This window comes from Bacillus cereus group sp. BfR-BA-01492, from assembly GCF_022662815.1.
GTDB lineage: Bacteria > Bacillota > Bacilli > Bacillales > Bacillaceae_G > Bacillus_A > Bacillus_A cereus_BD.
Genome location: NZ_JAKUEH010000021.1, coordinates 1 through 55105 on the forward strand (window position 1 = coordinate 1; position 55105 = coordinate 55105).

The window sequence follows — 55105 nt, forward strand, 5'->3', positions numbered from 1 at the left end:
TCTTTTTAAATTCTGCATTAAATTTCTTGTTTGCCATACGGACACTTCCTCCTTGAAATCCATTGTAAGGACTTAACTAAGTTGTGTCCATATGACTATACTAACTCCAATGTTTTTTAGTAATTGTTAGCATTGTGTTCAGTTGTTTAGGGACATTAATAAGTAATATAAATGCGATGATTAATTTTATAGTTATTATCATGGAGTTAGAAAAACAATTAATAGATATATTTAAAAATACATTTACAGAGGCCCCATATATTATTATTGATTTGATATATATATTTCTTCTCATCCGTTTAATTTCAAGGTCTATAGAGATTGGATTAGCATTTTATAATGATACTGTGAAAGCAAAAATGAATTCAGATTTATTAATTGGTGAACGTTCCACTAATTTGAAGAGAGGAAATAGAATTTCATTAGCTGTGCATAGCTATATTGAATTAATATTATTAATTTCACCACTTTATTTTATGAAGCCAGAATTAATAACTCCTATTTTATTAGATAAACATCAACAAAGCTTTTTATATCTAGATTATATTTTATATAGTGCTTCTGTTTCAGCCTTTAATATTTCATTTGATATGGTTAATTTGACAAGTTTAGGGAAATTTATTCATGTATTGCAAGTGTTTATGAGTATAATTCTTGTAGTATTATCTGTAGCTACATATTTAGGATTTAAAGATAACATGAATGAATTTGAAAAAGCAGATTGGGAGAAAGGTGAGAAGTAACAAAAAATATTAAGAAATTAATTTAACTTTTTACATTTCCAAGCTATATTCCCAAAAGGAGAGAAAATCATGGATAAGAACGAAATAATTCAGTTGTTAAAGGATAAAATCCCTAACGATCATCTTTTAAAAATGCATGTACATGAGATTGAAAAAATTCCACCTTATCAAAAAGTATCATCTTTTATATTCACGTTTGTTGAGGCGTTAGAATTAGTAGATAAGTCAATTCCTCAGTATTCTAAAAGAATAATAGAATGGATTAGTACTTTAAATAATAAAGAGCAGTTGGAACAAAACTATGCTGTTCTTAGCGAGGTTTTAGTTTTAAGTAAGGCTGCTCAGGTGGCTGATTCAACTCAAGGGGGTCCTTTTATTCAAAGTGAACCAAGAAGCTCGAAAAATTCAAAAAATCCTGAGTTTCGTTCAAAGCTATCGGGTAAATACTATGCAGGAGAAGTAAAAACACCAAGTTTAAAAGTTTTCAAAGAAAAGAGACAGTCAGGATTTCAAGTTACCACGCATTTACCAGATAGAGAATTAATTTCGATTGATAATATAATTAATCCCAAACTACTTACTGTTAAAGACTTTTTAGTAAATACAGAAGAAAAGTATTCTGAGTATATTTTAGAAGATCAATTTAAAGAGGATTTTCGTTTCTTATTTATAGTATGGGATGATTTTATAAATGAAGTAATATCCGCTCTAACTAGTCCTTTTTGTGGTTTATTTACTCCTAACTCTTTTTATAAAGAATCTAATTTTGGATTAATAAATGGGGTGTTTATAATCAGACATCTTCATCAATTTCATTCGGGAATCAATGACTATGTGCTGTTAGATGGATTAAAAAATGCCTTTGAATGGAGTGGGGATAAACGTAATACTTTAATGAGTGCGTTTGTTCAAAATCCTTATGGAAGAAAAGTTCCAGATGTGTTTCTTAATAAATTTAATGTGGTACCTCCGAATGAGATGACTTTTGGAGCGGAATATCAGCCTACGGACTGGATTGACTGGCGTACAGGAATAGGGATTAGTGGTTTAGAATCAATACCGGTTGAACATCATAGTGAAATCTTTAAAATAATAAATAATCAGGATGTTTTTCCTATGGAACCACGTATAAATTATCAAAGCGCACATCATTCCGTTATAAATCTAGACAGAATATTAGCAGATGCATGTAATGAAGATGGAAGAGTCTTAGTTGAAAAATTTATAGAATCATTTAAAAGTACTTATAAAATAACACTTAGGATGCAATCGGCTATAGAGAAGAATTATAAACCTCAATTGCTTGAAAGAGAAGCCCATCGGAATGAAATAAATGAGAAACTAAGCAAGGTTACTCAAAATAAAAAATAATAATAAATATTTTTTATTTTTAATATATGGTAAAAAGCCTAGTCCTTGTGTTAATCATTCTTTTAGTTCTTTATATTATAAATACGTCATTACGACTTTATGGGATTTTTAAAGAAAAAAGAGGTGAATAAAGTGTACAAGTTTGAGGATAAAGAGCAACTGCTTTCTTTTTTACATGATGAGGTATTAACGACGCCAGAGGTAATGGATGTTTTAGGGATTAGTAAAGCGAGAATTAGTAAAATGATAAAAGATGGTAAACTTGTACCATTTAAGAAAATGGAACGAGTGAGTTTGTTCCTACGTGAAGACATTGAAGAGAAGAAGAAGGAATTAGAAGTCCTGCGTAGTAAATATAGACCATATGAAGAGGAATAGTCATTTTTGTCGAAAGCTTAATTAAGATAAGTATTACGGAAAAATACTTTAACTTTATATTAAGTTTTATTGATTTTATTTCAACCTCCTTTTATTCTTATATAGAGGAGGTTGATTTGTATGAGAAAATTGCGTAAAGACATTAAAGCAATCGCCCAATTAGTTATATTGATGGCGGCTTTTACATTATTATTTGTAGTATTTAATGCTATAGGAAATATGAAAATGTTAGTAGAGATGATTCAAGAAACTTCTAAGTTAGGAATAAGTATAATAATAGGTTTAATTGCGATTGCAATTGCTTGTATGTCTTTTCAAAGTCAAGAAGCTAGAAAAGAGAATAAAAGTTTTTATATGAATTATTTGACGTTGATGCTTATTGCATTACTCTTTTTACTAACTATTTTTTGGTTTCCTTATTTATCGCTAAATTCTAATAAATATATGTTTTATTTCGTTTTTATAGTTTATTTTCTTATTGGGACAGTTTTGTTAGGTCTTTCATTAATTGGGACTCATAAAATTATTAAAAAGGCATTCGAATAAAATTAATTGAAGAAATAATCCTAATATAAAGGGTTATTTCTTTTATTATGGAGATAGAAAAAAGAGATGAAGATAATTCATCTCTTTTATACGTTCTTGTTTTCAGCAACACCTAAATGCTTTTTTAATGCATCTTGCAACACTTGTGAGTAGTTTACATTATTAGCTTTTCCCATTTTATCAAGCCAATGAGGAATAGTTAATGTTTTCTTTACTGCTTTATTTTCAATTTCACTACGGAACGGTGGCATCCATACTTCAATAAAGCCAATAACTTGATTCTCTTTAGTTTGGATAGAAGTTGGATTAGAAGCTGATGGAATACTTCCTTTTTGCTCTTCTATTTCGTATAGATGAGTTGCTAATGTCTTTTTAGCCATTTCAAAAGCATCCTCATAGTTATCACCATTAGTATGACAATCTGCAAAGTCAGGAAAGGTAACAGTAACCTGCTCATTAGAAAAATCAAAAATAGATGGGTAGATGTAGCGATCTTGGTAAGTGCTCATTTGTTTTCCTCCTGCTAAATATAGTGTTATGGATTTACTTCTTCAATTTCTTGATAATCGAAATGGTGAAGACCAGAATCCATAAAATAATAACAATTAGGTAGATAGTGTCTAACATTTGTAAATTAGAAAAGTCGGTAACAATAAAGAAACGAATTGTTAAAAACAAACAAATAGTATTTAAAATCAATGAAGTTTTTGACATATAGATATGGGAGATGATAATATTTTTTTGAGAAACCCAACCAGTTGGTTGAGTTTTCCAATGGGTTACTTGCGTTTTCTTCGCTTAGGTTTTCTGCTTGGTCGGCTGGAACCTTTGCGTTGAGGACGCTTATTTTTTTCTTCTTTGCTTTCTTTGAGAAGTATGTATATCGCTAAGATGAAAGAAGAAATCCCGCTTACTTTGTCTAAAATATCTAGAATGTCCATCTCCCTTATTCCCTCCTTTCTATACTCTTATTATAACACGTATTATAATACGTGTAAAGGTGATTCGATTAATTAATCTATATTTTTTTATAAAATAATATAAGAATATATAATGTTGAAAGGGGAGTCATTGATAGTATTGGCATTCAATATAATTTTGTCCAATAAGAGGTAAAAGCTTTATTTTTGTCGTACAAAAGCCATCTAATAATAGATAGGGATTAAAGACAATTATGTTATATAAAACTTCATTTACCGTATTGGGTTTCATATAACTTTATATAAAGGATAACCGTTCAACATTGAGCGGTTATTTGTTTTGAGGTGGATGCATGGCAAAGGAATATGCAAAGAAGTTTTATAAATCCACAGCATGGAAGAAGTGTAGGGATTCATATTTTAAATATAGATATGGATTATGTGAGAGGTGTAAAGGGACAGGAAAGATTGTTCATCATAAGGACTATATAACACCAGAGAATATAAATAATCCAGAGATTACATTGAGCTTTCATAACTTAGAACTTTTATGTCAGGATTGCCACAACCGTGAACATCATGAGAAGAATAGTCCAGTTGTTGAGGGAGTAATGTTTGATGAGAATGGGGATTTAATACAAAAAGAATAAAAATCAAAATAAAAAATGAACGCTGATATTTCCAAAGAAATAAAAGCCCCCATTTCAAAATCTTTTTCAAGCTCTCGAAGGACCGATGAGATACCTTCAAAAAATAAATTGGTCATTTCACGTGACCCCCCTACCCAAAATGCAGAAGAGATGAGGTGTTATTTATGGCGATAAAGAAAGAACTAACAAAAGAAGAACGGGTTAACAAAGAAATAAACAGACTTAAACGTATATATAAAGAAATGCCAAAAGATACCCTCTTGGTAGTAGAGGGGCTAATTGTTGAAGCGGCAGATTTGCGTGTTCGACTAGAAGATGTACGTAAAGATCTTGATGAAAATGGTTACGATGAAATGTTCTCGCAATCAGAGAATCAAGAGCCATATGAAAGGGAAAGACCAGCAGCAAGAAGATATATAGCTATGAATAAAAGTTATCAAACGATAATGAAGCAGTTGGGTGATTATATTCCTAAAAAAACACCAGAGCCTAAAGAAAAAGGCGATGGATTTGATGATTTTATAAACGCTCGTGATTAAGTATCCTTTATCATATAACCCGATTCTAGAGTACTGGAATAAAATAAAAACTGGACAGGAAATTGTATCGGATAAAGTTAGACGAGTTTATAAAAAAATCGTCACTGATTTAGGAAGTGCAAAAAGTGAATGGGAATATAACGCCAACAGAGCAAACCATGCTATAGAATTTATTGAAAACTTTTGTAAACATAGTAAAGGTAAGTTGGGAGGTAAACCATTTTTACTTGAGCTATGGCAAAAAGCTATGACAGCAACGTTATTTGGATTTGTTCATAAAATAGAAGGAACAAGGAAATACCGTGAGTTTATATTAATAGTAGCCCGCAAGAATGGAAAATCTGCATGGGGTTCAGCTGTTGCGCTTTATATGATGGTTGCTGATAATGAACCAGGACCGGAAATTGTATCAGCAGCAACGAAAAAAGACCAGGCTAAAATCATTTGGTCTGAGGCAAAACGTATGGTAAAGAAGTCTCCAGTTTTATCAAGGCGAATCCGTACTTTAGTTGCTGAAATGATTTCTGATTTTAATGATGGTTCATTTAAACCCCTTTCTAGTGATTCAAATACATTAGATGGACTTAACGTACATTGTTCATTAATTGATGAATTACATGCTATTGAAGACAAAAATCTTTATGATGTAATTGTCGATGGTATGACGGCTCGAGAACAACCGATATCAGTAATTACAACTACAGCCGGAACAGTTCGTGAAGGTATCTTTGATATTAAATATGAGGAAGCTGAACGTATTATTAATGGATATGATGATCCAGATGGTTATAAGGATGAACGTGTTCTTCCTATTATTTATGAACTAGATAAACGGGAAGAATGGGTAGATGAATCGTGCTGGGCAAAGGCTAATCCTGGTTTAGGAACTATTAAAAACACTGATCAATTAAGAAGTAAAGTTGAGAAAGCAAAAGCAAATCCAATGTTGGTGAAAAATCTACTGACAAAGGATTTTAATGTGAGAGAAACTTCAAGCGAAGCTTGGCTGACGTTTGAACAGCTCAACAATACAGCAACATATAACATTGAAGAATTAAATCCATCATATGCTATTTGTGGAGTCGATTTAAGTAGTACAACCGATTTAACGTCAGCATGTATAATTTTAAAATTACCAAACAATGAAACAATTTACGCTAAACATATGTATTGGTTACCCGAGGATCTATTAGAGCAGCGAACAATTGAGGATAAAATTCCATATTCAACATGGTATGATATGGGATTATTAAGAACTACTCCTGGAAATTCAATTCATTATAAATTTATAGTGGATTGGCTTGTTGAATTGAGGGAGGAATATGGTATCTATATACCTTGGATTGGGTACGATAGTTGGTCGGCGAAGTACTTTGTTGAAGACTTAAAACTTCATTTTGGGGCAGATGCTACAATACCAGTTATACAAGGGGAGAAAACACTTTCTGCACCAATGAAAAAATTAGGTGCAGATTTAGATTCTAAATTAATAAATTACGGAAATAATCCATTAACAAAGTGGAATCTTAGTAACGTAGCTATTGATATAGATAAGAATTTAAACATTCAGCCTTGTAAGACAAAGAATCAACGTCGCCGTATAGATGGGGCTGCAAGTTTACTCAATGCGTATGTAATATTACAAGAAAAATGGAACGATTATCATAATATGATATAATGCAAATAAATTAGATTAGCTATCAGATTTGAAACACCTTCACTGTTAAGACAAATTAATGCTCGATAAATAAACACAATTTGGAGATGTTTTTTTATTATGTCGAAAATGGGTATATATAGGATTCTTAATTTAGTCAATAGAAAGTTCTATGTAGGGAGTAGTAACAATTTACTTAAAAGAAAAAGAGAACATTTTGGTGCTTTAAAAAAGGGTGAGCATACTAACTCATACTTACAAAGAGCTTACAATAAATATGGCGCGAATAATTTTATTTTTGAAGTTGTGGAATATATAATTGGCAGTGCAAAATTATTAGATAAAGAACAGTACTATATAGATATTTTAAAAGCTTGTGATAGAAGTGTTGGGTATAACATAAATGAAAACGCTACAGGTGGTGGACTATTTGGGGAGAATAATCCTAATTTCGGTAAGCCTATGTCAGAAGAGCAAAAAGAGAAAATTAGATTAACACTAACTGGTCATTCAGTATCCGAAGAAACAAGAAAAAAGATAAGTATTGCACATAAAGAGAAGAGGCTTAAAGAAAAACATTGGAATTATGGAAGACCGCAGTCTATAGAACAACGTATGAACCATTCAAAAAAGATGAAGGGTAGATACGTTGGTTCTCAAAATCCTTTCTACGGCAAAAAACACGATGAACAATCCAAAAAGAAAATGAGTGAAAAAAGAAAAGGTGTGTACATAGGTGCTAATTGTTCAACATCTATACCTATAGTGCAATTAGAAAAAGACGGTACTTATGTAGCTAGATTTGAAAGTATTAATGAAGCTCAAAGAAAAACAGGTATTTGGGCTTCGAATATACAAAAATGCTGTCGAGGTAAGGCTAAAACTACTGGTGGTTACAGATGGATGTATTTAAAAGAATATGAAATATTAAAGTCGACTAATTAGTCGGCTTTTTATTATGTATAAAAGGAGGTGAGAATTTGGGGTTATTTGATAAGGTATTTGGAAAGAAACAGGCTCCTACTACAACTCGTTTTGAAATGATAAACGATAATGGTGGAGGTTTTTTTGCGTGGAATGGGGACATCTATCAAAGTGATATTATACGAGCTTGTATACGTCCTAAAGCAAAAGCAGTTGGTAAGCTGATAGCCAAGCATATACGAGATAACTCTACTGAATTTAAGGTGAATCCAGATTCCTATATGAGATTTTTACTGGAAGAGCCTAATCCATTGATGACAGGACAAATGTTTCAAGAGAAAATGGCTGTTCAATTAGAGTTGAATCATAATGCATTCGCTTATATAAAGCGTGATGATTTTGGTTATCCTACTGAGATTTACCCTATTCCATGTACAACAGTTGAAGTTGTAGAAGGGGCACAGGGAGACATCTTTTTAAAGTTTTATTTTAAAAATGGTAAGCAGATGACGATTCCGTATACAGATATCATTCATTTGCGTAAAGACTTTAATGATAATGACTTTTTCGGAGAGCATCCTGGTAATGCATTAGCGCAGTTAATGGAGATTGTTACGACTACCGATCAAGGTATTGTTAAAGCAATTAAAAATAGTGCAGTAGTAAAGTGGATTCTTAAGTTTAAGTCAGTATTGAAACAAGAAGATATTGAGAGTCAGGTTAAAAACTTTGTGAATAACTATTTGAATATCTCAAATGATGGTGGAGCAGCATCTTCTGATCCGAGGTATGATTTAGAACAAGTAAAACCTGAAGCGTTTGTACCAGATTCCAAGCAGATGCAAGAAACCGTACAACGTATTTATAATTTCTTTAATACAAACGAAAAGATTATCCAAAGTAAATACAATGAGGATGAATGGACAGCTTATTATGAATCAGAAATTGAACCATTTGCAATGCAGCTTGCTGGGGAATATACCAGGAAGCTTTTTTCGCGTCGAGAAAGGGGATTTGGTAACAAGATTATCTTTGAATCCTCTTCACTTCAATACGCTTCTTTAAGTACAAGTTACAGCTACAATCAGTTATAGGGAGAGATATAGATGAGAACGCCAAGTGGTGAATTACATGTTTGCGATTTTAAAACAGGACAGATTGTATCAAGCATTCAGCCCGCAGATTATTGGGATGATAAACGACATTGGGAAATCAAAAATAACATTGATACCTTAGAGTTTCGAGTATTTGATAATACAAGGCATTCGTCCACACTTATGCAGCAAAACTTAGTATTAAAAGAAGTGCGCGATGGACGTATTGTGCCTTATGTAATTACTGAAATTGAAAAAGATTCCGATGATAGATCAGTAATTGCTTATGCATCAGGAGAATGGATTCAACTTGCTAAAGCTGGAATTATCCCTCCACAAAAATTAGAAGGTAAAACCGTAATTGAAATGGTTGATATCGCTCTTGCGGGCACAAAGTGGCAAAAGGGGAATTTAGAATATGTTAGTTTCCGTTCTATGACAATCGATGAATTTATTGATCCGTTGTCTTTTCTTAAAAAGATTGCTTCTTTGTTTGAGTTAGAAATTCAATATCGCGCTGAAGTTGTAGGCTCTCAAGTTGTTGGGCGTTATGTAGATATGGTTAAGAAGCGTGGTCAAGAAACAGGGAAAGAAATAACCCTTGGTAAAGACTTGCTGGGAATTAAACGGATTGAAAACTCTCAAAATATTTGTACAGCCTTATTAGGTTTCGTAAAAAAAGAAGGCGGAGAATTCATTACCATTACAGAAATAAATAAGGGTGTTCCTTATCTTGTGGACAATGATGCTTTCCAAAGATGGAACGAGAAAGGTAATCATAAATTTGGTTTCTATAGTCCAGAAACAGAAAACGATGACATGGATGCCAAACGTTTAATGACTCTTATGAATACAGAGTTAAAAAAACGTGTAAATACATCTGTTTCTTATGAAGTTGAAGCACAATCAATTGGTCGTGTGTTTGGATTAGCTCACGAATTAATTAACGAGGGCGATACGATTCGAATAAAAGACACTGGATTCACACCTAAGCTTTATTTAGAAGCTAGGGCAATTTCTGGTGATGAATCGTTTAAAAATCCATTGCAAGATAAATATGTATTTGGAGATTATCATGAAATTATTGATCCGAATGAAGAATTAAGAAGGATTTACAATCGTATTCTTAGTTCGCTTGGCAATAAACAAGAAATGATAAATCAGCTAGATAAGTTAGTGAAAGAAGCGAATGAAACGGCTAGTAATGCAAAGAAGGAGTCAGAAGCAGCAAAAACACTTGCTGAAAAGGTACAAGAGAATATTAAAAATAATACCGTGGAAATTATTGAATCAAAACACCCACCAACAACAGGACTCAAAGACAGAAAAACATTATGGCTAGATATTTCTAATGGTAAGCCGGGCATTTTAAAACTCTGGAAAGATGGTATTTGGGACCCAGTTGTTCCTGATGTGGAATCAGTTAAAAAAGAAACAATAGAGCAGGTCAGCAAAGATATTGAATCCACAAAAACAGAATTAAATCAAAAGGTTCAAAGTGTGGAAGGTAAAGCGCAAGAAATAGCTGGACAAATAGTCGGTGTTCAAAAGCAAGTTAATGACAAAGTTGATCAAACGTGGATTAATAATCAATTAGAAGATAAGGCTGATAAATCTGGCGTTTATACGAAAGATGAAATTAAAGCTGGTTTTATTGGTAAACAAACCTATGAAACTGATAAACAGGGTAATGTTCAAAAGTTCAAGGACGTTAATACATCTATTAGTCAAACAAATGAAGCTCTTAAACAAAAAGCAGAGAAGTCGGATCTAACAAAAACTAATGATGGTTTAACTAAACTGCAAAACAAGACAAATGAAATTGAAACAACAGCTAGTGGTACAAAACAAAAGTTAAGTGAACTAGAAACAACCGTTAATAACACGAATATTGGTGTAAGAAACTATGTTCTTGATTCTGATAAATTTATATTACCACCTAACACTGTGCAAGGTTTCAGTTTTGTTAATGATTTAAAAGACTTACAAGGTAAACAGGTTACATTGAGTGTTTATGTTGAAATTAAAAATGCAAAAACTGGTGTTAATCCATCTAATAGAATTGGTTTTGAACCTTCTATACGATATTCCGATAATTCAATTCAACATCTAGGTGCTTGGTTAAGAATAACAGATGGTATGAATTTTAAGGGTGTAATAAGCACAACTGTGTGGATAAAAGATATAGGGATATTAAAAACAGAACAGAATGCAGTATATATTCAATGTGGCGGAGACTATGTAAAAGTAGGTAGACCGAAAATAGAAATTGGAAACAAAGTGACAGACTGGACACCAGCGCCAGAAGATAATGTTTCTAATACGGACTTCACTAAAAAAACAGTAGAAATTGAGACGACTATTAAAGGCATAAATACTTCTGTTTCTAATGTACAGAATGAACAAGGGAAGCTCGCAGAACGCGTTACTAAATCAGAGCAAACAGCGGATGGATTTAAGCAATCTATTGAATCGCTAACTAAAAAAGATAGTGAAATTAGTAATAAATTAAATACGGTTGAATCCACTGTAGAAGGCACAAAAAAGACAATTTCCAATGTACAGCAAACAACAAGTGAATTAACTAAAATAACAACTGAAATTAAAGAAGAAGCTAGACGTACAAAAGAACGAATGGAACAAATTAATAGTAAAGTTGATAGTTTAGAAGTCGGTGCGACTAACATGATTAATGGAACAGAATTCATTAATGCTAATGGTTGGAGCCGTTGGGGGAATTACGGTGCTGTTAATGTTATAAATGAGAGTGCTTTAACTTCGTTGCCAACTCCTTATTCACTACGAATGGAAACTGTAATCGATGGTAAACAACAAATTGTGCCTAATGGAACGCAAGTTGGTATGCGGTCACATGATTGTAAATTTAAAGTTAAAAAAGGTCAAAAATATACGGTTTCATTCAATGTTGCAACTAGTGAGTTAGGCTGGTTATTGGATTACGTTTACATTATGTATACGGTTGAAGGTGGAAACAGAAGAATTCCTGATATTAACACTTTAGATTTTCCAATTGTAGCTAAGATCAACGATAGACAGAATAACAATTATTATAGAGTTCATTTTACATTCACAGCCGATAGAGATGATGATCAAGCATTTTTGCTTATCACAGGTACTACAAAACGAGCGTTAGATGGAAAAAATGGTTACGCTTGGATTAGAGTTAATGCCCTTAAAATAGAAAAAGGTACTATAGCTACTGACTGGGACACCTCAAACGCTGATAAAGTGTCGTTAAATGAATTCACTAAGAAAACAACCGAGATTGAAAAAAGTGTAGGTGGCATTAAAGAAACAATAACAAAAGTAGAAAATAATCAAAGTGGATTTGATAAACGTGTTACTGAGGTAGAGAAGACAGCAAATGGAATCACTCAAAATGTTTCTAAATTACAAGAGACTCAAACACAGCAAGGGAAAACATTAACTCAAGCTACTACAACGTTAGAGCAACATTCTGAGGCATTGAATTTAACAATGAAAAAGAAAGACGTTGAAAATTATGTTGGGGGTCTTGGAGCGATCAATGAGATTCTCGATGCAGGTTTTACTCAAGGGAACAAGTACTGGGGGTGGTCGAATGGGCATGCTATAGACCCAAACCTAAAGTATAAAGGATACAACTCGTTTTCTATGCACACTACGGGACAAGACCAGGATAGATGGTGGGGTGCTTTTGGGCAGTTTATAGATTGTTCTCCTTATGAAGACATTGTTGTTTCGGCTTACTTTAACACTGATGGGAAAGTGCCTATTGATAATGGTGTGTATATCGAGATGGAGTTTTGGCAATCGAATAAAACAACCAGAATTTCAACTGCTAGAGAAAGGGTTCAAATCATTAACAATACTTGGATTAAATCTACTTGTACAGCTAAAGCTCCAGCAGGAACTGGGTTTGTAAGATTTCGGCCATACATACAAAGAAATGGTAGAGCTTGGTTTTGCATGCCTATGTTACAGCGCGGGAAAGTAGCTACAGAATTTTGGTTACACCCTAAAGATCAAGTTGATGCTGATAAAATGCTAGAAGATATAGCTAATAGAGTAGCAACTGAGCAATACAATCAAAAGATGACTCAAATCGATAACCGTTTTAGTGTTAATGAGAAAGGTATTGATTTAGCAGCAAAAAAGACAGAGGTGTATACACAAACTCAATCTAATGATAAATTCGCTACGAATGCTTATGTAAGGAATATGGAAGGACGTATTCAAGTTACTGAGAAGAATATTCTTAGTACCGTAAAAAAAGGTGAAATCATTTCATCTATCAATCAAACGGCAGAAAAGATTAAAATTTCAGCCAATCTAATTGATTTGGTAGGTAGGGTAGAAGCATCTTGGTTAAAAGCTGGATTACTCCAAGGTATGACTATCAAAACAAGTGCTACTAAAGAATACCTCCACATGGAAAATCAGGTTATTCGTTTTGTAAACCAAGGCTCTGCCAAAATTGTGATGGGATTTGAAGATGAGAGAAAAAGTACAACACGTAACCCATATATAATCCTTGGTGAAGGTGATGGGACTGGTAGGAATATTGGAAGTATCTACAAAGATGGAAATGGCGTTTACTATCGCTATGTAGATTATAATGGCGCTGAAAGTAATATTCGTCTAACGAATGCAGGTAATATCGGTATAACAGCTCAAGATGGGATTTGGTTTACAGCCAAGAGAGCTAACTTCACGTCACCAATTTCAACATCAGGTATATTATTCAACTCATTTGGAAAGATTCCTTTGTCTCAACAAGGGGTTCTATGGATGGGGAATGGTTATAGAGGATTTGGAGCTTACTACCACGATGGAAAAGCATGGAACTTTATAAGTAGCTCACAGTGATGAAAGGAGAAAATGAAATGAGTCAATTTTTAGGTGTTTTAGGAACAGTTGGTGAAGATGGGACAATTAAAATCCCATTGGATATGCTGGAAACAGCAGGTATTAAACCAAATACAAAAGTGGAATTATTCTCTGATACTTCTAATCTGTTCGTTAGAACTGCAGAAAGGTTTTGTGATATTTGTGGTGTGAATACAAATACAACAAGAATCGGTAATCAGGAAATTTGCAAAGATTGCTTAGACAGAATTACACAAGCTTCACAGGAAAAACAGAATGTACCTTCTGAATAGAGCAGTAGCAAATCGCAACTGAAAGGATTATGACTATAAAAATTAATAAATAGGAAACCAGAGCAGCCATAAGCTGGTCTTTTTTTATTGTCTAAAAAGGGGTGATTAAAGTGGAGGGGTTACAAGAAGTAAGAAGTGATGTTCAAGAAATAAAGCAAGATATTAAGGACATTCGCTTAGAGATTAAAAGTTTAGAAATGCGGACAACAGGTAACGAGAAAGACATTATCAATATCAATAAGCAATTAGATAAGATTAGCGCTAATACAACTTGGATCTTACGCCTTATTGTTGGTGGGCTTATTGGAGCGGCTCTGACCTTCTTCTTGAAAGGAGGTGGTATGTAATGTTTGAAATTACGGTAATGATTGGTGTTGTTGTAGGATTATCACAAATTGCAAAAACAGTTGGGATGCAAACAAAATATGTTCCGTTACTAAATTTAACGCTTGGCATATTGCTAGGCGTTTTATTTTTGTCTCAGGATATCAAAACAAATATATTTCAAGGAATCATTATTGGGTTGTCAGCAAGTGGATTATTTGACCACACAAAAATTATAAAAAAGGATGCCGATGTAAAATGAAAAAGAAGTGGAAACATATTTCATCTATAGTTATAGCTATGATTTTAGTATTATCAATTGGAACAAACGTATTTGCTGATAGGGTTTTGATTATTCCTGATTTACCAAAACAACCATACCGTAATGGTGTTGGTGCTTATGAAGGTGTTGTAGCGCATTCTACAGCTACCCCAGAAGCTCCAGCTATTAATATTCAAAAATATGAGTCTCGTACATGGCGTTCAGCGTTTGTTCACTATGCAGTTGACTGGAATGAAAAGATTCAAATTGCATCTACTAAATATCGTGCATGGGGTGCAGGTCCAGCAGCGAATGCAAGATTTGTTCATGTTGAATTGTGTGAAACAAGTGATGCAATGAAATTTAAACGTTCTTACGAACGATATGTAGAGTTGATTGGGGAAATATTACGGGAACGAAATATTCATCCTTCTAAAGGATTATGGACACATAAAGATATTACTTATAAATTAGGTGGTACAGATCATGAAGACCCACTTGATTATCTTCGTAGTCATGGTGTATCAGAGGCTAAATTCCGAGCAGACGTGTTAAAGGCTTATAACGGGAAATCTGTTACGGTGGATGCAAAACCACAGAAACCAAATGAAATACTTGGCACAGTACAGGTGAATGGTGTTGCGTATATTGAGGGATACAATGTAAATCTTCGTTCTGGACCATCAACAGATAATAGTGTTATTCGTAAACTACAAAAAGGAGAGGCTTATAAAGTATGGGGTAAATTAGGAAACTGGTTAAACCTTGGTGGTAACCAATGGATTTATTGTGACTCCTCATATATCCGTTACAATGGGACAGATGCTTCTACCATGACTGGTAAAAGGGTCATTTCTAAAGTGGACAATTTACGTTTCTATGAATCTCCATCTTGGCAGGATAAAGATGTTGCTGGTACTGTAGATGTAGGATTAGGATTCACTATTGATGCTAAAGTAAGTGTAAATGGATTCTCACAATATAAAGTACACAACAGCAAAGGGAAAACATACTATTTAACAGCAAATGAAGTTTATGTATATGTGAAATAGAAAAAGACCGCCTGTAATAGGCGGTCAATTATTATTTTAATTTGTTATATTCGTAGTTTCTACGAGTCCTAAATCAATTGAGTTTGTCTTCCTATATATCGATTCTTTTTTGAGGACGGTCTAATATTATTTATTGCTATTTAATATAGCCTGAAGAGATTGTTCTACTTTATACATTTCACCTAATATAGGATTATCATAATCACTACAAGAGTCGAGATATGCTCTAACTCCACCAAAAATCTTGAAATCTAGTCTGGATAGTGAAGAAAGTTCTTTAGTTTCTAATACGACTACAGCTGCTTTGTAACGTTTAATTATATCATCAATCATTTTTTTCTCTTTAACTTTATTTTCTTTTTCAAGATTTTTAATAATATTGTTCATTTGTTTTTTTAATTCAGTAATATTTTGAGTATGCATTAGTATTTAAATACCTCCATTTTCATTTCAATTACTTATTTGCAATTTTTCCAACTGGTGTAAGACTAGCTACAGCCATTCCTCCAGCAAAAATTCTTTCCCAAGTAGAAGGATCAATACCGTTCCAAGCGCGTCGGATATACGTATTCATTTCGCTGATAATTCTCTAAGGAAAATGGATATAAAACGTAAAATATCAATCTTAATTAATAATTTCAAAGGGGAAAAAGATAGTGGGAAGAGTATGGGAAAATAAATAAAGGCGACTTCATGTAGAAGTCAGCCAATTAAATTATTACAATTCTTTATTTTTTTCTTTTTTAAATTCTTTTTGTTTGTCGAGCCAAATATGAATTAAATTTACTAATTCAATCGTTTCTATCTCGCAAAATGCACCTTTATCATCTTCGGCCAAATTGTCTAGAACGGTAGTTGTATCTTTTCGAATTTCTAAACCACAAATATTGCCGTTTACTTCCCCGTAATCCTTTTCTCCGTTTAAAACACTATGTATTTCTTCTAAAATCCAATCTCCAAAAGCGGAAACTTCAACATATACAAAGGTTCCGACAAGTTCAATTTCTTTTGGTAATCTCATGATTAATACGTCATTATCAAGCACTTCAAAACTATATTCATATTTCATTTCTAATATACTCCCTTAAATTTATTGAAAATAGAGTTTATTCTTTTGGAAAAGCAGAGATAATTTTCCCGTTGCTATCTATATACATGGTTATCTCTATACCATCTGAACCTACTCCTTTGTATGTATTACCGATTATATGCCTTTTAGTATTGTATGCTTCATTGACATTATCTACAATCTTTTGTGAGCTCCATTCTTTAGGGAAAAATGTGGAGAACCCTCCATTTGCAGTCTTAGGAGTTCCATTTACTTCTATTTTAGCTTTATAGATGCCCTGATCATTTACTATTTCTTCTGTTCCTCTAATAATTTTCCCTGGTGTATTTTCTAATGCTTCAGAATGATAACCAACTGCCTTACCACTTCTATTTATTTCACCTTCTAGGATATGTTTAAGTCCATTTGGTTTGAAGTTTTCTGTTCCTTGTAGACTAGAAATGGCTTCCTGATTAGAAAGTGGTGGCGTATGATTTTCTTCAAAAGAATTACTCTTTCCAGGATTCCCTTCACCTTTAGCAAACTGATAAGTTGATAGTTTTTCTTCGGCTTGTCTAAAAGTAGTATTGTCAAATACAGATTTGATACCATTACTACCCGCAAAAGCAAAGTTGTCACCTTTATTAAATAATTGACCAGCTTTTGATATACCTTGAGAAAATTTGGCACCTTGCGCTAGCTTTGCAGCCTTACTGACCCCTTTATCTCCAAGAAGACCTAATCCAATTTGTGTTAAAGCATACGATCCCCATCTTGCACGTGTTTCTGCATCCCCATTTATCACATCTTTATTAAAAGAGTCGGATAACGCATCCCACATAGCAGGTAAAGCTTCATCTAAATGGGTGACAGTGTAGCCCATGCCTTTCCAAGTTTCCCAGTCACCTAATGCTTTTATACCGTCGATTGTATCTCCAACAGCAGCTCCCGTACCGTCTACTATACCATCCCAAACTTTTCCTAAGAAAGATTTTTCAGGTGATTTACTAGGTGTAGTTTCTTTTGGAGTCGTTACATCTTCGTTATCTGCAACGCGGAATTTTTCAGCAATTCTCTTTAATTCTTCTTCAACATGCACAAGTGCATTGATAGCTGTGAATGCGGATGGTCTTGCATTGTTAAACATTTGAACGAAGTTTTGATTCGATGCACCTGTCCATTGAAAACACATGTAATCAATTTGATTGCATAAATTATTATGTATGGATTCTAATGCATGCTTAGTATCATTAGCCCGTTTTGCAACTTGTTCTAATTCTTCAGGTGTAATTTTTATTTGAACCATTTTCTTCCTCACGCTCCCGATTAAAATTATGAGGCAAGAAGAAAAAAATGTAAATATAGAAAATTCGTATTACTGTATTAAGGGGCATTTAAGAGGATAATTTTAATCATATGAATAAATTTAAAGCCCACTCTCTTGAGTCGGCTTTTTTGCTACGATATTTAAAATTTACTTTTAGATAATGCCTTTAGTATTGGATTTATGATTTTACTTAATAAACGAAACGCATTAAAAATTGAACTGACCACTTTCATAAAGTTAGAATCTCTTTTTATTTTAAACACCTACTTTCGGAATTCTGCTTGTAGAATAAAGTTTTCTTTTATACTTCCTTTATATGTATACATGATTCCGTTTTTCTTATATGACTTTGTATAGTCCTTACTAAATATTTTTTCGTCACTAAGACCAAGCTCTTGTTTAACGAGATTACGATCTCCGAAACTTAATGAATTATCCATTGTTCCTATTAATAATAAGAAAGCAAATTTGAAATCTTCCTGCTCAGTTAAATAAGCATTTGGAGTCATACCTAGTGATGCTTTTTTTATATGTTTATCTTTATCAGTGTCTAAGAAGATAATAATATTGTTTGATAAAGCAATAGATGTTCTACCGTCGTCTAAAACTTCAGTGGAATTAATTTTTAATTTTGTTTTTTCTCCCATCTCTTTTAATGCACTATTTATTCTGTCCTTATATTCATCTACTGTTAATGCCGAGTTTGTATTCTTTTCTTTTTCTACTTTTTGTGTAGTCTGTTGGGTATCAGAAGGTGTAGCTGTGGTTTTTTCTGTTTTCTTGCCGTTACTACCAATTCCAACCGCTACAATAATAATAATGATAACCCAGAACCACCATTTTTTATAAAAAGGTTTTTTCATAAATAATTCCTCCTTATTTATATCGCAAAATTAAATATAGCAGATATAGTTTAAGAGTGTAAGGATTATATTTCATTTAGAGGTAAAATATTCTTGATAATTAGTTGACTTAAGTCAACTTTAAGTGTATAATAAGAGTATAAAGAACAGGAGGTGAACAAAGTGGATTGGATAATAATCTTAGGTGCTATAGCTACAACAGCAACGGTTTTCTCTCAAGTAACCGCAGGTGTTAAAAACATCGTAGATACATACTACAAGGTGAAAGAGGAAAAACAAAAGAGTCGCCCCGACCAAGGAAACGACTCAGAATAAGCACACAGGGGAGGGAAACCTCTCCTGCATTTAAGATTATATCACATTCCATATTATTATGAAAAAATTTATCTGGACGAATCTACCTGTAGTCATTGTTTTAGTGTTTATTGTATCAATTCTTGATTATGATAATTTAAACACTTGGGGTTATATCTGTATCGTTGGTACCATACTAGCGATAATTCTAATGGTAATCAACATGGTTATTTTGTATATAAAGGAGAAGAAAAATGTATAACTTTGAAACTAAGGAAGAACTAATAAAATTCGTAAATGACGAAATAGTGAATACTTCAGAGGCACTGGAGATTTTAGAATGCTCGAGGCAGAATTTAAATAAGTTGGTGAAGTCGGGGACGTTAGTGCCGATTAAAGAAATGGTTCGAGATAGGCTGTTTTTTAAAAAGGATATTTTAAATAGGAAAGAACAGATGAAGAAAAAAACTGACTAATATTATAGTCAGTTTTTTTTTTGATACCATTTGTGGCAAATAAATTTAGAGTAAATGCCCATATATAGCTATTTTATTTGTCGAAATTTAAAATTGAACAAGAACATTCGTTCTGTTACAATGAAAGTGCGATTAAATTCTATGAAATAAATGGAAAAAGTATTGATTAACCCTTTGAAAAAGTTGAAAATAAAAATAAAAAAGAAAAAGGGTGAAGGCTAGTGTCAATAAATGAAACTTTTAAGAATTCCTGTAAAGATAATGAAAGATTATGGAGAGCGGTGGGGGTTTCAATTGATTTAATTAATGAATTATCAGTAGAGCAAATAGAGATTAGATTTAAAAGTTTGTTGAATAATGTGACTCTTAATGAGTTAAAAGAATTAGCAACACTTTTTAATGTGGAGTTAAAAGATACAAGAAAAATGGAACAAGTGAACTGTTTTAATAGTGTTCCATTTGAATCTCAAAAAGAGGTTGTTATACTAAGAGATTTTTTAAATAGAAAGAAAAAGAGTGTTATTAGATACTATAATTCTGTAGCAATTGATGAAAATTTCGAGACAATTTTTAGACAATCTCAAATATGTCAATTATTTCAGTTATTGAATAAAAATCATATCCATATCATTCAAATTTATGCTTGGCATAATTGGGATAGTAAAGGAACGGGTACTCAATTTTCATTAAATAAAACAATAGGGTTTAATAAGGTTTATAAGATACCTACAGAGTATGCAACAGATTTTGTGAATCATATGTATGCTAATTCAAACCAGGAGAATAAATATAGAGTATTTTCATTTGCAGAATTAGAAAAAAATAAGATTGTAGTAATGCTATATAGACAGGTAAATGATGCATCAAAGCCTGATTTTGATGAAGCATTTAGGAATAAAGAAGTGGTTTCAATTATGTTTCAAATTGATGTTACAGCAGGACTTTTAGAAATCAGATCGAAATTTCAAAGAGAAAAAGAGGGCATTAAAAATTACATAGAAAAAACATTTGATACATCTTTAACTGAGATTAAGCCAGAATTATTTACTAAATATGAGCCAGAAGAGGTTAAAGGTGCTATTTTAGAGGGAATTCCACCTCAAAATAAAGAAGTTTCAGATTTTATGGTTAACAAGATTGTTTTTAGAAGTAGTCCTTTAATTAACTCACCAGGTTTAACATTTGAATTAAAAAATGGTGATATTTTTCTTTCTATTAAAGATGCTTATACACGTGAATGTATTGATTTAGAAAGTCTTAAAGATATAGAAAGTATTTCATTTAAGACCACTAAAGTAAGTAGAACTATTAGGTCAACGGTATTAGAAGATGGGAATATCATATTTTCTATAGATGATAGTGGGATTGAACCAATAGTAAAAGCTGAAATACAAGAAAAGTTTTTGTGTAAATTCGGAATCCCGTTGAACAAATTAATATCAAATACTAAATTTACAGTTGGAAAAGCTGACGTGACAGATTATTTGATGACACTTTCATCGAATAAAGATTTTACAGACATAGAACAAGAAATTTTCAAGAGATTAATGGAAGATAAAGTTATTTTTGAAGAATCTGAAATAACTATTTCTTGTGAAAATCCAAATTGTGATTACACAGAGACAACAAAAATTATTTTACCTGAATGTCCAAGTTGTGGAAATCCTAAATTAAGAAGAGATGGATATAGTACTGTGAAAATTTCGATACAAGAGGTGAGAAATTTTGTTAAAAAATTAGTTAAAACTTTTTGTAATAAAACTGACTGGGAGTTAAATAAAGATACAGAGAAAGAGTACTATAAAAATAAGTATAAATTTATTAATTTAGATAATGAACAAACAAATGAATCCTTGCAAATCCTTATTCATCAAGGAGCTATTCCAAATAGGGTACTTGAAAAAATAAATCGTTCATTAACTCCTACAGTTATAGTATTTGTGGGAATTCTCGAAAAAAATATAGAAAAGTATAATAATAATTGTATATTTCCAATTAACTTTGGACGAGTGTATAACATGGAAGAGCCAGAGGAATTTTTTGAGGGTATTTATGAATCTATAAAATATCGAGCTAAATCTTATTTATCAAGTATTGCAGCAAAATCACTAGAAATGCTTGATAATTTACCAGAACCACAATTAATAGGGAAAGCATATTCACCTTCCGATTTTGAGGATGATGTATTTAATATTCTCAAGGATATATTTCCAAATGCAGATAAATGGGGAAGTAAAATGACTGGGAAAGAAGTACCAGAAGGGATTTTTGCTTTGTCTTATAAAGTTTCAGAAGGGGGAGAAGATAAACAACATCAATATGTCTTTTCATATGATTGTAAATTGAATAAGAATACTAAAGGGTATGATTTATCTAAAGGTGAACAGAGAAAGGCTTTAGATTATGTTGAGATGCTAAATCAAATTAGGCACATTACTAAATATAGTAATAAAAAGCAATTGAGTGCTCATATATTTATCTCTAATAACTTTGACAAAAATAATTATGAAACAATGGCGGCTCATTTTTATAAGAAGCTCCCTAGTGGTTATGATACAAGGCCTATTTTTTTACCTATTGAAGTATTAACATACTTACATGCTGAGTATAGGAAAAACTATCAACAACTAAATAATGCTAGAAACATTTTTATGGAAGGTTTGCATAGAATATTGATAACAGATAAATTAGTGATTGAAAAAGATGATATAGAAGAGGTTATGGAAGAAGCACTTGATGAAAAACTGGCCGATCACTTAGAAATCGATACTACTAAGGTAAGAAGGAATGTACTGAAGAAACTAAAAAAATAAAAAGAGGGGATGAATGATGGAGTATGCAATAAGATCCTCTGCAATTGTTGATTATGAAAGAATTTTTTTGAAGAGCATTGAGAAAACTATTAAAAAAATGATAAATACTAGTTTCTTTTTGAAACAAGATTATGGTGAACTAAGTATTGTCTTTTATGAAGATTTTCTAATTACAATTAGGATTGAAAATGGAGATATAACGGAGTTGAAAAAGAACAGCTACGAATGTTTTATCCCAGACTCATTTTTAGAGAATCTAGCCAGTATTGAAAGTCTGCCACCAAGGTTAAATCGATATAAATATTTGGGGTTTAGTCGATTTAGAAACGAAATTAAAGAATCTTTAAAGCATGGGAAAATAATTACAAGTAATAATGATGTGTTTTGGAAAGATTACAACATTACATTAACAGTCGATCAAAATATAACCCTTGCAGATGTGGTTAATTAGAATATATAATGTGAATAGACACTAGCAATAATTTAGCTGTACCTGTTTATAGGTATGGCTTTTTTTATTTAATGTTTTAAAATTAAATGAATTTGATTATAGATTTTGTAATATGTTTAGTAAAGTTTATCCACCCACAAACCCACCCACAATTCACCCACAAAATTAAAAAAAGTGATGAATCACTATGAAACATCACTTTTATAAAACCTTGATAAATCAACGTTTTTGGCGCGATTTAAAACTTGATGATTTCAGAGGATATATTCCGCACGCAAGTTCACCAATGGGAACGCGATCAATATATGACTCTTTATTAAGAGGGAGAAGCCTTGATACTACGGTATCGGGCTTTTTTTGTTGTGGGCGGTCGGTTTTAATTGTACTGCTTTTTTGATATTGCCCACAAAATGCCCACAATAAAATTATTCAAGGGTGTTTTGCATATGTTCCTCAAATTGATTCATTGCATCTCTATCTATTTTTTGCTGATGTGTGAATAAACATCGAATGTTATCTGTACACTGTCATGACCAAGACGTTCTAATAAATACTTCATGCTCACACCAGCTTCAAGTTGTAATCAAGAATGCATAATAATCTTTTTTACTTGTGTTTCCTCCATTAGTTTTATGAATTTGAAATTAATATATAATATTTATTATAGTTCATTTTATAAGCAGAGGGCTATTTCAGCCATGCTTGTTTCAAGATTTCTTGTGTAAGTCCAACGCCTAAATCTTTATGGGGATGTGGAACTGGAATCTTCTTCCCTGTTGCTGGATGTTTGAAATAATGGTGACTACCATATACACGATGTTTTTCCCTCTCCTATAAATTAAATACGTAATATCGGACCATCTTTTGTTCCGGTTCTACCTGATGAAATTGATGGTTCAAAAGATTGGGACATGTCTTATGTTCTTGTATCGCTTTTGCGATCTATTTATAAGGATTCGCTCGATGAACCGTTTGTTCAATACGTGTATACGCTTCACGAGGTGTTAAAATCGTTTCTTTTGTAACGCCTGCTTTTCGAGTTCGTCTACTATTTAATATGAAATCTTTCTTTTACTTTTGAAGGTAAATCATCTTTTTGAACTTCTTCGTAGGATTTTATCTCTTTGTGATTGATCTCTGTATTGTTATTATCTTTTTGATCGATATAAAGGCGTATGAAGGCATTTTCTTTAAGGGGTTTATTTTTGGGTTTTACACTTCCAAATGTAACTGTTTTTTCTACCCCATCCTTATTATAAGTAGGTAAAGTATAGAATCGTTGGTTCCCTTTTACCTCACCGTTGTTTGTAATTTGTACATAGTATTGTTCTGTTCCCATTCTATTTATAGTAGGTGATCTTTCGCATCCAATAGCAAAGCTAGAAAACAGTACGAATAATACAGATATAACTAATAATTTTTGCATATAACTCTCTCCTTGTTTATGTATATAGAAAATTATAGTAAAGAGTGTATAGTGAAAAAATTGATTTTAGTGACATTAATATTACAAAACTGTAAGGGTTAGCTTATTAAAGATTTTTAATAAAATAGTTATTTGTGCGACACGTTTCCTTATAAGTGTGTATCACGAAATAGGAATGAAAGCCGCACGTACAGTGTTAAGCGGGGGAAAGATGGAGATAACTTCAAAGTTTTACCTATCGCAACGAAGGAGATTGATAGCTGAAATGCCAAGGACATATCAGCTATCAATGAAGTAGTTATTGAATCTTATTATTAAGTTTTTAATTTGGATTTTTGCTCTCATTTTGAGAAGAGCTTGTACCAAAAATTAATCCGGACATTGCTCCGATTAAAGTCGGTAAAATTATACTCCATGCTGCGAATGACATAAATCCCCCTCCTAATGATAAAATGTTGTAACTATTTATTTTATTATATATTAATTTTTTGATACAAAGTAGGAGAAAGGTTAGAAAACTAAACAAAATCTTTATTTTAGTTTAGCATTTGCGTTTACAACATGAAGATGAACAAGGTTTATGATGGGGCTTAGGACAAGGGATAAAAGGAGTTTTAGAAGTAGGACAAGGAAATGCAATTGGAGGAAACTTACAATGACGTTTAGAGCAAGAACATGACTTTATTTTTTTACAAACGCAGTATTCAGTTCGATAGCAACGGTCTTTCATAAAAATATCAACCTCCTTTCGTAATAGATTCATGATAGTATATGTAATTTGAAGCAAAGCGCTTGTTTGAAGACCTAGTATTAGATGTTTTAATAGATTTTGATTTGTTTTAAGAGATAAGAATTTATCCCGCATTAACGGGTAGTAAGACTCCCACCTCAAGATGCAGAAAGAAGCAAGGAAGATAGGTAGGAGATCAACTGCCCGTAACAGCCTGATTGGTTCAACTAATAATCAGTGGGGGATGAAGAAAACCCCCACTGATTAAAGTTTCACTTTATAAAAATATATATTCTTGAAAGAATAATAGTATCAAACAATTTCCAGACATGTATAACAAAACAGCTAGCAAAAGCTAGCCGCTCTCCAAATAGAAGGGGGATTTATAGTAAGTCGTTTAATTAAAATTGTAACAAAATAGACCTTTTGTAAAGTGGAAGGTAATACATTAATAAGTATTGGAAATATACCTTGTGATAATTTAACAAATTTAAAAATCGAAGTAGCAGGTAGTGCGACAGATGACTTGAAAGGGCATATTGTTCAATAGAAAGGAGCTGTCCCATAACACCCTAAATTATTTTATGGACCATGATATATCATCAATGACTTTATAAATATAACTATACATGCGGTAAAAGAGATATTTTGGATCGTATTTTTGTTTCCATCTCATAAAAATCACCTCCCATACAAATCGTTTCATTATATTATACAGTTTTTAATTTGAATGTTAAGAAAATTTGATGTGAATTAAGGTGAATTTAAGCAAATAATTATTTGAAAGAGAGCCGGTGATTATATGAGAGATCGGATGTGCCCAGATTGTAATAAGATGGACTTAGTTGAAAAGAACCTTACAAAATGGAAGTGTCTCAAGTGCAGAGAGGAATTCACAACAAAAGAATTAAATGCAGGTATTGAATTGGATGAAGGAACTGGTGATATGTAATAAAATCCTTATTGAAATAAAAAATGACAGCTGAAATGTCAAGGGCGTATCAGCTGTCACTGAAATAGGTATTCATTTTTATTATTCGGTTTTTAGTTGGTATTTTTGCACTTATTTCTAGAAGAGTTCGTACCGAATATACCCCGATGAAAGTCGTAAAAAATTGTACTCCATGCCGCAAATGACATAATTACACTTCCTAATAATAAATTATTGTAACTATGTATTTCGTTACATATCAATTTATGAATGTAAGGTAGGCAAAAGATTAGAAAACTAAACAAAATCGCTATTTGAAAAAATACCAACTTAAATATTGCGTACATATATTTAAGCTGGAACAAAGAGATAAAGTTATTGTTTGTGTTTTTCCTCTTTATCAAGGAAAAATACGACGAATATCGCTAGGAGTATAGGAAACCAAACTTCGTGTGGCATATTAAAACCTCCTTAAAATGCATCTTTACTATATTTTACCATATATAAGAGTTTCGATGTAAGGAAACGAAAAAGATAAATTTATAACAAGAATGCTATTTTACAAAGAAAGCTAGGATTTCTCCTAGCATTAAAAAGGGAAAGAAGATATACAGGTAGAAAATCATCCATATAAAACATTCGTATACTCATGCAGAGGAGAGTCTTTAAGAAAGTCAAGAACCATTTCATTAAAGATATCTTTTTTCATTACATTCAATGGATCGAATGCATCTTGAAATAAAGCGAGCGTACTATTTGGTATATATTTGTGAATTGTTTTTCCTGCTTTTCCTTCATCAACGCCTGATACAACCTCTCCAGCTCCAGATAAAATTAAAGTGGGAGATTGAATGCGATGTAATAGTGAAGTGTGAACTGGGAATTTTGCTGTTTTCATCATTAATAACATTTTTTTGTCTATAGAAAATGATTCGCGAAGTATTTGTTGTGTGTAGGGTTCATTTTTGTATATTTTCATCATTAAATTAATAATCGTTGAATATGGTAATAGACTAAAAATGAAATTTGAAAGTTGAAGTACCCACTCAGAAGTTTTAGTTGGAAATTCACTATAGCTATTCGAAATGACTAATTTTTTTATATAGGAAGGATGATGAATGGCTACTAATGTTGCAAGAACAGCGCCTTGTGAAACGCCAATGATATGAAGTTGTGAGAGTCCCAGTGCATTTAAAAATGAAATGATATCAGATACGATTAAGTCATAATCATATACATTGTTTGGGAAGGTTTTTATTGATTCACCATGGCCTCGATAATCAAGAAGAATCATTTGGTATTCATCAGAAAATGACTCGATTTGTGGCTTCCACATTTTCCAAGATGCTCCACTTCCGTGTAAAAAAAGGATTGGTTGTCCTTGTCCGAAAGATTCATAATGAAAGTTACCATTATTTGTTTGAATAATCGGCATAAATAAGCCTCCTTTTAAATCAATTAAGCTATTACTATTTTTAAAAATACAATATCTGGAACATAGAATCAATATAACTTTGAAATATATACAGTTAAATATTTCAGAGTTATAAAAGGTTACTGCTTTAATTATGAGAAGAGTTTGCATACGTTTAATAAAAATTTCATTTAATAGAAAAAGGGAATAGGAGTGTGGAGGGGAGTGCTAAGACACCTCTAAAATTAGGATATAGATTAGCAAGTGGTATGCGAGTTATATTTATTTTGATGCATGTAAAATATGGGAGGTTTATTATGAAGCATAAAACAAAAGTAATATCCATTGCGGCTGTTTCTGGCGGAGGAAAAACCACTGTCACTAAAAAATTAACTGAAAAATTAAGGAACTCTATAGCTTTATATTTTGATGAATATGAATTTGATAAATGCCCAAATGATATTTGTCAATGGATTGATAATGGGGCGAACTATAATGAATGGATAATAACACCCTTCATGAAAGATGTCCACACTCTCCTTCATCATCAAACTTCACATCTAGATTATATCTTACTGGATTATCCGTTTGCCTATTTAAACAAGGGAATGCAAAAGTACATTGATTTAGCTGTATACATCGACACTCCTTTAGATATTGCAATGGCTAGACGGATACTAAGGGATTTTACTAAAAGTTCAATCGAGGATGTACAAGAGGATTTAATACATTATTTATCCAATGGAAGAGTGGCATATTTAGAAATGATAAATAACGTAAAGCCTAATTCTGACATAGTTATTGATGGTTCATTAAATTTAACGCTGATAGTTAATCAGATATTGAATGAGATAAGAAAAAGAGAATTCTTTTAGGGAATTCATAACAAGTTCAATTAACTATGATAAAGGGTTTGTTTCTGAGAAAGTATTAGAGAAAGAAAAGAACGCTTTAATCTAGGTAAGGAAAGATACTTTGCAAAATACTATTAACCGTATAAATAGTATAGAAGAGTAATATGATGGTTATAAAATTTCAGTTTTTCTAGTTGTTTCCTTTGTAGTTCATGAAAAATCATTCTACTCATGTTCCGTACCTCACTTATATTGTTGTCTCCGTTATAACGAAGTTTGCTCATAAAGATACACAAAAACTCCGAATCATGGACTTTTTTTAAGTGTCCGCGATTCGGGGTGCAGTTCAGGTTATAAAAAGAAGTTAGGAGTGAATTTTAGCTTTTCTTCTGTAATCATTCTTTGGTTTTTGTAAATTTAATAACATAAATTAATAAGCAAGTTGCTAGTAAAACTTGAAAAATCTTAGTCACTATACTAATAGTGGGATTAAAATCAAGACCTATTATAATATGAAGTACAGTATATATCCCAAAGAATGCAATTGCGTTTTGAAGAATTTTTTTCATATATGCATATCCTTTCTATCAAAGACAATTAAAATAGTAGTGTTACAATTGCCCTTGTAGCCATATTTGCTAACCATGCAGGATAACCTATCTTTTTGAGTTGTGTTGATATTGCAGTTGTAATGGTACCACTAAAGCCGATAACAATATTAAGAGTTTTTACAACTACAGTATAACTTAAATATCCTTTTAGTGCTTTCTTTTTATTCCATGAAATTGGCATTTGTCAACGTATTGTCTTACACTTCTATCCCAAGCAACTCTACCTATTCTATTAAGGTTTTCCAACATTTGCTTAGCTGCTACTTTTGCAGATTGGGATTTAATACCTAATGTTTTTATTTGGTGTTGAGTTTCTAGCTGTAATGATCACTATGGTAGTTCAGCTTGAATCCCATTGGCAATATCCTCCTCTGTAATACCATATTCTTGAATGTTCTCTGTAACTCTCGTAATTCTAAAATTTTTTGTGGTGTAAGTAGTTCCGCTTTATTTCCACTTTCAGCAGCTTTTGCTTCCTGGCATTGAAAGTAAGAGGTGCAGCAATATCAAATAAAAATATCCCCATCCAAACACTGCTAATTATTTTCTTTGTTTTTTGTTTATCAAGTTTTGATAGGAGGTTTTTTGTTCGGGATTGAAGAATTATGAAGAATTATATTATATTTAGTCGAATCAAGATAGGATAAGGGGGATGGCTTGTTATGAGCGCACATATAATAACCAAGGAACAAATCAGGCATTCATTAGACGCTTGGTACCAATCAATGTTAAAACAGGATTTTGTTCAATCAAAATTATTAAAAGAAGAAATTGATTCTAAAATTAATCATATCGAAGAAGATCAAAACATATGGTTTTACTATTCATTATTAAATTTTAGGCATAAAGTATTAATGGATAGCATGAATGTTTCTTATGATGAGTTTGATAAGATTGATTCTTTATCGATTCCTAATGATGCACATTTAACATACTATTATCATTTATTCAAGGGTATTCATTTAATGTTCATTTCAAATTACAATGATTCAAAAAAGCATTTTGAACAAGCTGAAGAATTATTAAAATATATGTCTCATCCAATAGAACAGGCTGAATTTAATTATAGAATTGCATATTTTTACTATCAGTCGTATGAGCCTTTACTATCGATTAACTATGCACGTGCAGCAAAAGAAGAGTATATAAAACATATAGGGTATGAAGTAAATATTGCTTTGTGTAACAATATATATGGAATGTCATGTTTAGATTTGAAGCAATATGAACAAGCCGAAGAAAATTTTACTTTAGCACTAGATGTATTTAAAAAATCAGGTATTGAAAGGTTTATTCTAATGGTTCGTCACAATTTAGGATGGTTATATGCGAATCAGAATCTTTCTAGCTCAGCTATTCGTCATCTTTTAGAAGTAATAAAGGGTAATCCAAACCACTTTAAAGCTATTTTTGTATTAGCACGTGAACACTATAAATTAGGTGAAACAAACATTGCAGCTGAACTAATTGAAAAAGGTTTAAATATATGTAATAAGTTGAAGAATAAGGAGTTTCAACAGCGTTTTATGATTTTGAAAGAAATGAATAAAAATGTTTCTAGTGCATTACTAGAACCTGTAATTTTAGAAGGAATTTCATATTTTGAAAGAGAAGGTTTATGGGATTGTATTCAAGAATATAGCGAGATATTGGCTTTGCAATTTTACAAAGAAGAAAATGACTCAAAGGCAAGTAAGTATTTTTACATCAATAATCAAGCGCGGAAAAAATATTTAGAAAAAGGAGCATTGAAATAATGAAAAAAAAGGGCATAATAATAAAAGGATTAGTAATTGCAGGAATTTTATCATTTGGTTTGAATCTTTCTTTAAGTACACAACAAGCAAGTAATGTTGGTGATGGTGGAGCTCCTGCAAGACCAGATTTAATGTTAAATATAAGCGATACTTGGTGATCTTCTAATATGGATGGAAATGGTGGAGGAATTGTAGCTAAAGAAAGTTAAGGGAGTTTACAGCGAAAGAAGAACGTTTACCCTTACTAAAAGACGTTCTGCTTCCCTATTATAGCTAGTAAAGAATATATACAAGTAAAATAAAAAATACCGGCTCTAATTGAAGTGCACCCCAATTGTGTCTAACAATTGGGGTGCACTTTTTATTGAGATATGGCGTCCTTTATGGTGTATTCTTTTTATCCTTTAAACCCAAATGTTGTTCTAAAGCTTCTACAAGTATTTCAGAGAAGTTAACATCTTGTTTAGATGCATATTCTTCCAACCAAGAAGGAAGTGTTACATTTTTTCGTTTATCCCGCATTAACGGGCAGTAAGACTCCCACCTCAAGATTCAGTGAGAAGCAAGGAAGATAGGTGGGAGTCTTACTGCCCGTAACAGCCCGATTGGTTCAACTAATAATCAGTGGGGGATGAAGAAAACCCCCACTGATTAAAGTTTCACTTTATAAACTGTTTTATCTTTTCTTCTTAATGGTGGCATCCAAACATCAATTAAAACAGCATATTCACCTTGTTCTAATTTTATATGTTCAATTGGTGTAGGGTTTGGAATCGAATCGTTATCTTCTTCCATACCAGATAAATGAAGTCCTAACGCTTCTCTACCTTCCTTTAAAGCATCTTCTTGTGTATCTGCATGAGAAGCGCAACCAGGAAGGTCTGGAAAGTAAATACCGTAACCATCTGCAGACTTTTCAAGAATAGCGGGATAAACGTAATAGTCTTTTTTCATAATTTGTTTTTGCAACGATTTCTTATATAATTAGGGAATCGAGGGTGGGATAGCCAACCCGCTTGCTTATAGATTGAGCGAAGTGTGCGTTTTGGAATGTTTCACAGTCACTCTGCCAACCTTGGAAGGATGTTTGAACTGATGGTGGCTGCCTTCAATGTTCACGAGAAACCATTCTTCCTTTTTTATTTCTTAATTACTTCCCTACTCGAAATCGTTACTACCTCCTTTCAACTTTCTGTAATGATTATAATGCGCATCAACAGAAAGGTATAGATTTCTTTGCTTATATATTAAGTATCCATAATGGATGCTTTTTCTTTGTTATATAGGAATTACATAACAAAATAATATAAACCTTATATATTTTTATGTGAGTTTAGTACAGTGTAGTGGAACAGATATGTTAATATGTGAATAATTGTGTTGTTCTGTAATAGCTCATATACCATGAGTTCCTCTAATCGTTAAGACGATTAGTGTGATTGAACAAAATGGACATTTGAATAGGTAATGCTTTCTTAAAATAACCTTAATTAAACTATAGGTTTAATAATACCCGGAAAATAAATGGTATAATTTTCTAAAATAGCTTAAATCAAGTTTTGTTTAGAAAAGGGGTAGATGGAAAATGTTTCAGAAGCTCAAGTTTTATTTCATGAGCATATTAATTAGTTCAATATTAGGTGGAATGATTATAGGTGCTAATTTCTTGGTCCATAACATTTATAATTTAGTTGCAGGTAAAGAATATCATTTTAATATGTGGTCTTCTATTATTATATTTAGTGTCGTATTTATTTCGGGTTTCTCGTACATGTTGAAGAAGGGGCCGGATATACTTGTTAATGATTAAACCAATAGCAATTCTCATAGACGCTGCCGTAATCTGGGTGGCGTCTTGTTTGTTATTAAGGAAAAAGAGGTAAGAACATGAAGAAAGAACAGTTCCGAAACGAAAAAGCAATGGACCGCTTCTTAAGTCGCGCAATTTGAAGAACTTAAAGCGTAAGTTATGAAATTTTGCGTATGGGAAGGACTAGCCCTCCATATGCGCAAAATCAATCTTTAGTAAGTACCGGAACTTCAAGGTATGAATTTTAATTTTAAACATATACATGTATAGAATTTATTTCTATAGACAAGGAGTGAGTGGGGTGAACAGGGTAGGGAAGGCTGATTTTGTTTCTGGATTTGTACCGAATCATAATCATGGGTCTGTAGATTATACATCTGTAGATGCAGGGCATGTACATCAATGTTTAGATGTATCTTCTCCCCCGATTCAAACGCAGGATGGACATGTACATTATACAGAAGGTTATGTTGTATTTGAGGATGGGCATACTCATTACTATAAAGCGTACTCAGGGCCGGCGATTCCAGTTGGAAATGGAATGCATGTTCATTATTATGATTTTTATACAACAGAAGATAATGGTCATAAGCATCGTATTAGAGGAGTAGACCAGCCTGCTCCGGGTAATAAATAGTTAAGGAAAGCTCGCTGAGGTGTGAACATTTTAAAACAATATATTTGGAAGTTTTTAAGTGGATGTTGAAAGGTATAGGAAATCATAACCTTTCATATATATCATGTCGGAATGGTGTTTTTAGGGGATAGGGGGGAATTTTTATGACGAACGGGGAACAACAATCGATTCCTGGTCATTTTGTTATGGATACGCAGAGGGCGATGTTACTTCCGCCAGAATTGAAAGCTGCACCTTCTGAATCATTAACAGAGCAATTATTTATTGAGAGATCGTTAACTGAAAATCGCTTTTGGCTAAGGATTATGAAGGAGCACGCACTTTTTCTTGGTGAAGGATTTAACCGAAAAGACACTAACTTAATTCAACAGGTGGATCAATTTTTTCATCTTTTTGATCGACATTTACAAAAAGCGTTTTCTATCCCTCAAACTGTTCAAGCAGTCAGGCAATTAAATGAAGAAAGTATCCAGCTCGTTTATGCATTTCGTAATTATAAAAGAAATCTTTTAATTTTAATTATTAATTGTAAAGTAAGTGGGTTTAACTTTCCGTTATTAGTAGATCATATTGCGCGAGAAGCAGAGTATTTTATACGAACACTTCAGAAATTTAATGAAGGGAAAATGGATCCAATTCAAGATGCGATCATTAGTGAAAATGTATTTTGGTTAAGAATTATGATGGAACATTCTCGTTTTATTGCCTCATTACTTGATCAATCAGAACGAAATTTAGTTCATACTGCTTTAAAATTTGGTGATGATTTCGAAGTTCTTCTTAGTCAAGCTAGAGATGTAGAATCAATGTTATATCAGAAACAACCAACATACCCGATTATCGGAAAAATGAATAAAGATAGTGAAAACGCTACAGTTGAATTGAGAAATTTCAAAAAAGCAGGATTGGAACTTATTCAAACATGTCAAATTCGAAATGTAATTAATCCGCTATTAGCGGATCATGTTGTAAGGGAGGCGGAGCATTTCTTATTTATGATTTATGTGTTAGAAGAAAGGTTGAAGCAAAAACAGATGCAACAGTCGATGGGATGAGGGGGATACCAGTATGAACGATATATAGTAAGAAATATACTTATCAGGAGCTTCTCAAAACATAAGTTTTTTAATATACAGTTACGAATAATATTTTAGTGAAAAACGGTAAGTCCTTCATTAAGGAATTATCGTTTTTTTTTTTTGAGGTGTTTTTTCGACCCATAATAGTGGTTATGCAACATTCCTGTAAAATAGTCAACAGTACCTTGTAATAAATAATAGTAAATGGTATATTATGGTTAATGCAAGTACCTTGCATTAAGTAGTACTGATAAAAAGGAGGATTGTCCTTGAACGTCCAGTTTAAGAAAGGTGTGCTGGAGCTTTGTGTACTGGCGCTTGTTAAAAGAAAAGATTGTTACGGATATGAACTTGTTCAAGAGATTTCTAATAAATTTTTAATATCAGAAGGTTCCGTTTATCCGTTGTTACGCCGATTAACAAAAGAGGGATATTTTCAAACGTATTTAAAAGAATCAACGGAAGGGCCGCCGCGTAAATATTATCAATTAACAAATCTAGGAGAAGAACAACTACATTTACTTGTAACGGAATGGCGTGATTTCGCTAAAGGGGTACAGGAAATTATTGAAGGGGTGTAATGATATGAATCAAGAGCAATTTCTTCAGGAATTATCAACACATCTTAGAAAGCTACCAGAAGAAGAAAGAAGAGATATTTTATATGACTATGAGGAACATTTTCGATTTGGGTTAGAGGAAGGGAAGGCAGAAGCAGAAATTATAAAGGGACTTGGCTCGCCAAAAGCGATTGCAAAAGAGATGTTAGCTTTATATCGTTTTGATGAGATGAAAAAAGATCCGTCTGCATCAAATATAACAAGAGCTGTTACGTCGGTAGTTGGGCTTAGTTTATTAAACTTCATTATTGTATTAGGACCTTTAATCGCAATGATAAGTTTTATATTCTCACTGTGGATTGGAGGGATTTCCTCCGTTATAGCACCATTCCTAGTCGTGATTAAGATACTAACTGGCACTTTTTTATGGCTTGATATATTTGTTTCCATTACACTTTTTGGGGTTGGATTGTTAGTATGTATCGGTGCTTACTACTGTACAAAATGGTTTAAAAATCTTTGTATACGCTATGTCAATTGGAATCTCAAAATGATTAGAGGGGAAAAATAAGATGAAAAAAATAATGTTGGTAGCCATTGTTTGTATTGTAGTTGGTATTATTGGTATATCACAAACATATTCGAAGATGGTAGATGCGGCGGAGCAGAAAGAAACGGAAAAGGTTATAAAAAGTGAGGTAATTAAAAATGTAGAAATTGATTTAGATGCTGGGGATATTGTGATTCAAAAAGGAAGTAACTCTTCTTTCTATGTGAAACAGTCAGGGGATATCGAAAAACAAAGAGTGAGTGTTAATGAAGAAGGAGATACATTAAAAGTAAAAGGAAAAATGAAAGAAGGATTTTCATTTGACGTTTCATTTTTATTTTCTAGAATTGAAACGTCAGAGCTAACAATTGTTGTTCCGGAGCGCTCTTATCAAAAAATAAAAATAAGGTCCTCTGCCGGTGATCTTACAGTAAGTGACGTGAAGAGTGAACGTGTAGAAGCCTTAACGCTTGGTGGAGATGTTGAAATGGATCGAGTGACAGCAAAAACAGTAGAAGGTTCTTCAAAAGCAGGAGAAGTAAAAATGAAAAGAACGAGCGGTAAAGTCGTTGCAAAAACAGCTGCGGGAGATGTAGAGGTTATGGGTCATGATGCAAAGTACGATTTAGAAGCAAGTTCAGAAGCGGGGGACATAGACATTCGTTTACTTGAGAAGCCTCAGAATGCAGTTGTGAGCGGTAAGACGTACGCGGGAGAAGTGGAGATTTTTCAAACAGAGGACAGGAATGTCACATTTGGCGATGGTAGTGTGAAAATCACGGGAAAAACAGCTGCGGGGGATGTTAGCATTCAAGTGAATGAAACATAGACAAATGAAAATCATTTTCGTTTTATAAATGGAAAGGAAAGAACGTTAAAACGTGACTGTTCATGCAAAGTACAGATTTTTAAGGAAGGTGCTAGAGAAGTCACATTGAGAAATGACGGTGTGCAAATTGAGAGGAAAACAGCTATGGACGATGGTATAATTAAAGTACATTAAAAAATAGACCATTTTGGTCTATTTTTTAATGTAAATCACGATATACACCAATTACTTTTCCGATAACAGAAACTTTATTTAAAATAATTGGTTCTAAAGAAGAGTTTTCTGGTTGTAGACGGAAGTGATCTTTTTCTTTATAAAAACGTTTAACAGTTGCTTCATTATCTTCTGTTAGAGCGACGACAATCTCACCATTGTTTGCAGAATGTTGCTGACGAACAACAACTAAATCTCCATCAAAAATACCAGCTTCAATCATACTATCTCCAGATATTCGCAGCATGAATACTTGATCAGCTCCAGCAACGATACTTGCAGGGAGTGGAAAATGTTCTTCCACACTTTCTATAGCTGTAATCGGTAAACCAGCTGTAACTTTTCCGACAATTGGTACTTGAACAACAGATTGTGTGCCTGTTTCGATTCTTTCTTCTCCTAAAATTTCAATCGCTCTCGGTTTCGTTGGATCGCGTCGAATATATCCTTTCTCTTCTAGACGTGATAAATGTCCGTGCACTGTAGAACTAGAAGCAAGGCCGACTGCTTGACCAATTTCACGTACGGAAGGCGGGTAACCTTTTTCCTGTACTTTCAGTTTAATGAAGTCGAGAATGTCTTGCTGGCGTTTCGTTAACTTTTCCATTTTTTAACACCTCGTTTTCTTTCGTTTTTCTTATTCATAAGTATACCATGTGAAAAAACATTCTACAAACATAAGTTCGAATATATGGAGGATTTATGCTAAACTAATAAAAAATCAAAAAGAGGAAGAGGGTTTCAAATGAATGCAATCATTTATGCTCGTGTAAGTACAACGAAAGAAGCGCAAGAAACATCATTGGCACGTCAAAAAGATGAATTGTTGCATTTAGCTGAGCGATATCAAATGAATGTTATAAAGGTGGTTGAAGAACAAGCAAGTGGTTATACAATTGAGCGTGAAGGAATATTGGAAATATTAGACATGATAAGAGAGGATCAAATTGAGGTACTTCTTATTCAAGATGAAACAAGGCTTGGCAGAGGAAATGCGAAGATTGCTTTAATGCATTGCTTACATAAAGAAGGAGTAAAAGTATATACGCATACACATAACGGTGAGTTGCAGCTGTCTGATTCTGATTCAATGGTACTTGACATTATTGGTATCGTTGAAGAGTATCAAAGAAAAATTCATAACTTAAAGATCAAACGTGGCATGAAAAGGGCGGTAGAAAGAGGATTTCGACCGGAGAAAAATTTGAAAAACCGACATTTGAGTACGGGGCGTGAGAAAAAAGAAGTGCCGATTGAGGAGATTGTTCGTTTGCGCCGTAATGAATTAACTTTTGAAGAGATTGCCGCAACACTTCGCGGATTTGGATATGATGTTTCTAAAGCTACCGTGCATCGCAGGTATGTGGAATATACGAAGCAATTGCTTGATAAACAAGACTAACTATTGTATGATAATAATCAGTTTTTAGTAGAAAGGGGATTCGAGATGCTAAGTCACGAACTCATTGAACGTATTAACTTCTTAGCGAAGAAAGCGAAGAATGAAGGTTTAACTGAAGAAGAACAACGGGAACGTCAATCGCTCCGTGAACAATATTTAAAAGGGTTTCGTCAAAACATGTTAAACGAATTAAAAGGAATTAAAATTGTGAATGAAGAGGGGAAAGATATTACCCCGGCGAAATTAAAAGCGTTAAAAAAGCAAAATAATGCAAAGCTAAATTAAAAGATGGGACAAGCCCATCTTTTTTATTTTCATAGAAATATATAGTGGTGTAGTTTCTTTTGCTCTTCATTTTATTACCATCCAGTTATGATTGAGAGTTGCTTCCACCGTTTTTCTTTCCAATATATAGTTTGCAATGATTTCAGACATATCAGTCGGTATGTCTTTTATAACCGGTTTATTTTGATACATAAAGTAGTTCCCGCCACCGCTTGCCCGGTAGTTATTCATAACAACATCATACTCATCCGTAAGCGAAAGAGGCTCTCCATTGTAATGTAAGGAAACAACTCTTTTCCCAATTGGTTTTGAAATGTTTAGTATGTATGAAATACCTTCCCACATATCATAATTATAATGTTGTGGCTTTGGCTTAATATAGGCAGGGTTTACAATAATATCTCCGTTTTCATTCAATGAGAAATATTCAGCAGATCGTTCAAGCGCTTCCAGAATATCTTGTCCTGTAATGCGAATGACTTTTAATGTGTTTGGATAAATGTAATTAGAAACAATATCGCGCATTGTAATCTCATTTGGGAATCCGGGAGACGCATTGTGAAATAAACTTGTACAAGAAATATCAACTTCAGCTACGTCCATTTGTACTGTATTGATAAATTCGATAAAAGGATGATCCTGTAACCGAACTTGCATCGGATCATGAATTTTCATATCACCAATAATTGTACCAATTGGTTGATCGAGCCATTTTTGCGTTCGCTCTTCATAGTCAGATACGAGTGAAAGTAATGTATTGTCTGCTGGAACACCTTCTACAGATAGTAGTTCAGAACGACATGTTTTGATGATCCATCGACTATTATTTTGTTCCAATTCTATTTGAACTTTCCCTAATGAATGGCCATTACATCCAGGTTGTAACACAGTTACACCATTTATTGTTTCGTTTTCGATGAAGCGGTGTTGATGACCAGTTAGTAAGATATCGATTCCCTCTATTTCATGACACATAGCAAAACCTTGATTTTCCCCTGTTAAAGCTTCCGTTGGCTCGCCGGACTGTAAATCTCTTTCAAATCCACCGTGATAAGCTACAACTAATACATCAGGTGCTTCTTGATTATGAATAAAAGAAACCCATTTTTTTGTTGTTTCTAATGCGTCTTCAAATTGTAAATCTTGAATATGATGTGGTTGCTCCCAATTTGGAATGTAATGTGTTGTAACTCCTAAAATAGCGATTTTTATATTTGGTTCGATATGCTTGATCATATAAGGCTTCCCAAAATAAGTTTTTTTTGTCCTTTTATCTAAAATATTTGCACAGAGATAAGGCATATTAGCATGTGAGACTGCTTTATTTAGTATGTCCATTCCGTAATTAAACTCGTGATTTCCAATAATGGCTGCATTATAGTGAATGTAGTTAGCAAGTATTGTCATCGGATGATCTTTATCGCTTTCGTAAGTGGCATAGTGGTAAGTAAACGGTGTCCCTTGAATGAAGTCACCGTTGTCAATTACGATGACATGTTCATGCTGCGAACGCTCCTGTTGGATACGTGTTGCAATTTTCGCTAATCCAATTTCTGCTGCTTCGTTATTTCGGTAATGAAGGGGATAAACGGTTCCATGTACATCGCTTGTAAGTAGAATATTGATCTGTACAGTATGTTGTTCTTTCAATCTCAATCATCCTTTTATATTGTTTATACATTTATCATAACAAATAAATATAAATACGATTGTATATAATGTTTAGAATATGTAAAGATTCTGTAAATAATACTCTGTGTTGGGAATTTTATGGTATATTTCTACGTGTTTACAGCTCGTCATTTTATGAATTAAGAAAATGGAGGATTTCTACATGTTAAAAAAAGTTTTCATGATGGGGGCGACAGCCATACTAGCAGCTAGTCTACTAAGCGGTTGTGGGACAAAGGAATCAAGTGCAACGAAGGGTGAAGAGAAGAAAAAAGGATATGTACCGAAAACATTAAATGTTCAGTTTGTTCCTTCACAAAATGCAGATACGTTAGAGGCGAAAGCGAAGCCGCTTGAAAAGCTGTTAAGTGATAAGCTCAATATTCCTGTTAAAGTTAGCGTTTCCACGAATTACAATACGATTGTCGAAGCAATGGCATCTAAACAGGTAGATGTAGGCTTTTTACCACCAACTGCCTACGTGTTAGCACATGAGAAGAAAGCAGCCAATGTCATATTACAGGCGCAACGATTTGGAGTAGACGATGAAACAGGTCAACCTACAAAAGATTTAGTAGACTTTTATAAATCTGAGTTTGTCGTGAAGAAAGATTCAAATATTAATAGTATTAAAGATTTGAAAGGGAAAAAAATCGGATATCAAGATGTTACATCTTCTGCGGGATATGTTTGGCCAGCGGCAGTTTTAATGAAGGAAAAGATTGATCCATTAAAAGATGTGAAACCAGTTACATTAAAAGGGCATGATCAGTCTATTATTGCTCTTTTAAACGGTGATGTTGATGCGGCAGTTGTATTCCAAGATGCTCGTAATATTGTTAAAAAGGATGATCCAGATGTATTCGATAAGACAAAAATTATAAAGTTCACTGAAAAAATCCCAAACGATACAATTGCGGTGCGCTCTGATTTAGATGCAGAATGGAGCAAAAAGCTACAAGATGCCTTTATTGAAATTGGAAAAGATGAAGAAGGGCATAAAATTATAAAGGAAGTCTATTCACATGAAGGGTATGTCAAGTCTGATGACAGTAAATTTGATATCGTTCGTGAATATGGAAAGAAAGTGAAAACACAGTAACCGAATAGGTAAACTACAAATTTTGAATGGCCGACTAACGAAACTGTAACATAGTTTTTTGTTAGTTAGCCGTTTTTCTGTTTCGTAAAACAAGTAGAAAGTAGGTAAGACGTGTGATTGAGTTTCGAAATGTTTCGAAAATATATCCGAATGGTACAAAAGGTTTGAATAAGATCAACATAAAAATTCATAAAGGCGAATTTGTTGTTATGGTTGGGTTGTCTGGTGCAGGGAAATCGACACTCCTTCGTTCTATTAATCGGCTGCATGAAATTACAGAAGGTGAAATCATCATTGATGGACAATCGATTACGGAGGCAAAAGGAAAAGAATTACGACATATGCGCCGGGATATCGGAATGATTTTTCAAAGTTTTAATCTTGTAAAAAGGACTACCGTGTTGAAAAATGTGTTAGCTGGGCGCGTTGGGTATCATTCAACATTGCGTACCATATTGGGACTATTTCCAAAAGAAGATGTAGAACTTGCATTTCGAGCGTTAGAGCGGGTGAACATTTTAGAAAAAGCATATACGCGTGCTGATGAGTTATCAGGCGGGCAACAGCAACGTGTTTCAATCGCACGAGCCTTGGCACAAGAAGCAAAAATTATTTTAGCTGATGAACCAGTTGCGTCCCTAGATCCGCTTACTACAAAACAAGTAATGGATGATTTAAAGCAGATTAATAAAGAGTTTGGGATTACTACAATTGTAAATTTACATTCTATTGAATTAGCGAGGGAATATGCAACGCGGATTATAGGATTGCATGCAGGGAAAATCGTATTTGACGGGACGGTAGAGGAAGCGACGGATGAAACATTTGCTGAAATTTATGGATCTTCTATTGCGCGGCATGAATTGTTAGGGGGGGCGGCCAAATGAGAGATATAGCAATGGCTCATACAAAAGCAATTCCGAAGCCTCCGAGGAAGTTAAAGCACATATTCACAGTTATTTTAATGATTGTATTACTTTGGGGTAGCGGCATACAAGTAGATGCATCTTTTACGAAACTTGTAACAGGTTGGCCGAATATGATCGATTTATTAAAGGAAATGGTGCCCCCAGATTGGAGCTACTTTCAGGTCATTACGACTGCTATTTTAGAAACAATTCGCATGGCTATTATTGGTACAACTTTAGGAGCTATTCTTTCTATTCCACTTGCTTTATTAGCAGCCAATAATGTGTTTGCAACTGCTTTTTTATATGGCCCAGCTCGGTTTGTGCTAAATTTTATTCGGACGATACCAGATTTATTATTAGCAGCCATCTTTGTTGCGATTTTTGGAATTGGTCCGCTTCCAGGAATTTTCGCTCTTATCTTTTTTTCAGTTGGGATTATTGCAAAATTATTGTACGAATCAATTGAAGCAATTGATCTAGGTCCGTTAGAAGCGATGACAGCTGTAGGAGCGAATAAAATGCAGTGGATTGTATATGGGGTGATTCCACAAGTAATGGCGCAATTTGTTTCTTATGTATTATATACGTTTGAAGTAAATGTACGAGCAGCAGCTGTTTTAGGGTTAGTTGGTGCGGGTGGTATCGGATTATATTATGACCGTACACTTGGTTTTTTACAATATCAACAAACGTCTTCTATTATTATCTATACACTTGTTGTTGTATTGTTAATTGATTATATAAGTACAGTATTACGGGAGAAATTATGATGAACAAACCTACAATGATTGTGCCAAAACCGAAGAAAATGAGTTTATATCGTTGGATGATCTTTATTGCATTGACGCTCTTATATATATGGGCATTTTCAGGAATGCCGATCGAGGGGATAAAGGATACAGCGGGACAAATTACAAAAGCGATTTTATCTGGAATCGTGAATCCAGATTGGGCATATGTCTCGTTACCAGATGGTGAAGATTTATTGCACGGTTTAGTAGATACGTTAGCAATTGCTATATTAGGTACGTTTGTGTCTGCTTTTCTTTCCATCCCATTTGCATTTTGGGCGGCTAAAAATATGAGTGCAGGGAAAGGAATGTCATCAGCAGGAAAGTTTGTACTTAGTTTTATTCGTACATTCCCTGAATTAGTTATGGCACTGCTATTTATAAAAGCAGTGGGCCCAGGGTCTTTCGCAGGTGTTTTAGCATTAGGATTACATTCTATCGGTATGCTAGGAAAGTTGTACGCAGAGGGAATTGAAAATATAGAGAAGGGGCCTATTGAAGCCTTAGTTGCGAATGGAGCAAATCGCTTTCAAATACTTTGGTATGCGGTATTACCGCAAGTATTACCCGACTTTTTATCTTATACGCTCTATCGTTTTGAGATTAATGTCCGATCTGCGGCGATTTTAGGCGTTATTGGAGCAGGCGGAATAGGTACACCACTTATTTTTGCATTAAGCTCAAGAAATTGGCCGAGGGTAGGAATCATTTTACTTGGAATTATTATTATGGTAATCATTATTGATTTTCTTTCAAGTTCAATGAGAAAACGAATTGTATAGGATTCGTATATCTATTGTTTCATTATGCGGAAACAATAGATATTTTTATAGGATAGACAAAAGAAAGGTGAAAAGATAAAAAATGAAGTAATAAAGTATTTATGTATAAATATACGGATAATTTATTTTATTTTTAATATAAAAACAATGAAAAAGTATGACAGATTGAATGCCCATACATTTAGAGAATTACGTTTTTTTTTATAAAAAAACAAAAAAACATCAACATATTTGTCGATACATGTTGTATAATCTTGCGTGGGAAGCTATCATATAAATGTATAAAACGTTTACTAATATAAGCGAAGGGAAGAATAGCATGTCACATTCAATCGAACAACTTTCTATCAACACGATTCGCACATTATCCATTGATGCGATTGAAAAAGCAAACTCTGGTCACCCAGGAATGCCAATGGGTGCAGCACCAATGGCTTATACATTATGGACTAAATTTATGAAACATAATCCAAATAACCCAACTTGGTTTAACCGTGATCGTTTCGTATTATCTGCAGGTCATGGTTCTATGCTGTTATACAGCTTACTTCATCTATCTGGTTATGATGTAACAATGGATGATTTAAAGAACTTCCGTCAATGGGGAAGTAAAACACCAGGACATCCAGAATTTGGTCATACACCAGGTGTAGATGCAACAACTGGTCCACTTGGACAAGGTATTTCAACTGCTGTTGGGATGGCGATGGCAGAAAGACACTTAGCAGCGAAATATAATCGTGATGCGTACAATGTTGTCGATCATTATACATACGCAATTTGCGGTGATGGTGATTTAATGGAAGGCGTTTCTGCTGAAGCATCTTCGTTAGCAGCACATTTAGGATTAGGACGACTCGTTGTATTATATGATTCTAACGATATCTCATTAGATGGTGATTTAAATCGTTCATTCTCTGAAAGTGTAGAAGATCGCTATAAAGCATACGGATGGCAAGTAATCCGTGTTGAGGATGGCAATGATATTGAAGCAATTGCAAAAGCAATTGAAAGCGCGAAAGCTGACGAAAAACGCCCAACGCTAATTGAAGTAAGAACAACAATTGGTTTCGGTTCTCCAAACAAATCAGGAAAATCAGCTTCACATGGTTCTCCGCTTGGTACAGACGAAACAAAATTAACAAAAGAAGCATACGCTTGGACTGCACAAGAAGATTTCCACGTACCAGCAGAAGTATATGAAAACTTCCGTAAAACAGTGCAAGATGTTGGTGAAACAGCACAAGCTGAATGGAACACAATGTTCGGTGAATATGCAAAAGCATACCCAGAATTAGCAAATGAATTACAAATGGCGATGAAAGGTCTTCTTCCAGAAGGTTGGGAACAAAATCTACCAACTTATGAAGTAGGATCAAAAACAGCAACTCGTTCATCTTCAGGTGCTGTTATTAATGCAATCGCAGAAGCTGTACCATCATTCTTCGGTGGATCTGCAGACCTTGCTGGTTCTAACAAAACATATATGAATAACGAGAAAGATTTTACAAGAGCTGATTACAGCGGTAAAAACATTTGGTATGGTGTACGTGAGTTCGCAATGGGTGCAGCAATGAACGGTATCGCACTTCATGGCGGTTTAAAAACTTACGGTGGTACATTCTTCGTATTCTCTGATTACTTACGTCCAGCAATTCGTCTTGCCGCATTAATGCAATTACCTGTGACATATGTATTCACGCATGATAGTATTGCTGTTGGTGAAGATGGTCCAACACATGAACCAATCGAACAATTAGCAGCTCTTCGTGCGATGCCGAATGTTTCTGTTATCCGTCCAGCTGATGGTAACGAATCTGTAGCGGCTTGGAGATTAGCTTTAGAATCTACAAGCACACCAACGGCATTAATTTTAACTCGTCAAGATCTTCCTACATTAGAAGGTGCAAAAGAAGATACTTATGAGAAAGTGTCAAAAGGTGCATATGTAATTTCTGCAAGCAAGAAAGAAACAGCTGATGTAATCTTACTTGCAACTGGATCTGAAGTAAGCTTAGCAATTGAAGCGCAAAAAGCGTTGGCAGCAGATGGTGTAGATGCAGCTGTTGTCAGCATGCCATCTATGGATCGCTTTGAAGCGCAATCTGCTGAATATAAAGAATCAGTATTACCAAAAGCAGTAACAAAACGTTTCGCAATCGAAATGGGTGCTACATTCGGATGGCATCGTTACGTTGGTCTTGAAGGCGACGTATTAGGTATCGATACGTTTGGTGCATCTGCTCCTGGTGAAAAGATTATGGAAGAGTACGGATTCACTGTAGAAAACGTTGTACGTAAAGTAAAAGAAATGCTTTAATAGCTTTGAAAAATCTCTCCGATATGGAGGGGTTTTTCTATGTAAATGACTGAATTCGACAGAAAAAGTTTTTTCTTTTTCCGTAGTCAGACAATCATTGCACATATTCTTCTATATAATGTAGAGAAAAAGATTGTCCAGATCGGGAGGAGAAAAATGAAAACGTATGAATTGTATTTAATTCAAGAAGATATTGCGAAGACATACTTTGGTCGTGAATCTTTGCTTTTTGATTTATTTGTTCGATTTTCAGAATCTGAATCCCTTTCGGAAAAGAAAGTACTATATAAGCAGATGATGTATATTACGACGCCTTTACAAGTCATAAAAATTCATCATAAATTGGAACAAGCTTTACACCATTTAGGGAAATATAATAGAACATATCATACACATATGCTGTATATAGGGACGGAATACGGAGAAATAATCGTGAAACCACAATACATTCGAATGAATACCTCTGGAAATGTTTCAATGGAGACAACTTTTTTTGAGGTGCTCAGAAAATGTGAATTAACATTTTTAGCAATGGATTATGAAAATAAGAAGTATGGTTGGCTAAATCCTCTCAAGCAAGCACGAACATATGTATAAAAAAATGTCGAATATCATCTTGTCTTATTGAAAAGGTTTTAGTACACTGTAAGGTAGACAACATGAAGGAGGAAAATATATGCCAATTTGGTCAGGTATTCTAGTTGGTGTAGTAGCATTACTAGCAGGCGTAGCGTTAGGATTTTTTATCGCTCGTAAATATATGATGAACTACTTACAAAAAAATCCACCAATTAATGAACAAATGTTAAAAATGATGATGATGCAAATGGGACAAAAACCGTCTCAAAAGAAAATTAATCAAATGATGAGCGCGATGAACAAGCAAATGAAATAAGCGCTAAAAGGACATCCGAAACGGATGTCCTTTTCATTTGAAGGTACTAATTTTTAAAACTTTTAAAAATTTTGTATTTTTGATAAACTGAGAACATCGCTTATTTTAAGGGAGGAGGATAAAATGAAAGTATTTTTTAAGTTAGCTTGGTTTTTTAAACAAGAAAAGCGAGCGTACATAACAGGAATTATTTTATTGTTTGGAGTAGCATTATTAGAGCTTGTAGCACCGAAAGTAATTGGAATTATTGTTGATGAGATTAATAATCAAACTTTAACTGCCGAAAAGCTATTACAATGGGTTGGGCTTTTAATCGTTGTTGGAATCACAATGTACATATTACGTTATATATGGCGTATTATGATTTTCGGTTCTTCTTTAAAATTAGCACGTCAATTGAGGAGCAGGTTATATGAACACTTTACAAACATGAGCCCTTCGTTTTATCAATCGCATCGTACAGGTGATTTAATGGCTCATGCGACAAATGATATTCAAGCGATTCAACAAACAGCCGGCTCTGGTGTATTGACACTTGTTGACTCTCTAGCTGTAGGAGGATGTGTATTAATGGCAATGGGGTTTACAATCAGCTGGAAGTTAACGCTGATTAGTCTCCTTCCTATGCCAATTGTAGCGATTTCTACAAATTATTATGGCACATTGTTACATAGACGATTTCATAAAGCGCAACAAGCATTTTCGGAAATTAACGATAAAGTACAAGAAAGTATGAGTGGGATGAAGGTGATTCGCTCACTTGGTCAAGAAAAAGAAGATTTACAAGCATTTCGAAAAAAGTCAGAAGATGTAGTATATAAAAATATGTTAGTTGCTCGTATTGACTCATTGTTTGATCCAACAATTGCTCTTATTGTCGGTTTTTCATTTTTAATCGCAGTTTGTTACGGATCACTTTTAGTTGTGCGGGGAGAGCTGACAGTAGGTGGATTAATTACTTTTACAACATATTTAGGAACTCTCGTTTGGCCGATGTTAGCGTTTGGTTGGCTTTTTAATATTATGGAACGCGGGCGAGCGTCATATGATCGCGTTGAAAAAATCTTATCTCAAACTTCAGATGTCGTTAATAAAGAGGATGCAATACAGCGTGTAGCGAGCGGTGATGTATCATTTGCAATCGATACATTTTCTTATAAGAAAAATGAAATGTTAAATTTGAAAGATATTCATTTTGAATTGAAAAGGGGAGAAACGTTAGGCATTGTTGGCCGAACTGGTGCGGGAAAAACGACGTTATTAAAATGTTTGATTAGGGAGTATGATCATTTTAATGGTGAATTAAAAATTGGAAATGAAGATATTCGCGATATGACACTTCATAGTGTTAGGGCGGCTATTTCTTATGTTCCGCAAGACCATTTCTTATTTTCAGCAAGCATAGGAGAAAATATTGCATTTGGAAAAACAAATGCATCATATAAGGAAATTGCGCGTGCTGCTGAAATTGCATGTATTCATGATGATATTATTCAATTTCCTGAAGGATACGATACAGTAGTAGGAGAAAGAGGGGTTTCTCTATCAGGTGGACAAAAACAGCGAATTTCTATTGCTCGTGCATTATTAACAGATGCTGAAATTTTAATTTTAGATGATTGTTTATCTGCGGTAGATGCAAAGACTGAGGAGACCATTTTAACAGCTTTAAAACGAGAAAGAGCGCAAAAAACAACGATTATAACAGCGCATCGGTTAAGTGCGATTCAACATGCCGATCTTATTCTTGTTATAGATGAAGGAAAGATTGTAGAGAGAGGGACGCATGAACAATTGATGGAGCAAACGGGTTGGTATAAAGAGATGTATGAAAGTCAACAGTTAGAGGCGCTAGTTGAGAAGGGAGGCATATAATGGCTGAGAAAAAGAGAAGTGACTTATGGCGATTACTTTCTTATCTGAAACCATATAAAGGATTGTTATCACTGGCGTTTCTATTTTTAGTTGGTGCAACGGTTACAGAAATGATGGGGCCATTTTTAATTAAACAATTTCTAGATGAACACTTAGTTCCACGTAATTTTGAACAATCGGCATTAATAACGTTATTTGTTATATATATGGTCGCCCATTTATTAAAAGTGTTATTTACGTATTTAAACCTATTATACTTTCAAAATATTGCATTTAAAATTGTGCAAGATATGCGTGTAGAAGTATATGAACATGTACAAAAGCTGTCGCTCAGTTTTTTTGATCGTACCCCAATTGGGACGCTTGTATCGCGCATAACGAATGATACAGAAGCCATTAAAGATTTTTATGTGAGTGTATTATCGACGTTTGTGAAAAATATTGTATTTTTAATTGGAATATTAGTCGCAATGTTTTTACTGGATGTAAAACTAGCTTTATGTTCTCTCATCATGATTCCAATTATGGTGACGATTATGGCGATATATCGCCGGAAAAGTTCAGCTTTTTATTTAGAATTACGCAGTCAACTTAGTATTTTAAATGCGAAGTTAAATGAATCGATTCAAGGTATGAATATTGTGCAAGTATTCCGGCAAGAAAGACGGATGAGAAAAGAGTTTGAAGAGATAAATGGTAAGCATTATAATGCTGGTCGCCGAACGTTAAAGTTAGATGCATTGCTTTTACGTCCAGCAACAGATCTTGTGCACATTATGGCAATTGCATTCGTGCTTGCATTGTTTGGGATTAATGCATTGAATAGTCCCGTTGAAGTTGGGGTATTATATGCTTTTGTTAACTATATTCACCGTTTCTTTCAACCTGTAAATGAAATGATGATGAAGCTTTCGTTCTTTCAACAAGCACTCGTTTCATCTTCCCGTGTGTTTCATTTAATGGATGAAAATGATTTAGCACCCGTTCAACAAGGGAATGAACAGCCGCAAGTACATGAAGGGGAAATTGAGTTTCAAAATGTTACGTTTTCTTATGATGGGAAGCGAGATGTGTTAAAGAATGTATCGTTTCATGTGAAGCCTGGGCAAACAGTTGCCTTTGTTGGGCATACTGGTAGTGGGAAAAGTACCATTATGAACTTATTGATGAGATTTTATCACATGAAGTCAGGAAGTATTCGAATAGATGGTGTAAATTTAGAAGAATTTGAGGAACAGGAAATTCGAAAAAAGATTGGTCTTGTTTTGCAAGATGCGTTCTTGTTTGCTGGAAATGTGAAGCAAAATATTCGTATGTATAATGAAAGTATTACTGATGAAGAAGTAGAAGAAGCAGCCCGCTTTGTGCAAGCGAATACGTTTATTGAAAAATTGCCAGAGCAGTATAATACAGAAGTAGTGGAACGAGGGACCGCTTTCTCTAGTGGACAAAGACAATTGATTGCTTTTGCAAGAACAATTGCAACAAATCCGAAAGTGCTTGTATTAGATGAAGCGACAGCAAATATTGATACGGAAACAGAAGAAGCAATTCAAACAGCATTGCAGCGTATGCGTAAAGGAAGAACTACAATTGCAATTGCACATCGGTTGTCTACAATCCAAGATGCCGATCAAATATTTGTAATGCATGAAGGAGAGATTGTCGAACGAGGAACACATCAAGAACTGCTAAGTAAGCAAGGACTCTACTATAATATGTATTTGCTTCAGAATAAAGGAAGTCTGCAAAAAGCCTTGTAGTAGCAAGGCTTTTTGCGCTTTTATCCCGCAACAACCCGATGGATGAGGGCTCATAATCAGTGGAGAATGAAGAAAACCCCCACTGATTAAAGTTTCACTTTATAGTATAATAAGATAGAAATATTTTAAAATCAGAGTCTGATAAGGAATAAAGGAGAAGAAGAATGGAATATGTGCTTATATGTGTCATATTAGCTTTATTAGCTGTAGCATTTGTATTGTTTTATAAAAATAAACAGCTAGAATCTGAGAAGCAACAAGTAGATTTTGAAAAAGCACAAGTCATAGAAAACTATCAAGGGGAGATTGCTGCTACAGTTGAAAATTATGAACAGCAGCAAGAAATGATAAAAAATATAGAAAAACAAAAATACAATGATTTAAAAGTGAAAACAGCTCGCGAAATTGAAAATATGCGAATGATGAAGAATGAACTCACAATGCAACATAGTAAAGAGCGCAGTGAAATGCAGCAGAAACATAATCATGAAGTACAAATGTTACAAAATTTTATTGCAGATTTAAAAGCGTATTCAAAAAATGTAGCGGAAATACATACGCATGAACTATTACATAACATGAAACAACAATTTATTCAGCAGGAAATTGTAAAAGAAAATGAGATATACATGATTCCAAATATATTTTTGCCGAAAATATCAAGCAGAACAAAAAGAAAGATGGAAAATCGCCGTATTCATCATGTGTTGTTATTAAGAACAGGCGTATATGTGATTGAAACAGTAGAATGTAAAGGAAGAATAATACACGGTTTAACAAAAGATAATGCAGGGATATTTTCATTTATAGTTGATGAAATAGGAAAGTATCAATATGAGCATAATCAAGAAGAAACGTTCATTTTTATAAAAGAAGAGCAAATGGGAACTTTGAAAGTAGTAAATGAAGGTAATGTTGTTTATAAGATACAACATCTTTCGGAAAGTTTATATGAGTATTTAAAAGAGAAAAATGCAGAAATTGTAAAAGAAAAAGTAAAGCCAGTTGTATATTTTGAGAATGAGAGAAAGGAACATGAAATAATAGACTGTTCTCATGAACGAGTACCAAGATTGAAAGATAGAGAACAATTTATTATGTATTTTAAAAATGTGCTGCTGAATGAAAAAGTGTTATATACTGCAAAAGAATTACAAGAAATAAAAAACGTGATGGAACAGATGGACAAGGCGATTGCTCAAAAATGATGCCATAAAGGAGACGCGTTATTGAAAACATATATGAAACCTTTATTATGGGGAATATTGTATTTATATACTTTTTTCTACTTATTCATTTACTTAGCTTTTATATGCATCATTGCTATAGCTCATTCGTCCTATAGTATAGTGAGTGTTTTAGCGGTATCAATTCCATTTATCATTTTGCTTTTGTTTCGGTGGGTGATGTTTAAACTAGCTTTAAGTGATGAGCAAGAAATATATCGTAAGAAACTGAAAAGCATTACAATTGTTAGTGCGGCATTATTTACTATATGCATCATACAATTAGGGGTTAATGAATATCAGTCGAAGTTTCACCAAGAAACATGGTTCAAAAATGATGGCAAACGAGTGTATATGATAGATGATTTACTAGCGAAACATAAACTAATTGGAACATCCAAGGAAGAGGTTATAACGTTGTTGGGTACACCAACAGAAATAAGACAGTCTGAAACTGTCCATCAAATGATATATTATTTAGGGACTGAAAGAGGGTTTATCCCGATTGATAGTGAATGTCTCATTTTATACTTAGATCATAATGATAAGATAGTAGATTATAGAATTGAAACGGACTAAAATAGCGGAATATAAAAAACAGAAGGTGTATGTTAGCACCTTCTGTTTCAGAGTGTTGAAAAATAACTCTGTCAAGATATTTACACAATAAAATACTTTAAAAACGCTTCCTTTTGTAGAAAAATATAAGAAAGGAGGCGTTTTTTATGTTCTATTATCAACAAAATCTTGATATCACACAAAATCGTAAATTCTATGAAATGATGTATGATCTAGATGTTCGTTTGTCTGTGAAACATGATCCGAGAGGGCGATTTGCGTATTTTATTGGACCGAATTGAATATGTAAAAGAACAGCTTGTTTTTTATCCCCGAGAAGTTGCTTTAGATGCTGGATACTATAATGCTTGATTGGCGGAAAGTTTGTTTCATAAAGGATTATTGGCGTATATTTCATATCGTCGTTATGCCAATAAAGAACATCCAGAATGTAAAAAAACGCAATTTATTACTGCTTTAACAAACCACAAAGATTTGAATGTGCAATGTATTTAGGATGAATGATTCGAAATCTTGAGAATAACCCAAGGAATAATCGTATCATGGAGAAAGACCACAAGGGGTTATTAGAACTAGAGACGGAAAATTGCCCAGAACCGTCCATTTTTTATGAATTTAGGCAGGTTCTTATGTAAGATAACATAAGAGCCTGTTTGCATGTTCTACCTTTTTTTATGTACAATAAGGATAAGAGAAGATAAAGACAGGGAGAGGAAATCCATGTCCACTAAATTAGTAAATTTACGCATTGATTTTGCTTTTAAACAGTTATTTGGAACGAAAGGGAATGAGGAAATTTTAACGGGTTTCTTAAATGCAATTTTAGAGGAATCTTTAGATGTGCCTATTACCTCGCTACAACTAGATGATCCACATCTCCATAAATCTTATGAAGATGATAAGTTATCAATTTTAGACTTATTAGCAACGCTAGATAATGGAACGCAAGTAAATATCGAAATTCAGCTTCGGAATACACATGATATGGTAAAGCGATCGTTATATTACTGGAGTAAACTTTATACATCCCAAATGCAAGAAGGAATGCCATATCGTTCACTTCGGAAAACTATTACCATTAACTTACTAGACTTTATTTTATTTTCTCAGGATGATGTATTTCATACCATCGGACAATTATGGAATACTAAAATGCAGCAACTATTAAGTGACGACATTGAAATCCATTTTATAGAGATACCGAAATTGGTAAAACAATGGCGTGAAGAGAAAGTAAACCTGTGGGAAAATACATTTGCTCGTTGGATTTTATTATTACCAGCACATGAAGATGAACATTTAACTCAAACATTGGAGGAGATTGCGATGAATCAAGATCCAATTTTACAAAAGGCAATAAATAAATGGGAAAATATGAGCCATGATTCTTCTTTCCGAACAGCGTACGAAGCTCGAGAGAAATTGCTTTTAGATGAGCAAGCAAAGTTAGCACATGCAGAACAAGAGGGCATGGAAAAAGGCATTGAGCAAGGTAAGATGCAGATGATACGAGGAATGCATGAAATTGGTGTACCACTTGAAACTATTGCAAAGGCAAGTAAGTTGAGCGTGGAGGAAATTGAACGTATCTTAAAGCTAAAATAAATATATATGAGTATACAGAACTTATGAGTAGAAAAATTAGACGTTCATTATCATAGTACGTCTAATCGGAAAGCATTGCTGAAGATTTCAGCAGTGCTTTTTCTTTTTTTCAATATACATGAAACAGCACTAGTGTCGCGTAAAAGTATTTTGAATTTTCTGTGTCTTTGTTTTTCTTCCATAAGAAGAAAAACAAAGACACTTTAACAGAGGTAGTAAACATCCATTTTTTTACTATAACCTTCGACTTGTGCAATAGAGACATAAAAGCTTTATGGAACGCTCTTTCCTTGGATTTTACGTTGCCATTGTCCTCCAGATAAATCTATACTATCTTCAAACATTCTTCCTAATCGTGTGTTGTAATTATCTTTAAGCTTTTGAACAAATTCATAGGAACCAGACTGCTTGAGTATTTGTTCGACTTTATGACGATTAATCTTTTCTGTAGTTTTTAATGTCACATTTTCTAGGACATTCAATTCATATTTTATAAAATCCTGAAAAGTTATAGAAATATTACGTTGGAGACTTTGTTTATCTATATCATTGATGTTTGTTCGATCAAATAGTATACTCCCATTATTAAGTTCAAAAAGACCAGCCAAACATTTAATTAATGTAGTTTTTCCACAACCATTTTCTCCTACAATAACAACCTTTTCTCCTGGGTATATTTTTAAGTTAATGTTCTGTAGACTATAGTTTTTCATAAAGGGATAACTAAATGAAAGATTATTAAATTCAATTGACTTTTCTAATTTTGGAAAGGGAACAGGATTGTTAGCCTTATCTTCTGGATATTCAAAAAGGGAATATAAATCCCTAATATATAATCTTTGTTGATATAAGTCTGCAAGTAAAAAAGAAATATTAGTAATTACAGATTGTGAACGTTGTATGGCATCGATAGTTGCAACAAAATCTCCAATTTTAATTCTTTTATTTATAATTAACCAAAGTAAAATTAAAACAGATCCAGAGTAAATTAAAGAGGTACCAATTGTAAGAAGAATGGTTTTCTTATGCTGTGAAACGGATTGTCTCAATATTTCTTTATAAAAATTCATAATATACATATAACCTCTCTTTTAACTGTTTTTAAAAATCTGAAAATTCTTTAAATTTATAACATTATATTTATTTAAAAGATACAACATGTTATTATCTAAGTGAAGGAAGGAGGGATAAATATGTTAAAAAATTCTTTGGAACTTTGTTAGGCCCAATTAACTGTGGTTGCGAAAGGGTTGTCTGTTCGGATAACTGTGGGCATGGATACCTTGGAACAAAAGTTTCTTATAGGTGGGATTGTAAGACTGGTTATGACTGTGGAAGTATTGTTTTGGGCGGGTATTGTAAATGTTACAAATAACTTCAATCTCATAGTTTTAAAAGAAGCGGCTAACAAATATGTTAGCCTATTCTTTTATTGTATTATCAAAAATGAGGTGTTAATTAATTTATGCTAGTTTTAATTATGTTTTTAGTATTGGATTTGAGTCAATATTTTGGACACAAAAAAGTTAAATCTAAGCTACCTTTTTAGCTAGATCTTCTATTGCTTGAGGAGTTTTATAACCAATGCTACTATGAATTCGTT

Annotated in this window: 57 protein-coding genes and 4 pseudogenes; 43 read left to right on the forward strand and 18 right to left on the reverse strand. The window is 33.4% G+C overall.

Annotated elements, in window-relative coordinates:
• The first annotated feature begins 176 nt into the window (after positions 1 to 176).
• The 4 genes from MR063_RS18825 (at position 177) to MR063_RS18840 (ending at position 3038) form a co-directional block, all read left to right on the forward strand.
• The gene (locus MR063_RS18825; protein WP_242200723.1) at positions 177 to 743 is read left to right on the forward strand and encodes a hypothetical protein; all 567 of its coding nucleotides are present in this window, start codon (positions 177 to 179) and stop codon (positions 741 to 743) included.
• Positions 744 to 812: 69 nt separating this feature from the next.
• Positions 813 to 2114, forward strand: coding sequence for a hypothetical protein (locus MR063_RS18830; protein WP_242200724.1), 1302 nt, complete (start codon positions 813 to 815; stop codon positions 2112 to 2114).
• A gap of 99 nt (positions 2115 to 2213) precedes the next feature.
• Positions 2214 to 2492 (forward strand): helix-turn-helix transcriptional regulator, encoded by a 279-nt coding sequence (locus tag MR063_RS18835; protein WP_003159543.1) that lies wholly within the window; start codon positions 2214 to 2216, stop codon positions 2490 to 2492.
• Positions 2493 to 2612: 120 nt separating this feature from the next.
• Complete coding sequence (locus tag MR063_RS18840) at positions 2613 to 3038, forward strand: hypothetical protein (RefSeq protein WP_242200726.1); 426 nt, start codon at positions 2613 to 2615, stop codon at positions 3036 to 3038.
• 86 nt (positions 3039 to 3124) lie between these two features.
• Here MR063_RS18840 and MR063_RS18845 read toward each other — a convergent pair whose 3' ends face one another.
• Complete coding sequence (locus tag MR063_RS18845; RefSeq protein WP_242200728.1) at positions 3125 to 3547, reverse strand: type II toxin-antitoxin system HicB family antitoxin; 423 nt, start codon at positions 3545 to 3547, stop codon at positions 3125 to 3127.
• A 270-nt stretch (positions 3548 to 3817) separates the two neighbouring features.
• Positions 3818 to 3979 (reverse strand): hypothetical protein, encoded by a 162-nt coding sequence (locus MR063_RS18850; RefSeq protein ID WP_000352022.1) that lies wholly within the window; start codon positions 3977 to 3979, stop codon positions 3818 to 3820.
• Positions 3980 to 4311: 332 nt separating this feature from the next.
• On the opposite strand from MR063_RS18850, the gene MR063_RS18855 reads away from it, so the two are divergent.
• The 10 genes and pseudogenes from MR063_RS18855 to MR063_RS18900 all read left to right on the forward strand — a co-directional run bounded on the left by MR063_RS18855 (position 4312) and on the right by MR063_RS18900 (position 15622).
• The gene (locus MR063_RS18855; protein ID WP_144477526.1) at positions 4312 to 4608 is read left to right on the forward strand and encodes an HNH endonuclease; all 297 of its coding nucleotides are present in this window, start codon (positions 4312 to 4314) and stop codon (positions 4606 to 4608) included.
• A 164-nt stretch (positions 4609 to 4772) separates the two neighbouring features.
• Positions 4773 to 5147 carry a hypothetical protein gene (locus MR063_RS18860; RefSeq protein WP_242200730.1) on the forward strand — a complete coding sequence of 125 codons (375 nt, stop codon included), beginning with the start codon at positions 4773 to 4775 and terminating at the stop codon, positions 5145 to 5147.
• Entirely contained in the window at positions 5140 to 6825 is a 1686-nt protein-coding gene (locus tag MR063_RS18865; protein ID WP_242200731.1) for a terminase large subunit, read from the forward strand. Before MR063_RS18860 ends, MR063_RS18865 begins: the two co-directional genes overlap by 8 nt.
• A 99-nt stretch (positions 6826 to 6924) precedes the next feature.
• Positions 6925 to 7749: an NUMOD3 domain-containing DNA-binding protein gene (locus MR063_RS18870; protein ID WP_242200733.1), complete on the forward strand. Its 825-nt coding sequence runs from the start codon at positions 6925 to 6927 to the stop codon at positions 7747 to 7749.
• A 35-nt stretch (positions 7750 to 7784) separates the two neighbouring features.
• Positions 7785 to 8819: pseudogene (locus MR063_RS18875) on the forward strand (phage portal protein); the annotation flags it as partial.
• Between the two features lie 15 nt (positions 8820 to 8834).
• Positions 8835 to 13691 (forward strand): phage tail spike protein, encoded by a 4857-nt coding sequence (locus tag MR063_RS18880; RefSeq protein ID WP_242200735.1) that lies wholly within the window; start codon positions 8835 to 8837, stop codon positions 13689 to 13691.
• A gap of 17 nt (positions 13692 to 13708) precedes the next feature.
• On the forward strand, positions 13709 to 13984 hold the full coding sequence (locus MR063_RS18885; protein WP_000077308.1) for an AbrB/MazE/SpoVT family DNA-binding domain-containing protein: 276 nt from the start codon (positions 13709 to 13711) through the stop codon (positions 13982 to 13984).
• A gap of 110 nt (positions 13985 to 14094) precedes the next feature.
• Positions 14095 to 14331: a hemolysin XhlA family protein gene (locus MR063_RS18890; RefSeq protein WP_000398741.1), complete on the forward strand. Its 237-nt coding sequence runs from the start codon at positions 14095 to 14097 to the stop codon at positions 14329 to 14331.
• Positions 14331 to 14570 (forward strand): hypothetical protein, encoded by a 240-nt coding sequence (locus tag MR063_RS18895; RefSeq protein WP_000461736.1) that lies wholly within the window; start codon positions 14331 to 14333, stop codon positions 14568 to 14570. The genes MR063_RS18890 and MR063_RS18895 overlap by 1 nt, the downstream gene beginning before the upstream one ends.
• Complete coding sequence (locus MR063_RS18900; RefSeq protein WP_242200739.1) at positions 14567 to 15622, forward strand: N-acetylmuramoyl-L-alanine amidase; 1056 nt, start codon at positions 14567 to 14569, stop codon at positions 15620 to 15622. Before MR063_RS18895 ends, MR063_RS18900 begins: the two co-directional genes overlap by 4 nt.
• Before the next feature lie 126 nt (positions 15623 to 15748).
• Here MR063_RS18900 and MR063_RS18905 read toward each other — a convergent pair whose 3' ends face one another.
• The 5 genes and pseudogenes from MR063_RS18905 to MR063_RS18920 form a co-directional block, all read right to left on the reverse strand.
• The gene (locus MR063_RS18905) at positions 15749 to 16045 is read right to left on the reverse strand and encodes a hypothetical protein (RefSeq protein WP_000557429.1); all 297 of its coding nucleotides are present in this window, start codon (positions 16043 to 16045) and stop codon (positions 15749 to 15751) included.
• Between the two features lie 40 nt (positions 16046 to 16085).
• A pseudogene (locus MR063_RS22230) lies at positions 16086 to 16184 on the reverse strand (WXG100 family type VII secretion target); the annotation flags it as partial.
• 156 nt (positions 16185 to 16340) lie between these two features.
• A complete protein-coding gene (locus tag MR063_RS18910; RefSeq protein WP_000873112.1) occupies positions 16341 to 16691 on the reverse strand; it encodes a hypothetical protein in 351 nt (116 codons plus the stop codon).
• A gap of 37 nt (positions 16692 to 16728) precedes the next feature.
• A complete protein-coding gene (locus MR063_RS18915) occupies positions 16729 to 17976 on the reverse strand; it encodes a WXG100 family type VII secretion target (RefSeq protein ID WP_000249899.1) in 1248 nt (415 codons plus the stop codon).
• Between the two features lie 284 nt (positions 17977 to 18260).
• Entirely contained in the window at positions 18261 to 18860 is a 600-nt protein-coding gene (locus MR063_RS18920; RefSeq protein ID WP_000742853.1) for a hypothetical protein, read from the reverse strand.
• A 162-nt stretch (positions 18861 to 19022) separates the two neighbouring features.
• Between MR063_RS18920 and MR063_RS18925 the strand changes: the two genes are divergently transcribed.
• The 4 genes from MR063_RS18925 to MR063_RS18940 all read left to right on the forward strand — a co-directional run bounded on the left by MR063_RS18925 (position 19023) and on the right by MR063_RS18940 (position 22894).
• Complete coding sequence (locus MR063_RS18925) at positions 19023 to 19175, forward strand: hypothetical protein (protein ID WP_000383803.1); 153 nt, start codon at positions 19023 to 19025, stop codon at positions 19173 to 19175.
• Positions 19176 to 19408: 233 nt separating this feature from the next.
• Entirely contained in the window at positions 19409 to 19630 is a 222-nt protein-coding gene (locus tag MR063_RS18930; protein ID WP_098435166.1) for a DNA-binding protein, read from the forward strand.
• A 221-nt stretch (positions 19631 to 19851) separates the two neighbouring features.
• Positions 19852 to 22443, forward strand: a complete 2592-nt coding sequence (locus MR063_RS18935; RefSeq protein ID WP_242200740.1) for a hypothetical protein — start codon at positions 19852 to 19854, stop codon at positions 22441 to 22443.
• Between the two features lie 16 nt (positions 22444 to 22459).
• Positions 22460 to 22894 carry a hypothetical protein gene (locus MR063_RS18940; protein WP_242200742.1) on the forward strand — a complete coding sequence of 145 codons (435 nt, stop codon included), beginning with the start codon at positions 22460 to 22462 and terminating at the stop codon, positions 22892 to 22894.
• A 425-nt stretch (positions 22895 to 23319) separates the two neighbouring features.
• On the opposite strand, the pseudogene MR063_RS22235 reads toward MR063_RS18940, so the two are convergent.
• The 3 genes and pseudogenes from MR063_RS22235 to MR063_RS18950 all read right to left on the reverse strand — a co-directional run.
• Positions 23320 to 23477, reverse strand: a pseudogene (locus MR063_RS22235) (site-specific integrase); the annotation flags it as partial.
• Between the two features lie 104 nt (positions 23478 to 23581).
• Positions 23582 to 23704: pseudogene (locus MR063_RS21885) on the reverse strand (type II toxin-antitoxin system HicA family toxin); the annotation flags it as partial.
• 238 nt (positions 23705 to 23942) lie between these two features.
• Positions 23943 to 24320 (reverse strand): YxeA family protein, encoded by a 378-nt coding sequence (locus MR063_RS18950; RefSeq protein WP_242200744.1) that lies wholly within the window; start codon positions 24318 to 24320, stop codon positions 23943 to 23945.
• A gap of 1532 nt (positions 24321 to 25852) precedes the next feature.
• Between MR063_RS18950 and MR063_RS18955 the strand changes: the two genes are divergently transcribed.
• Complete coding sequence (locus tag MR063_RS18955) at positions 25853 to 26002, forward strand: hypothetical protein (RefSeq protein WP_242200746.1); 150 nt, start codon at positions 25853 to 25855, stop codon at positions 26000 to 26002.
• A 601-nt stretch (positions 26003 to 26603) separates the two neighbouring features.
• On the opposite strand, the gene MR063_RS18960 is transcribed toward MR063_RS18955, so the two are convergent.
• Positions 26604 to 27416 carry an alpha/beta fold hydrolase gene (locus MR063_RS18960; RefSeq protein ID WP_242200748.1) on the reverse strand — a complete coding sequence of 271 codons (813 nt, stop codon included), beginning with the start codon at positions 27414 to 27416 and terminating at the stop codon, positions 26604 to 26606.
• A gap of 296 nt (positions 27417 to 27712) precedes the next feature.
• On the opposite strand from MR063_RS18960, the gene MR063_RS18965 reads away from it, so the two are divergent.
• Entirely contained in the window at positions 27713 to 28270 is a 558-nt protein-coding gene (locus MR063_RS18965; RefSeq protein ID WP_242200750.1) for a nucleoside/nucleotide kinase family protein, read from the forward strand.
• Between the two features lie 576 nt (positions 28271 to 28846).
• On the opposite strand, the gene MR063_RS18970 is transcribed toward MR063_RS18965, so the two are convergent.
• Positions 28847 to 29041: a hypothetical protein gene (locus MR063_RS18970; RefSeq protein ID WP_242200752.1), complete on the reverse strand. Its 195-nt coding sequence runs from the start codon at positions 29039 to 29041 to the stop codon at positions 28847 to 28849.
• A gap of 481 nt (positions 29042 to 29522) precedes the next feature.
• Between MR063_RS18970 and MR063_RS18975 the strand changes: the two genes are divergently transcribed.
• Together MR063_RS18975 and MR063_RS18980 are read left to right on the forward strand one after the other, a co-directional pair.
• Complete coding sequence (locus MR063_RS18975) at positions 29523 to 30617, forward strand: Rap family tetratricopeptide repeat protein (RefSeq protein WP_242200753.1); 1095 nt, start codon at positions 29523 to 29525, stop codon at positions 30615 to 30617.
• Positions 30617 to 30775 (forward strand): Phr family secreted Rap phosphatase inhibitor, encoded by a 159-nt coding sequence (locus tag MR063_RS18980; RefSeq protein WP_242200755.1) that lies wholly within the window; start codon positions 30617 to 30619, stop codon positions 30773 to 30775. Before MR063_RS18975 ends, MR063_RS18980 begins: the two co-directional genes overlap by 1 nt.
• 223 nt (positions 30776 to 30998) lie before the next feature.
• Here the strand turns inward: MR063_RS18980 and MR063_RS18985 are convergent, their stop codons facing one another.
• The 3 genes from MR063_RS18985 to MR063_RS22240 form a co-directional block, all read right to left on the reverse strand.
• Positions 30999 to 31139 (reverse strand): hypothetical protein, encoded by a 141-nt coding sequence (locus MR063_RS18985; RefSeq protein WP_242200758.1) that lies wholly within the window; start codon positions 31137 to 31139, stop codon positions 30999 to 31001.
• 129 nt (positions 31140 to 31268) lie between these two features.
• A complete protein-coding gene (locus tag MR063_RS18990) occupies positions 31269 to 31586 on the reverse strand; it encodes a type II toxin-antitoxin system HicB family antitoxin (RefSeq protein WP_242200761.1) in 318 nt (105 codons plus the stop codon).
• A gap of 51 nt (positions 31587 to 31637) precedes the next feature.
• Entirely contained in the window at positions 31638 to 31736 is a 99-nt protein-coding gene (locus MR063_RS22240) for a type II toxin-antitoxin system HicA family toxin (RefSeq protein ID WP_396021862.1), read from the reverse strand.
• Between the two features lie 466 nt (positions 31737 to 32202).
• Here MR063_RS22240 and MR063_RS19000 point away from each other — a divergent pair, with 466 nt between their 5' ends.
• From MR063_RS19000 to MR063_RS19025, 6 genes are all read left to right on the forward strand, one after another.
• Positions 32203 to 32427, forward strand: a complete 225-nt coding sequence (locus MR063_RS19000; RefSeq protein WP_242200763.1) for a hypothetical protein — start codon at positions 32203 to 32205, stop codon at positions 32425 to 32427.
• A gap of 301 nt (positions 32428 to 32728) precedes the next feature.
• Positions 32729 to 33064 (forward strand): YmaF family protein, encoded by a 336-nt coding sequence (locus MR063_RS19005; protein WP_242143478.1) that lies wholly within the window; start codon positions 32729 to 32731, stop codon positions 33062 to 33064.
• Positions 33065 to 33207: 143 nt separating this feature from the next.
• A complete protein-coding gene (locus MR063_RS19010; protein WP_242200765.1) occupies positions 33208 to 34119 on the forward strand; it encodes a DUF2935 domain-containing protein in 912 nt (303 codons plus the stop codon).
• A gap of 293 nt (positions 34120 to 34412) precedes the next feature.
• Positions 34413 to 34724 (forward strand): PadR family transcriptional regulator, encoded by a 312-nt coding sequence (locus MR063_RS19015; protein WP_242200768.1) that lies wholly within the window; start codon positions 34413 to 34415, stop codon positions 34722 to 34724.
• A 4-nt stretch (positions 34725 to 34728) separates the two neighbouring features.
• Positions 34729 to 35274 carry a DUF1700 domain-containing protein gene (locus MR063_RS19020; protein WP_242200770.1) on the forward strand — a complete coding sequence of 182 codons (546 nt, stop codon included), beginning with the start codon at positions 34729 to 34731 and terminating at the stop codon, positions 35272 to 35274.
• Between the two features lies 1 nt (position 35275).
• Positions 35276 to 36082: a DUF4097 family beta strand repeat-containing protein gene (locus MR063_RS19025; protein ID WP_242200772.1), complete on the forward strand. Its 807-nt coding sequence runs from the start codon at positions 35276 to 35278 to the stop codon at positions 36080 to 36082.
• A 199-nt stretch (positions 36083 to 36281) separates the two neighbouring features.
• Here MR063_RS19025 and lexA read toward each other — a convergent pair whose 3' ends face one another.
• On the reverse strand, positions 36282 to 36902 hold the full coding sequence (lexA, locus tag MR063_RS19030; protein WP_242200775.1) for a transcriptional repressor LexA: 621 nt from the start codon (positions 36900 to 36902) through the stop codon (positions 36282 to 36284).
• 138 nt (positions 36903 to 37040) lie between these two features.
• Here lexA and MR063_RS19035 point away from each other — a divergent pair, with 138 nt between their 5' ends.
• Both MR063_RS19035 and MR063_RS19040 read left to right on the forward strand, forming a co-directional pair.
• The gene (locus tag MR063_RS19035) at positions 37041 to 37697 is read left to right on the forward strand and encodes a YneB family resolvase-like protein (protein WP_242200777.1); all 657 of its coding nucleotides are present in this window, start codon (positions 37041 to 37043) and stop codon (positions 37695 to 37697) included.
• Positions 37698 to 37742: 45 nt separating this feature from the next.
• Positions 37743 to 37982, forward strand: coding sequence for a DUF896 domain-containing protein (locus tag MR063_RS19040; protein WP_242143471.1), 240 nt, complete (start codon positions 37743 to 37745; stop codon positions 37980 to 37982).
• 66 nt (positions 37983 to 38048) lie between these two features.
• Here the strand turns inward: MR063_RS19040 and MR063_RS19045 are convergent, their stop codons facing one another.
• A complete protein-coding gene (locus MR063_RS19045; RefSeq protein ID WP_242200780.1) occupies positions 38049 to 39632 on the reverse strand; it encodes a bifunctional metallophosphatase/5'-nucleotidase in 1584 nt (527 codons plus the stop codon).
• 184 nt (positions 39633 to 39816) lie between these two features.
• Here MR063_RS19045 and MR063_RS19050 point away from each other — a divergent pair, with 184 nt between their 5' ends.
• From MR063_RS19050 to MR063_RS19105, 13 genes are all read left to right on the forward strand, one after another.
• Positions 39817 to 40755: a phosphate/phosphite/phosphonate ABC transporter substrate-binding protein gene (locus tag MR063_RS19050; RefSeq protein WP_242200783.1), complete on the forward strand. Its 939-nt coding sequence runs from the start codon at positions 39817 to 39819 to the stop codon at positions 40753 to 40755.
• 113 nt (positions 40756 to 40868) lie between these two features.
• Positions 40869 to 41642 carry a phosphonate ABC transporter ATP-binding protein gene (gene phnC, locus MR063_RS19055; protein WP_242200784.1) on the forward strand — a complete coding sequence of 258 codons (774 nt, stop codon included), beginning with the start codon at positions 40869 to 40871 and terminating at the stop codon, positions 41640 to 41642.
• Complete coding sequence (gene phnE / locus MR063_RS19060) at positions 41639 to 42436, forward strand: phosphonate ABC transporter, permease protein PhnE (protein ID WP_242200787.1); 798 nt, start codon at positions 41639 to 41641, stop codon at positions 42434 to 42436. Before phnC ends, phnE (MR063_RS19060) begins: the two co-directional genes overlap by 4 nt.
• On the forward strand, positions 42436 to 43239 hold the full coding sequence (gene phnE, locus MR063_RS19065) for a phosphonate ABC transporter, permease protein PhnE (protein ID WP_242200789.1): 804 nt from the start codon (positions 42436 to 42438) through the stop codon (positions 43237 to 43239). The genes phnE (MR063_RS19060) and phnE (MR063_RS19065) overlap by 1 nt, the downstream gene beginning before the upstream one ends.
• Before the next feature lie 319 nt (positions 43240 to 43558).
• On the forward strand, positions 43559 to 45559 hold the full coding sequence (gene tkt / locus MR063_RS19070; RefSeq protein ID WP_242200791.1) for a transketolase: 2001 nt from the start codon (positions 43559 to 43561) through the stop codon (positions 45557 to 45559).
• 156 nt (positions 45560 to 45715) lie between these two features.
• Entirely contained in the window at positions 45716 to 46156 is a 441-nt protein-coding gene (gene sirA / locus MR063_RS19075; protein ID WP_242200793.1) for a sporulation inhibitor of replication protein SirA, read from the forward strand.
• A 79-nt stretch (positions 46157 to 46235) separates the two neighbouring features.
• Complete coding sequence (locus MR063_RS19080) at positions 46236 to 46454, forward strand: YneF family protein (protein WP_012094776.1); 219 nt, start codon at positions 46236 to 46238, stop codon at positions 46452 to 46454.
• Positions 46455 to 46577: 123 nt separating this feature from the next.
• Positions 46578 to 48329 (forward strand): ABC transporter transmembrane domain-containing protein, encoded by a 1752-nt coding sequence (locus MR063_RS19085; protein ID WP_242200795.1) that lies wholly within the window; start codon positions 46578 to 46580, stop codon positions 48327 to 48329.
• On the forward strand, positions 48329 to 50092 hold the full coding sequence (locus tag MR063_RS19090) for an ABC transporter ATP-binding protein (RefSeq protein ID WP_242200797.1): 1764 nt from the start codon (positions 48329 to 48331) through the stop codon (positions 50090 to 50092). Before MR063_RS19085 ends, MR063_RS19090 begins: the two co-directional genes overlap by 1 nt.
• Before the next feature lie 164 nt (positions 50093 to 50256).
• Complete coding sequence (locus MR063_RS19095) at positions 50257 to 51300, forward strand: NERD domain-containing protein (protein ID WP_242200799.1); 1044 nt, start codon at positions 50257 to 50259, stop codon at positions 51298 to 51300.
• Positions 51301 to 51321: 21 nt separating this feature from the next.
• A complete protein-coding gene (locus MR063_RS19100; RefSeq protein ID WP_242200802.1) occupies positions 51322 to 51897 on the forward strand; it encodes a hypothetical protein in 576 nt (191 codons plus the stop codon).
• A 146-nt stretch (positions 51898 to 52043) separates the two neighbouring features.
• Positions 52044 to 52178 carry a hypothetical protein gene (locus MR063_RS21890; RefSeq protein WP_277927946.1) on the forward strand — a complete coding sequence of 45 codons (135 nt, stop codon included), beginning with the start codon at positions 52044 to 52046 and terminating at the stop codon, positions 52176 to 52178.
• 439 nt (positions 52179 to 52617) lie between these two features.
• Positions 52618 to 53502, forward strand: a complete 885-nt coding sequence (locus MR063_RS19105; RefSeq protein WP_242200805.1) for an Rpn family recombination-promoting nuclease/putative transposase — start codon at positions 52618 to 52620, stop codon at positions 53500 to 53502.
• A gap of 272 nt (positions 53503 to 53774) precedes the next feature.
• Here the strand turns inward: MR063_RS19105 and MR063_RS19110 are convergent, their stop codons facing one another.
• The gene (locus MR063_RS19110; protein ID WP_242200808.1) at positions 53775 to 54572 is read right to left on the reverse strand and encodes an ATP-binding cassette domain-containing protein; all 798 of its coding nucleotides are present in this window, start codon (positions 54570 to 54572) and stop codon (positions 53775 to 53777) included.
• Positions 54573 to 55105: the final 533 nt, after the last annotated feature.

What these genes read in the sequence shown, in the direction of transcription:
- MR063_RS18970 (WP_242200752.1), bottom strand. Translation starts at nt 29,041, where the DNA reads ATGCCAATTTCATGGAATAAAAAGAAAGCACTAAAAGGATATTTAAGT.
- MR063_RS18885 (WP_000077308.1), top strand. Translation starts at nt 13,709, where the DNA reads ATGAGTCAATTTTTAGGTGTTTTAGGAACAGTTGGTGAAGATGGGACA.
- MR063_RS18980 (WP_242200755.1), top strand. Translation starts at nt 30,617, where the DNA reads ATGAAAAAAAAGGGCATAATAATAAAAGGATTAGTAATTGCAGGAATT.
- MR063_RS19035 (WP_242200777.1), top strand. Translation starts at nt 37,041, where the DNA reads ATGAATGCAATCATTTATGCTCGTGTAAGTACAACGAAAGAAGCGCAA.
- MR063_RS18950 (WP_242200744.1), bottom strand. Translation starts at nt 24,320, where the DNA reads ATGCAAAAATTATTAGTTATATCTGTATTATTCGTACTGTTTTCTAGC.
- MR063_RS18960 (WP_242200748.1), bottom strand. Translation starts at nt 27,416, where the DNA reads ATGCCGATTATTCAAACAAATAATGGTAACTTTCATTATGAATCTTTC.
- MR063_RS19050 (WP_242200783.1), top strand. Translation starts at nt 39,817, where the DNA reads ATGTTAAAAAAAGTTTTCATGATGGGGGCGACAGCCATACTAGCAGCT.
- MR063_RS18830 (WP_242200724.1), top strand. Translation starts at nt 813, where the DNA reads ATGGATAAGAACGAAATAATTCAGTTGTTAAAGGATAAAATCCCTAAC.
- MR063_RS18895 (WP_000461736.1), top strand. Translation starts at nt 14,331, where the DNA reads ATGTTTGAAATTACGGTAATGATTGGTGTTGTTGTAGGATTATCACAA.
- phnE (WP_242200787.1), top strand. Translation starts at nt 41,639, where the DNA reads ATGAGAGATATAGCAATGGCTCATACAAAAGCAATTCCGAAGCCTCCG.
- MR063_RS19085 (WP_242200795.1), top strand. Translation starts at nt 46,578, where the DNA reads ATGAAAGTATTTTTTAAGTTAGCTTGGTTTTTTAAACAAGAAAAGCGA.
- MR063_RS18930 (WP_098435166.1), top strand. Translation starts at nt 19,409, where the DNA reads ATGTATAACTTTGAAACTAAGGAAGAACTAATAAAATTCGTAAATGAC.
- MR063_RS18975 (WP_242200753.1), top strand. Translation starts at nt 29,523, where the DNA reads ATGAGCGCACATATAATAACCAAGGAACAAATCAGGCATTCATTAGAC.
- MR063_RS18965 (WP_242200750.1), top strand. Translation starts at nt 27,713, where the DNA reads ATGAAGCATAAAACAAAAGTAATATCCATTGCGGCTGTTTCTGGCGGA.
- sirA (WP_242200793.1), top strand. Translation starts at nt 45,716, where the DNA reads ATGAAAACGTATGAATTGTATTTAATTCAAGAAGATATTGCGAAGACA.
- phnE (WP_242200789.1), top strand. Translation starts at nt 42,436, where the DNA reads ATGAACAAACCTACAATGATTGTGCCAAAACCGAAGAAAATGAGTTTA.
- MR063_RS18905 (WP_000557429.1), bottom strand. Translation starts at nt 16,045, where the DNA reads ATGCATACTCAAAATATTACTGAATTAAAAAAACAAATGAACAATATT.
- MR063_RS18880 (WP_242200735.1), top strand. Translation starts at nt 8,835, where the DNA reads ATGAGAACGCCAAGTGGTGAATTACATGTTTGCGATTTTAAAACAGGA.
- MR063_RS19020 (WP_242200770.1), top strand. Translation starts at nt 34,729, where the DNA reads ATGAATCAAGAGCAATTTCTTCAGGAATTATCAACACATCTTAGAAAG.
- MR063_RS19090 (WP_242200797.1), top strand. Translation starts at nt 48,329, where the DNA reads ATGGCTGAGAAAAAGAGAAGTGACTTATGGCGATTACTTTCTTATCTG.
- MR063_RS19010 (WP_242200765.1), top strand. Translation starts at nt 33,208, where the DNA reads ATGACGAACGGGGAACAACAATCGATTCCTGGTCATTTTGTTATGGAT.
- MR063_RS19105 (WP_242200805.1), top strand. Translation starts at nt 52,618, where the DNA reads ATGTCCACTAAATTAGTAAATTTACGCATTGATTTTGCTTTTAAACAG.
- MR063_RS18860 (WP_242200730.1), top strand. Translation starts at nt 4,773, where the DNA reads ATGGCGATAAAGAAAGAACTAACAAAAGAAGAACGGGTTAACAAAGAA.
- MR063_RS18870 (WP_242200733.1), top strand. Translation starts at nt 6,925, where the DNA reads ATGTCGAAAATGGGTATATATAGGATTCTTAATTTAGTCAATAGAAAG.
- MR063_RS21890 (WP_277927946.1), top strand. Translation starts at nt 52,044, where the DNA reads ATGTTCTATTATCAACAAAATCTTGATATCACACAAAATCGTAAATTC.
- MR063_RS19095 (WP_242200799.1), top strand. Translation starts at nt 50,257, where the DNA reads ATGGAATATGTGCTTATATGTGTCATATTAGCTTTATTAGCTGTAGCA.
- MR063_RS18850 (WP_000352022.1), bottom strand. Translation starts at nt 3,979, where the DNA reads ATGGACATTCTAGATATTTTAGACAAAGTAAGCGGGATTTCTTCTTTC.
- lexA (WP_242200775.1), bottom strand. Translation starts at nt 36,902, where the DNA reads ATGGAAAAGTTAACGAAACGCCAGCAAGACATTCTCGACTTCATTAAA.
- MR063_RS19025 (WP_242200772.1), top strand. Translation starts at nt 35,276, where the DNA reads ATGAAAAAAATAATGTTGGTAGCCATTGTTTGTATTGTAGTTGGTATT.
- MR063_RS18825 (WP_242200723.1), top strand. Translation starts at nt 177, where the DNA reads ATGATTAATTTTATAGTTATTATCATGGAGTTAGAAAAACAATTAATA.
- MR063_RS19080 (WP_012094776.1), top strand. Translation starts at nt 46,236, where the DNA reads ATGCCAATTTGGTCAGGTATTCTAGTTGGTGTAGTAGCATTACTAGCA.
- MR063_RS18940 (WP_242200742.1), top strand. Translation starts at nt 22,460, where the DNA reads ATGGAGTATGCAATAAGATCCTCTGCAATTGTTGATTATGAAAGAATT.
- MR063_RS19040 (WP_242143471.1), top strand. Translation starts at nt 37,743, where the DNA reads ATGCTAAGTCACGAACTCATTGAACGTATTAACTTCTTAGCGAAGAAA.
- MR063_RS18900 (WP_242200739.1), top strand. Translation starts at nt 14,567, where the DNA reads ATGAAAAAGAAGTGGAAACATATTTCATCTATAGTTATAGCTATGATT.
- MR063_RS19110 (WP_242200808.1), bottom strand. Translation starts at nt 54,572, where the DNA reads ATGAATTTTTATAAAGAAATATTGAGACAATCCGTTTCACAGCATAAG.
- MR063_RS18910 (WP_000873112.1), bottom strand. Translation starts at nt 16,691, where the DNA reads ATGAAATATGAATATAGTTTTGAAGTGCTTGATAATGACGTATTAATC.
- MR063_RS18920 (WP_000742853.1), bottom strand. Translation starts at nt 18,860, where the DNA reads ATGAAAAAACCTTTTTATAAAAAATGGTGGTTCTGGGTTATCATTATT.
- MR063_RS18955 (WP_242200746.1), top strand. Translation starts at nt 25,853, where the DNA reads ATGAGAGATCGGATGTGCCCAGATTGTAATAAGATGGACTTAGTTGAA.
- MR063_RS18840 (WP_242200726.1), top strand. Translation starts at nt 2,613, where the DNA reads ATGAGAAAATTGCGTAAAGACATTAAAGCAATCGCCCAATTAGTTATA.
- MR063_RS18845 (WP_242200728.1), bottom strand. Translation starts at nt 3,547, where the DNA reads ATGAGCACTTACCAAGATCGCTACATCTACCCATCTATTTTTGATTTT.
- MR063_RS18985 (WP_242200758.1), bottom strand. Translation starts at nt 31,139, where the DNA reads ATGCGGGATAAACGAAAAAATGTAACACTTCCTTCTTGGTTGGAAGAA.
- MR063_RS18855 (WP_144477526.1), top strand. Translation starts at nt 4,312, where the DNA reads ATGGCAAAGGAATATGCAAAGAAGTTTTATAAATCCACAGCATGGAAG.
- tkt (WP_242200791.1), top strand. Translation starts at nt 43,559, where the DNA reads ATGTCACATTCAATCGAACAACTTTCTATCAACACGATTCGCACATTA.
- MR063_RS18835 (WP_003159543.1), top strand. Translation starts at nt 2,214, where the DNA reads ATGGGATTTTTAAAGAAAAAAGAGGTGAATAAAGTGTACAAGTTTGAG.
- MR063_RS18915 (WP_000249899.1), bottom strand. Translation starts at nt 17,976, where the DNA reads ATGGTTCAAATAAAAATTACACCTGAAGAATTAGAACAAGTTGCAAAA.
- MR063_RS19000 (WP_242200763.1), top strand. Translation starts at nt 32,203, where the DNA reads ATGTTTCAGAAGCTCAAGTTTTATTTCATGAGCATATTAATTAGTTCA.